The organism is Streptomyces sp. NPDC006193 (genome assembly GCF_040613915.1).
Classification (GTDB): domain Bacteria; phylum Actinomycetota; class Actinomycetes; order Streptomycetales; family Streptomycetaceae; genus Streptomyces.
Map to the genome: position 1 here is coordinate 112,189 of NZ_JBEXTB010000009.1, position 55,154 is coordinate 167,342.

Here is a 55,154-nt window from a genome sequence, read left to right on the forward strand (position 1 = left end):
CCGCCGTGCCCGCCGCCCGGCGCACCGCCGCCAAATGGCTCGCGCTGCTCGTCTCCCTCGCCACGCTCGCCCTGGCGGTCGCGGTCCTGGTCCGCTTCGACCCGGGCGGCGCCCGCTACCAGCTCACCGAGTCCCACCCGTGGATCGCCGACTTCGGGGTCCGGTACGAGCTGGGCGTCGACGGCATCGCGGTGGCGCTGATCGCGCTGACCGCCGTCCTGATCCCGTTCATCGTCCTCGCCGGCTGGCACGACGCCGACCCGCTGGAGACCGGCAGCCGCCGCTGGCGGCCCACCCAGGGCTTCTTCGCGCTGATCCTGGCGGTGGAGGCGATGGTGGTCATCTCCTTCGAGGCCACCGACGTCTTCCTCTTCTACATCTTCTTCGAGGCCATGCTCATCCCGATGTACTTCCTCATCGGCGGCTTCGGGGACCGTGCCCACGAGCACGGCGAGGAGACGGCGGCCACCCAGCGGTCGTACGCCGCGGTGAAGTTCCTGCTCTACAACCTGGCCGGCGGCCTGATCATGCTGGCCGCGGTGATCGGCCTGTACGTGGTGGCGGGCGACTTCAGCCTGCAGCGGATCGCCGAGGCGCGCGCGAGCGGTTCGCTGCACATGGCGACGAGCACCGAGCGCTGGCTGTTCCTCGGCTTCTTCTTCGCCTTCGCGGTGAAGGCGCCGCTGTGGCCGCTGCACACCTGGCTGCCCAACGCCATGCAGGAGTCCACCGCCCCGGTCGCCGTGCTCATCACCGCGGTCGTCGACAAGGTGGGCACGTTCGCGATGCTCCGCTTCTGCCTCCAGCTCTTCCCGGAGGCCAGCAGGTGGGCGACGCCCGTGATCCTCGTCCTGGCGCTGATCAGCATCGTCTACGGCGCGCTGCTCGCCGTGGGCCAGCGGGACATCAAACGCCTGGTGGCGTACGCGTCGATCTCGCACTTCGGCTTCATCGTCATGGGCATCTTCGCGATGACCAGCCAGGGCCAGTCCGGCGCCACGCTGTACATGGTCAACCACGGCATCTCCACGGCCGCGCTGATGCTGGTCGCCGGCTTCCTGATCTCCCGGCGCGGCTCGCGGCTCATCGCCGACTACTCAGGCGTGCAGAAGGTCGCCCCGGTGCTCGCCGGCACCTTCCTGATCGGCGGCCTCGCCACCCTGTCCCTGCCGGGCCTCGCACCGTTCGTGAGCGAGTTCCTGGTGCTGGTCGGCACGTTCGCCCGCTACCCGGTGATCGGCGTCATCGCCACCTTCGGCATCGTGCTCGCCGCGCTCTACACCCTCGTCCTGTACCAGCGGACGATGACGGGCCCGGTGAAGCCCGAGGTCTCGGCGATGCCCGACCTCCGCGTGCGCGAGCTGGCGGTGATCGCCCCGCTGATCGTGCTGCTGATCGTCCTGGGCGTCTACCCCAAGCCCGTCACGGACATCATCGACCCGGCGGTCAGGCAGACCATGTCGGACGTACACAAACAGGACCCCAAGCCCGAGGTGGAGGCGGCCAAGTGAGCGCAGCAGCCGTCCACAGCCTGTGGACAACCGCGGCCGATCCGATCTCGAAGATCGACGCGCCGAAGATCGAATACGGACAGCTCTCCCCGACCCTGATCGTCATCGGGGCCGCGCTGGCCGGGGTGCTCATCGAGGCGTTCGTGCCGCGCCGGGCCCGCTACCACGCCCAGGTGTTCGTGTCCGCCGTGGCCTTGTGCGCCGCGTTCGCCGCGGTCGTCGCACTCGCGGCCGGCGGGTACGGCACCACCAAGGCGCACATCGCGGCCATGGGCGCCGTCGCCGTCGACGGCCCGGCCCTGTTCCTCCAGGGCACGATCCTGCTGGCCGGCCTCGTCGGGCTGTTCACCTTCGCCGAGCGGCGCCTGGACCCGGCCGCCCACGGCAACCGCGTCGACTCCTTCGCCGCACAGCCCGCCTCCGTGCCCGGCAGCGCCGGCGAACAGGCGGCGGTCAAGGCCGGCTTCACCACCACCGAGGTCTTCCCGCTGCTGCTCTTCGCCGTCGGCGGCATGCTGATCTTCCCCGCGGCCAACGACCTGCTGACCCTGTTCGTCGCCCTGGAGGTCCTCTCCCTGCCGCTGTACCTGCTGTGCGCGCTGGCCCGCCGCAAGCGGCTGATGTCGCAGGAAGCCGCGGTCAAGTACTTCCTGCTGGGCGCGTTCGCCTCGGCGTTCACCCTGTTCGGCATCGCGCTGCTGTACGGCTACGCGGGCTCGGTGTCGTACGCGCGCATCGCCCAGGTCGTCGACGGCACGGTCACCGACGTCGACCCGGCCCTCGCCGGCGCCATGGCCAACGACGCGCTGCTGCTGATCGGCGGGGCCATGATCGTGACGGGTCTGCTGTTCAAGGTGGGCGCCGTGCCGTTCCACATGTGGACGCCCGACGTCTACCAGGGCGCGCCCACCCCGGTGACCGGTTTCATGGCGGCGGCGACGAAGGTGGCCGCGTTCGGCGCGCTGCTGCGTCTGCTCTACGTCGTCCTGCCCGGACTGCGCTGGGACTGGCGGCCGGTCATGTGGGCCGTGGCGATCGTCACCATGCTCGGCGGTGCGATCGTCGCCATCACGCAGACGGACATCAAACGGCTGCTGGCGTACTCGTCCATCGCGCACGCGGGATTCATCCTCGCGGGTGTCATCGCCACGTCGAAGGAGGGCGTCTCCTCGGTCCTCTTCTACCTGGCGGGCTACTCCTTCGTGACGATCGGCGCGTTCGCCGTGGTCACGCTGGTGCGGGACGCGGGCGGCGAGGCCACCCACCTGTCGAAGTGGGCCGGCCTCGGCCGCCGCTCGCCGCTGGTCGCGGCCGTGTTCGCGGTGTTCCTGCTGGCGTTCGCCGGCATCCCACTGACCTCCGGTTTCGCCGGGAAGTTCGCCGTGTTCAAGGCCGCGGCGGACGGCGGCGCGGCCCCGCTGGTCGTGGTCGGTGTGATCTCCTCGGCGATCGCCGCGTTCTTCTACATCCGTGTGATCGTGCTGATGTTCTTCAGCGAGCCGAGGCCGGAAGGCCCGACCGTCGCCGTCCCGTCACCCCTGACCACGGTGGCGATCGGCCTGGGCGTGGCGGTGACACTCGTCCTCGGAGTGGCGCCGCAGTACTTCCTGGACCTGGCGGACCAGGCGGGAGTGTTCGTGCGCTGACGCCGACCGCGCATGTGCCGCTGCCCGGCGCCCTCCTCCGGAAGGGGCCGGGCAGCGGCGCGTCCAGGGGGCTCACCGGTTCCGGTCGCGGCGAGCCTCGATCCGCGCGAGGCCGAGGCCCAGCGGGAACGGCCCGTCCCGCTTCATCCGCTCACGGAAGATGCCGGTGCTGGTGCACGACGACCGTGTCTTCGACGGGCGGTGCCGCCGGCGAGCCTGTGGACAACTCCAGGGCTGTCGGTCCGGGCCCCTATGGTGGAGGCAGCGGTCGAGAGACGACACACGGGGGACCGGCGGGGGACAGGACGATGGGCGCGACGGGCGGGATCAGCGAGATGCCACAGGTGACCGAGGGGCCGGGCGCGGCCGGCAGCGAGGCGCTGGCCACGCTGCGCCGCGTCTTCGGATACGAGGCCTTCCGGGGCGAGCAGCAAGCGGTCATCGAGCATGTGGTGGCGGGCGGCGACGCCGTCGTCCTCATGCCGACCGGCGGCGGCAAGTCGCTGTGCTACCAGATCCCGGCCCTGGTCCGGCCCGGCACCGGTGTGGTGGTCTCGCCGCTGATCGCGCTCATGCAGGACCAGGTGGACGCCCTGCGCGCCCTCGGCGTCCGCGCCGGCTTCGTCAACTCCACGCAGGACTTCGACGAGCGGCGCGTCGTCGAAGCCGAGTTCCTGGCCGGCGAACTCGACCTGCTGTACCTGGCGCCGGAGCGGCTGCGCCTGGACGCCACGCTGGACCTGCTCTCCCGCGGCAAGATCTCCGTCTTCGCGATCGACGAGGCGCACTGCGTGTCCCAGTGGGGCCACGACTTCCGCCCCGACTACCTCGCCCTGTCCGTCCTCGGCGAGCGCTGGCCGGACGTCCCGCGGATCGCCCTCACCGCCACGGCCACCCGCGCCACCCACCAGGAGATCACCCAGCGGCTGCACATGCCGGCGGCCCGGCACTTCGTCGCCAGCTTCGACCGGCCCAACATCCAGTACCGGATCGTGCCCAAGGCCGATCCCCGCAAGCAGCTGCTCGCCTTCCTCCGCGAGGAGCACCCGGGCGACGCCGGCATCGTGTACTGCCTGTCGCGCGCCTCGGTCGACCGCACCGCGGAGTTCCTGACCGCCCACGGCATCGAGGCGGTGCCGTACCACGCGGGCCTCGACGCGGCCACCCGCGCCGCGCACCAGTCCCGGTTCCTGCGCGAGGACGGCCTGGTCGTGGTGGCGACCATCGCCTTCGGCATGGGCATCGACAAACCGGACGTCCGCTTCGTCGCCCACCTGGACCTGCCCAAGTCGATCGAGGGCTACTACCAGGAGACCGGCCGCGCCGGCCGCGACGGCCTGCCGTCCACGGCCTGGATGGCCTACGGCCTGAACGACGTCATACAGCAGCGCAAGCTGATCCAGTCCGGCGAGGGCGACGAGGCGTTCCGCCGCCGGGCCGCCGCGCACCTCGACGCCATGCTCGCCCTGTGCGAGACCGCCCGGTGCCGCCGCGGCCAGCTGCTCGCCTACTTCGGCCAGGAACCCGACCCGGCGGGCTGCGGCAACTGCGACACCTGCCTGACCCCGCCGGAGACCTGGGACGGCACGGTCGCCGCGCAGAAGGTGCTGTCCACGGTGGTGCGGCTGCAGCGCGAGCGCGGGCAGAAGTTCGGCGCGGTGCAGATCGTCGACATCCTGCTCGGCAGGCGCACCGGCAAGGTGATCCAGTTCGACCACGACCGGCTGTCCGTCTTCGGCATCGGCCAGGACCTGACCGAGGGCGAGTGGCGGAGCGTCATCCGGCAGATGCTGGCCCAGGGGCTGCTCGCGGTCGAGGGGGAGTACGGCACGCTGGCGCTCACCGAGGCCAGCGGCGCGGTGCTGCGGCGCGAGCGCGAGGTGCCGCTGCGCAAGGAGCCGAAGAAGCCGGCCGCCTCCCGGACGCGGTCGTCCGGCGCGTCCGGGGGCAAGCCCCAGGCCGCCGCCGAGCTGCCCGAGACCCTGCTCCCGGCCTTCGAGGCCCTGCGCGCCTGGCGTGCCGAGCGGGCCCGGGAACAGGGCGTCCCGGCGTACGTCGTCTTCCACGACGCCACCCTGCGGGAGATCGTGACCCGGTGGCCGGGCTCGGTGCGCGAGCTCGGCACGGTGAACGGCGTCGGCGAGAGGAAGCTGGCCACGTACGGGGAAGGCGTGCTGGAGGTCCTGGCCTCCCTGGACCCGCCGGCGGCCGCGGACACCGCCCCGCAGGATGCCGGACCCGCGCGGGACGACCGGCCCTGGCCCGCGGAGGAACCGGAGCCGGACGACTGGGCGTAAGGGGCTCGCCCAGGTCAGGTCGGCGCCGGGCTGACCCGGACGAGGCCCCCTGGCCGGCCCGGGCGGTCAGGACAGGGCCGTCAGGCCCGGTGCGAAGGTGATCAGCAGCGGCAGCAGCGGCACCAGCGCGGCCGCCGTCGTCGTCAGCGCCCGGTGCCGGGGCAGCAGCCGCGGCGGCGGCTCCAGCAGCCGGTCCACGCGTTCGCCGAGGAGACGGCGGCTGGAGGCGCAGGACAGCACACCCCGGTGCTGGTTCAGCTCGATCAGCGCGAGGGCCGTGGTGACGTGCCCGCAGCGCCGGGACGCCGTGTCGTCGGCGGCCAGTTCGACCAGGCGGTGCGTCTGGTCGCAGAAGTGCGCGAAGAGCGGCACGTGCGGGAAGCCCGTCGCGAGCGCGGTGGACAGGTGCAGCAGCCAGTCGTGGTGGGCGCGGGCGTGCCCGCGCTCGTGGGTGAGGACGGCGTCGAGCTGGTGGCCGGTGAGGCGGTGCAGCGCCCCGGTGGTGACGACCAGCTGCGGCGGGTGCCCGGGCATCCACCAGGCGTCCGGGTACTCGTCCTCCAGCACCAGCATCGGGCCGCGGCCCACCGGCAGCCCGGCCGGCAGATCGGGGGCGCGCTCGCGCAGGTGCGCCCGGACCCGGCCCCGGCTGCGGCGGGCCTCGACGAGTTCCCGGGCCAGCATCGCCGTCGTCCAGGCGGCCCCGCAGGCCAGCAGCAGGGTGAGCGCGGCGGCCCACGCCGGCGCGGCGGACAGGTCGTAGGCGGCGGTGACGGCGGGCGGCGCGGGCGCGAACACCCGGTCGCGCACGGTGTGGAAGACGGCCGCCGTCCCCAGGACCAGGGCGGTCAGGCAGCACAGCAGGACGGTGGCGACGAGGCACTGCCACACCCACAGCGCGACCACGGGTTCCCGCTCGGGCCAGGCGGCCCGGGTCAGCGCGCGCGGGGCCGGCACGGCGGCCGTCAGGGCGACGACGCTCAGCAGGAGCAGGCAGACAGTCATGCCGGGGCTCCGGTTCCGGTCGAGGAGGGGTGCGGGCTCGGTGGTGCCGGGCACGCGGCGCGTGACCGTGCGGCGGGTGCGGTGGTGTCCCTGCCAGTATGACGAAGCCGGGGGGTGCGAGTCAGGTGCCGGCGGCGATCCGGGCCGGACCCCGGCACGCGCGCGTGAGCGGCGTCCGCGGCGTCACGCGCGCGCACCGGCGCGGCCGGCCGGCCGGGTCAGCCCGGCACGATCCGCCCGGTGACCTCGCCGAGGCCCACCCGGCGCCCCTGTGCGCCGGGCGCCCAGGCGGACAGGGTCACCACGTCCCCGTCCTGCAGGAACGTGCGCTTGCCGTCCGGGAGCTCCAGCGGGTCGCGGCCGTTCCAGGTCAGCTCCAGCAGCGAGCCGCGCTGGCCCTCGGCCGGACCGCTCACCGTGCCGGAGCCGTACAGGTCGCCGGTGCGCAGCGCGGCGCCGTTCACCGTCATGTGGGCGAGCTGCTGGGCGGCCGTCCAGTACATCGTGGAGAACGGCGGCTCGGACACCACGTGGCCGTTGATCGCGACGGAGATGCGCAGGTCGTAGCCGCCGGGCTCGGTTCCGGGCGCCGTGTCGTCCAGGTAGGGCAGCAGGGGGTGGGTGCGCTCGGGGGGCGCCACGCGCGCGTGCTCCAGCGCCTCCAGCGGGGTCACCCATGCCGACACCGAGGTGGCGAAGGACTTGGCGAGGAAGGGGCCGAGCGGGACGTACTCCCAGGCCTGGATGTCCCGTGCGGACCAGTCGTTGAGCAGGCAGAGCCCGAAGACGTGCTCCCGGAAGCCGCCGAGCCCGACCGGGCGGCCCTGCCGGGACGGGACGCCCACGACGAAGCCGACCTCGGCCTCGATGTCCAGCCGGACCGACGGGCCGAAGACGGGTGCCGGGTCACCCGGTCCCTTGCGCTGCCCGGACGGCCGTACGACGTCGGTGCCCGAGACCACCACCGTGCCGGCCCGGCCGTGGTAACCGACCGGCAGGTGCTTCCAGTTGGGCATGAGGGAGTCCGCGGCGTCCGGGCGGAAGATCCGGCCGGCGTTCCTGGCGTGGTGCTCCGAGGCGTAGAAGTCGACGTAGTCCGCCACGTCGAAGGGCAGGTGCAGGGTGACCTCGGACAGGGGGTGGAACAGCGGCTCGACCGTCGCGCGGTGCGCGGGGTCGGTGACCCAGGAGGTGAGGGCGCGCCGCACGTCCGACCAGACGCCGCGGCCCGCGGCCAGCAGGGGGTTGAGGGTGGGCCGGGCGAGCAGCGGCTGGTGGGGCGAGCCGAGGGCCGCGGCCGCGGCGCCCGCGTCGAGGACGTGGTCGCCGAGCCGGACGCCGACCCTGCGCTCGGTGCTGCCGGCGGGCGAGAACACGCCGTAGGGGAGGTTGTGCGGACCGAAGGGGTCGCCCTCGGGGACGTCGAAGGGGGGCATGGGGTGGCGCCTCACTCTCATCCGGGCCGTGCATGGCGTGCGATCCGTGTGGTCGCGCCACACGTTACGGCCGATCCGCGGGTCTTGGGCAGTGCCTCAGGAGGCGTTCGGCGCCTCAGGGGTGAGCGGCAGGTTGTCCGAACAGCGGCTCAAGAGTTCGCAATGTCCGGATAAGCCTTGTCGGAGCCGGTAGTTCCGGCTTAGCGTCCCTGGGGGACTCGGACGGGGTGGGTCCGTTCCATCTGGGGGGACGCATGGGGAGACCCGTGGCCGGACACACCGCCGGAGTGCCGGTGGACGCCGACCGTGACGTGCCGGGACTGATCGTCAAGTTCGGCGACTACCCGCTGCACCACGGGGGCGTGGGCGCGATCCGCAGTCTGGGCCGCCTGGGCGTGCCCATGTACGCCGTCACCGAGGACCCGTACACGCCGGCGGCCTCCTCGCGGTATCTGCGCCGGGCGTTCGTGTGGCCGACGACCGGTGCGGAGGACCCCGGTCACCTGGTCGAGGGACTGCTGCGCATCGGCCGCCGGATCGGCCGCCCGGCCGTGCTGCTCCCGACGGACGAGGAGGCCGCCGTCCTCATCGCCGAGCACCAGGGCGAGTTGACGGGATCGTTCCTGTTCCCGCGGGTGGACCCCGCGCTGCCGCGCCGGCTGGCCAGCAAGCAGGGGCTGCACGAACTGTGCGCGGAGCACGGCGTGGCGAGCCCCGCGGCCGTGTTCCCGCGGTCGTACGAGGACGTCGTCGCGTTCGCCGGCACGGCCCGCTTCCCGGTGGTGGCCAAGAACCGGGAGGCGTTCGTCCGGCGCAGACGGCCCGCCGTGAACGGCACCACGCGGATCGGCACCCGCGAGGCGCTGCTCGCCCTGGCCCGCGACTGGGGCGAGCGGCCCGGCGTCGTCCTGCAGGAGTACCTGCCGCGCGAGCAGGCCGAGGACTGGATCGTGCACGCCTGCTTCGACCAGGACTCCCGCCCGCTGGCGCTCTTCACCGGCGTCAAGGTCCGCTCCTGGCCGCCGCACGCCGGGATGACGGCGCACGCGTACGTCGTCGACAACCCGGAACTCGCCGGCCTCGCCGCTCGTTTCGTCCGGCGGATCGGCTTCAGCGGCGTCGTCGACCTCGACCTGCGCTTCGACCGGCGCGACGGGCAGTACAAGCTCCTCGACTTCAACCCGCGCATGGGCGCCCAGTTCCGGCTGTTCGAGAACGCCTCCGGCGTGGACGTCGTCCGTGCCCTGCACCTGCACCTGACCGGCCGTCCCGTTCCGGAGGGGGAGCAGCGCGCCGGCCGCCGCTACATCGTGGAGAACATCGACCTCCCCGCCCTCCTCGCCTACCGCCGCAGCGGCTACACGACGCCGCACGCGCCGGCGAGGGCGAGCGGGACGGAGCTGGCCTGGTTCGCGGGCGACGACCCGCTGCCGTTCCTCACGATGCTCGCCCGCTTCGCGCGCCCGGGCGCGAAGCACCTGAGTCAGCTGTGGCGCGCCCGCCGCCGCGGCGGCACCACCACGAAGTAGGCAAGGCCACGACAGCGTGGCGCACCGCGTCCTGGGGAGGGACTTCGTGATCCGACCGGTTGCAGTGATCGGGGCCGGACCGTACGGCCTGTCCACCGCCGCCCATCTACGGGCCCGCGGCATCCCGGTCCGCGTCTTCGGCGACCCCATGGTCAGCTGGCGCGACCACATGCCCGAGGGCATGCTCCTGAAGTCGACGCCCGCCGCCTCCCGTATCGACTGCCCCCAGCCCGGCCACTCCCTCGCCGACTACTGCGACGCGGCCGGGATCCGCCCTCTGGTGACCGATGTGGACCTCATCCCCGTGGAGACGTTCCTCGCCTACGGCGAGTGGTTCCAGCAGAAGCTGGTCCCGGACCTGGAACGGGTGCGTGTCGTCTCGGTCGACCGCGCAGCCGGCGGCTTCGCGGTCGGGCTGGAGCCGGGCGAGCCGTTCACCGCGCGTGCGGTCGTCGTCGCCACCGGCCTGTCGGGGCTCGCGTACCTGCCCCGCGAGCTGGCCGCGGCGGCGCCCGGCGGGCCCGCCCCGGCCGGCCCCCTCTCGCACAGCTCCCAGCACCACGACCTCGGCCGGTTCGCCGGCAAGGAGCTGATCGTCGTCGGCGCCGGCCAGTCCGCGCTGGAGACGGCGGCGCTCGCGGCCGAGGCAGGCGCCCGCGTGCGCGTGGTCGCGCGCGGCCGCGGCCGGGTCGCCTTCGGCGCGCCGCCCTGGAAGCAGCCGAGGCTCCGCCCGGAGTCCCCCTTCGGCCGGGCCTGGACCCTGTGGGCGCTCAGCAACTACCCGCACCCGTACCGCTTCCTGCCCGCGACCGTCCGCCACCACCTGGTCCGCCGGGTCCTCGGCCCGCTCGGCGCCTGGTGGCTGCGCGAGCGCTTCGAGAGCAGCGTGCAGGTCCAGGACGTCGAGCGGATCGTCGGCGCCGAGGCCCGGGACGGCGGCCCCGTGCTCACCGTCCGCACCCACGCCGGCCGTACCGAGCGGCTCACCGCCGACCACGTCATCGCCGCCACCGGCTACCGCGTCGACCTCGCGGCGATGGGCTTCCTCGGCCACGGGCTGCGCACCCGGCTCGCGGTGAGCCGCGGCACGCCCCGACTCGGCCCCGGCTACGTCTCCTCGGTGCCCGGCCTGTACTTCACCGGACTGCCGGCGGCTGCCTCGTACGGCCCCGTGATGCGCTTCGTCTGCGGTACGGAGTTCGCCTCCCCGCGCCTGGCGGCACATCTGGCGGCCGCGCACGGGTGAGCCGGCGCGCGGGCCGCCCTGGGTGCGAAGCCACTGATCAGCGGGCTGCGGCGGCCGGCGGGTGCGGTGAGCGACGGATGAGTGGGCGGGCCCCGGCCTCCGTATTCTCTGATCATGGCACCCACCCCCGCATACGCCCTGATCGCCACCGACCTGGACGGGACGCTGCTGCGCGGCGACGACACCGTCTCCGACCGGTCGCTCGCCGCGCTCGCGCGGGCGGCGCGGGCCGGCGCCCGGCACCTGGTGGTCACCGGCCGCCCGGCCCCGCGGGTGCGGCCGCTGCTCGACCGCCTGGGCTGTACGGGGCTCGCGGTGTGCGGGCAGGGCGCGCAGGTCTACGACGCCGGGACCGGCCGGCTGCTGTGGTCGGTGCGGCTGGACCGGGAGCTCGCCGAGACGGCGCTCGGCAAGATCGAGGCGGAGGTGGGGGAGGTCTACGCGGCGGTCGACCAGGACGGCGTCGACGGCCTCACGCTCATCGAGCCCGGCTACCGGATGCCCCATCCGACGCTGCCCGCAGTGCGGGTCGGCCGGCGGGACGAGCTGTGGTGCCAGCCCATCAGCAAGGTGCTGCTGCGGCACGCCGTCCTGTCGGACGACGAGCTGGCGGCGGTGGCGCGTGCGGTGGTGGGCTCGCTGGCCACGGTCACCATGTCGGGGCCGGGGACGGTGGAGCTGCAGCCGAGCGGGGTGACCAAGGCGACGGGGCTGGCGCTGGCCGCCGAGCGGCTCGGGATCGGCGCCGGTCGGGTCCTCGCCTTCGGCGACATGCCCAATGACGTCCCGATGCTCGTCTGGGCCGGGCACGGCGTCGCCATGGCCGACGCGCACCCCGAACTCAAGGCGGTGGCCGACGAGATCACCCTGTCGAACGAGGACGACGGCGTCGCCGTCGTCCTCGAGAGGCTGTTCCCGGCCGGCTGACCGGCCCGTCGGCGGGGCCGGCCGGCCGGTCCGGGACCGCGGGGTGGCGCCGGCTGTCAGTAGGGGCCGAAGACGTTGTCGATCGAGCCGTAGCGCGCGGCCGCGTAGTTGCAGGCGGCGGTGATGTTCGCGACCGGGTCGAAGGGGTCGAACGAGGTGCCCGGCACGTGGTACGCGGCGAACGTCGGGTCGATGACCTGGAGCAGGCCCTTGGACGGGGTGCCCTTGGCGGCGTTGGAGTCCCAGAGGTTGATGGCCTTCGGGTTGCCGGAGGACTCCCGCATGACGTTGCGGTAGATGCCGTTGTAGGTGCCCGGAATGCCCCGCTCGGCCATGATCGCGAGGGACTCGCGGATCCAGCCGTCGAGGTTGTCCGGGTAGCCGGTGGTGGCGGCGGCCGTCGTGGTGGTGGCGGTGGCCGCGGAGGCGCCGGTCGCGCCGACGAGCGGCAGGACGAGGACGGCGGCTCCGGCGCCGGCGGTGACAACGGTGCGCATGAGGCGGCTGATGCGGTTGCGGCGGCGCTGGGCGGCAGCAGACATGGGGGCTTTCCTCTCCTACGCCTGCGAGGTGAGCTGTCGGGTTCGGGCGGGGAGGTGCCCGGCCGTGCCCCGGCGGAGGCACGGCTTCACCCCTAGCCGTTCCGGTCGGCACGGTGCCGTCCGGCCCGGCGGCTTACCTGGGTCCCCCGCTCCTGCCGTACGAGTGAGTCGGTCGATGGGTCACACGGGCGGCGGCAGGATTCGGCGTCCGCCCGACGGCCGGGAACGTATGCGAGAGCACATGTCGGGAACAAGTGCCGGAATCACACAACGCGCTATTTGACCTTGATCGACGCCGTATGGGGTGCTTGATCCTTTGCGGTCGCGCATCTCAACTCGCCGACAGGGCAAGGGGGCCGGGCGCTCTCCGTGCGCCGGGCGCGCCCCCGGGGCGCGTGACCCAATTCACGAAATGGCAAATGGCGCGAAACCGGACATGGGGGATTCAGGGGATTCCGGCGGGTGGCCGAAAAGAGAGGTGGCTAAAACGGTGAATATGCAGCGGAAGGATGGGATTGCTGTTTAGTGGGCGAATGTCCGTTATTACCATCCGATCACTGTGATGCCGGTCATGATCCGCTACGGCCCGGGCTGGACCGGTGGGCGCTATCGGTGATCGAAACAGGACCGGATACGCTGACTTGAGTGAGGGCAGCGACCTATCGACAAACCGTGTAATCGGCAGCAGACACCAGCAGACAGGAGACTCCTCGTGACCGTCGTCGGGCCGTTCGGGCTGAGCGTGCGGGACCAGGCTCTGGAAGCCGATGTCCAGGCCGGATTGACGGCTGTCGAGGAAGGCTTGCTCGAGGCCACCAAGAGCGAGGTCCCGTTCATCACGGAGGCCGCGCAGCATCTCGTACGGGCCGGCGGGAAGCGGTTCCGGCCGCTGCTCGTGATGCTCGCCGCACAGTTCGGCGACCCCTACGCGCCGGGCGTCGTGCCGTCGGCCGTGGTCGTGGAACTGACCCATCTGGCCACGCTGTACCACGACGACGTCATGGACGAGGCGACCGTGCGCCGCGGCGTGGAGAGCGCCAACACGCGCTGGGGCAACTCCGTCGCGGTCCTCACCGGCGACTTCCTCTTCGCCCGCGCCTCCCAGATCCTCGCCGACCTCGGCCCCGAGGCGGTCCGGGTGCAGGCCCTGGCGTTCGAACGGCTGGTCACCGGCCAGATCCTGGAGACGGCGGGCCCCTCGGACGGCCGCGACCCGGTCGAGCACTACCTGGACGTGCTCGGCGGCAAGACCGGCTCCCTGGTGGCGGTGTCCTGCCGGTTCGGCGCGATGATGTCCGGCGCCGACGAGACGGTCGTGGACGTCCTCACCCAGTACGGGGAGCGGCTCGGGGTCGCCTTCCAGCTCGCCGACGACGTCCTGGACATCGCCTCCGACTCCCACGAGTCCGGCAAGACCCCGGGCACCGACCTGCGCGAGGGCATCCCCACCCTGCCCGTGCTGCGGCTGCGCGAGCGGGCCGCCCGGCTGGGGCTGCCCGAGGACGTCGCGCTGTGCGAGCTGCTGGACTCCGACCTCAGCGACGACGCCCGGCACGCCGAGGCGCTGGCCGCGCTGCGCGCGCACCCCGCGCTGGAGCAGGCCCGCCGGGACACCGTGCGGTACGCGGAGGAGGCGCGGGCCGTGCTCGCGCCGCTGCCGGAGTGCGACGCCAAGGCGGCGCTGCTGCAGCTGTGCGACGCGGTCGTGCACCGCGCCGGCTGACCCGGCGGGCCGGCCGCACGGCCGGTCCCTTCCCCCGCGCCCCCCGCGGGCGTGCCTCCCCGCACGGCTCCGACGAGCCGTGTCGTCCCCCACGGCCCCCGCGGCCGGTGTCTGCCCGCACGACCCCTACGGGACGGGTCGGACGCCGCCCCCGCATGTCATACCGCAGGCGTACACCGAGGTGGCTCCGAGGGCTGACGCTTCCGCACGGCGGATTTGGTCAGATGGAACCACGGACATCACCACTCCTCACCGATCCGGGTGAGAAGGGCGGCTCCGGTGGACACCGTGAGGACAGCCGCCGCCGACGACGGAGGTAAGGCACACATGGCACCGTACGAATCCGACGACGCACCGGGCGCGGCCCGGGACGAGGACGCGCGCACCGGCCGGCGCAGGGCCGCCCGCTACGCGGTCCCGGTCGCGGTGGTGGGGGTGGCGGCGGCCACGATCGGGCTGGTCCCGGCGCTCGCCGACTCCGGCGACCCCGACCTGCCGAGGATCAGCGCCGAGCAGCTCGTCCAGAAGATCGCCGCGTCGGACGTGCAGCGGCTGTCCGGCACCGTGAAGATCACCACCGACCTCGGCCTGCCCGACCTCGGCGGGCTGGAGAAGGGCATGCTCTCCGGGGCGGCCCAGGGCTCCGGCGACGGTTCCTCCGCCGACCCCCGGGCCAAGCTCACCGAGCTGGTCTCCGGCACCCACACCGTGCGCGTCGCGGCCGACGGCCCCGACCGGCAGAAGCTGTCCCTGCTGGAGGGCGGCGAGGAATACAGCCTCATCCACAACGGCAAGGACGTCTGGGGCTACGACAGCAGGAGCAACGAGGTCCACCACTCCACCGGGGCCGGCTCCGGCAAGGACCACGGGGCCGAACCGCCCACCACGCCCGAGGACTTCGCCGACGAGGCGCTGAAGTCGGTGGACGACACCACGTCCGTCACCGTCGACGGCACCGCGCAGGTCGCCGGGCGGGACGCCTACAAGCTGCTGATCAAGCCGCGGCAGTCGGGCACCACGGTCGGCGCGATCAGCATCGCCGTGGACGCGAGGACCGGCCTGCCGCTGAAGTTCACGCTCACCCCGAAGAGCGGCGGCGCCGCCGTCCTCGACGCGGGCTTCACCCAGGTCTCCTTCGCCCGGCCCGCCGCCTCCGCCTTCGACTTCACCCCGCCCAAGGGCGCGAAGGTCACCGAGGAGAAGGAGGGCGCCGAGGCCCACGAGCACGCCCCGGAGCCCGGCGGCTTCGCCCGGGAACTGGACGGGCTGAAGGTCCTCGGCAAGGGCTGGACCTCCGTCGCCGCGTTCGACACCGGCGCCGCGGGCGGCCTGCCGACCGGGCCCCGGAGCGGCGACCTCGGCGGTTTCCTGGGCTCGCTCGGCGACCAGGTCTCCGGCGAGTTCGGCAAGGGCACCGTGTTCTCCACCCGCCTGGTCAACGCCCTGATCACCGACGACGGCAAGGTCTACGCCGGTGCGGTGACCAAGGACGCCCTGGTGAAGGCGGCCGACGCCGGGAAGTGACCGCTTCTAGGCACGACGACGCCGGGCCGCCCCGGCAGTGACCGCCCCGGACACCGCCGGGGCGGCCCGCGTGCTGGGGGAGCCGGTCACCGGTGGACCGCCGGACCGGGAGCTCGCCGAGGTGACCGCGGCCCCGGCCGCCGCGGGCGTCCGCGTCCGGGGCCGCACGCCGAACGGGCCGCGCCGCAGGACGCGTTCGCGGCGCTGACGGGGGAGGGCGCCGGCGTCGCGTGCCGAGGTTCGGCCGGCAAAGGACCGGCAACGCCCCGGCAACGGCCCGGCCCGCCGGGGACGTTCGGGCTGCCGCACAGCGGGACGCGCGGTGACGGCCGGCACCACGGCCCGGCGGAGGACGTCGACGCGCAGGGCTAGGCGGTCTGGTACGGGAAGCGCGCGAGAGGCGCGTCCTGCGCGAAGAACGTCTTCGCGCGCGCGAGGGCCGCGGTGTCGCGCCGGACGTCGCCGGGGGCGCTGCCGTTGCCCAGCAGGACCCCGCCGAAGCGCATCCCCAGGTAGGCGGCCGAGTTGTTGAGCGTGCCGGCGTACGGGTCGGCGACGCACTGCTCCTCGTGCGCCAGCGCGGCGATGCCCCACAGCGTGCGGCCGGCCATCGTCGCCTTGAAGTCGACGCCCGGCGTGCGCAGCCACGCCGACCAGTGGTCCAGGTAGCGCTTGGTGAGGCTGGACACCGAGTACCAGTAGAGCGGCGAGGCGATCACGATGTCCGTCGCCGCGAGCGTGGCGTCCAGCAGCAGGCCGGCGGCGGTGTCCGACGGCGGCCGTACGTGGTCGCTGTCGTGCCGCAGGTCCTCGAAGTCCGGCAGGGGGTGGTCGGCGAGACGGATCCAGCGCTGCTCGACGTCACCGGGGAGCTGCTCGGCGGCCGCGCGGGCCAGCAGTTCGGTGTTGCCGTCGGCGCGGGCGCTGCCCAGGACGAAGAGGAAGCGGCGGCTCATGGGTCCCCCAGGACGCGACAGGTTCGGAGATCGAATCGCAAGCATGTGCATTATATGCACACGCAATAAGCGTGGGCCAGGGACCGGCTGGTGCGAGGCTGTGACGTCGCGGTGACGGGGAAACCGAGGGGATACCGACAGACTGGCCGGAAGCGTGTACGGCCGGATCGCCACGCCGGGGGAGTGAGGACACACCGATGGCCCGAGTCAGCTTCGAGAAGAGGCGGGCGCTGCCGCCCGTGGCGCACCCGTCGGCGGTGACGGTACGGGTGTTCAGCACCGGGACGGCGTCGGTGGACGGGACGCCGGTGGCGGCCGCACCCGGCGAGGAGATCCAGCGGGTCGTCCTCGACCACCTCCAGCGCCTCGCGATCAGCCTCGGCGCCCCGGTGCGCGCCACGGTCCGGGACGACCGCGCCGGCTGCGTGGTCCCGCTGGAGGTCTCGGCGGACGGCTCCAGCCGGGTGACGGGAGAGCCGGCCCGCATCCCCGCGCCGCAGCCGCGCACGGCGGCCGTGTCGCCGGGAACCGTGCGGCCGCCGACCGGGCAGTTCGGACCGGCCCCCGCGATGGCCGCCCCGGTGACGGACGCGCCCGCCGCGGACACCCGGGCCGGGGGCGCCGACGCGCGGGCCGCGCACCCGCGCGAGCCGGCCGGGGCGGCACACACGCGAGACCGGACCGGGACCGCGCGGCCCGGACACGGAACCGCGCGGCCGGAGGCCGGGAACGCCCGGCCCGCCCGCACCTCGGCGCCGGCCGCCGCCGCACCCCCCGCGCCCGTGGCCGTGCCGCCGCGCGAGGCGTCCGCCCCCGCCCCGCCCCGCGGGTTCGACGCCGTAGCCGAGGAGGTGCTCGGGGACGGGCCCCTGACCGAGACCGCCGAGGGGGCGGAGCTGCTGGCCGAGCCGATGACCCGCATCAGCGAGGCCGTCCGGGACGGCCGCGTCGACACGGCGGCGGAACTGGCCGACCGCGCGCTCGCCGAGGCGTCCGCCGTGCTCGGCCCGCACCACACCGAGGTGCTGCACCTGCGCGAGCTGCGCGCCTACATCGCCTACCTGGCGGGTGACCCGGTCCGCGCCTTCCGGCTGTCCCTGGACCTCGCCCGGCTGCGCCGGACCGCGCGGGACGGGGAGGCCGCCTACGGCAACCTGCAGAGCGCCGCGACCGCCTGGCGCGCCGTCCGCGATCCCGAGGAGGGGCTGCGGCTGGGCCGCGACCTGATCGACCTGTGGACGGACCTCACGGCCGAGCCGGGCCCGGCCGCCGACGATCCGCGCCCGCTGGAGTCCGCCCGGGCCCGCATGGTGCGGCTGACCGACCGCGCGGAACGGGCCGCCCGGCCGTAGTCCCGGAGGGCCGCGCACCCCACCCGGCCCGGGTGGGGCCGCAAGGCGCCGCGGCCGGCCCGTTCCGGACGGCGGGGTCTAGTGGACGCAGAACTCGTTGCCCTCCGGGTCGGCCATGACCACCCACCGGCCGGCCGGCTCGTCCACCTCGCGCAGCACCCGCGCGCCCAGCGTCCCGAGCCGTGCCACCTCGTCCGCGCGCCGCTCGGGGCCGGGGTGCAGGTCGAGGTGGATACGGTTCTTGCCGGTCTTCGGCTCCGGCACGCGCTGGAACAGCAGCCGCCGTCCCAGCCCGGTGCCGGTCTGCGGGTCGTACGGGTCGTCGGGGTGCCGTACGGCGATCAGGTCGCGGAAGGCGGCCCGGCCGTGGTGCTGGACGGCGGCCTCCCGGGGCAGTGCGCCGACGGACAGCAGCCGCTCGACGAGGGCGCTGTTGTCCTCGGTCGTGTAGTGCAGCGCGGCGGCCCAGAAGTCGGCCTGGGCATGCGGGTCGGCCGCGTCGACGACGAGCTTCCAGTGCAGCGGGACGGGTTCCTGTGTGGTCATGGACCCCACTTATAGACGGGCCCGGTGACAGTCACAGCCGGACCCTGCGGCGCAGGGGGTTGCCCCGCGCCGGCGGGACGTCCGCCGCCGGTGCCTCGGCGCCGGCCGCCGGGGCCGCGAGCCGGCCCGGCCGCCGCGCGTTGCGCAGCGCGTCGCCCGTGAGCAGGATCAGCGCGAGCCAGACCAGCGCGAACCCGGCCCACCGCTCGGGCGGCATGGCCTCGTGGAAGTACAGGACGCCGAGCAGGAACTGGAACAGCGGGGCGAGGTACTGCAGCAGGCCGAGCGTGGACAGGGGCACGCGGATCGCCGCCGCGCCGAAGCAGACCAGCGGGAGGGCGGTGACGACGCCGGTGGACGCGAGCAGGGCCGCGTGGCCCGGCCCGCCGGTCACGAAGGTGCCCTCGCCCCGCGCGGTCAGCCACAGCAGATAACCGAGCGCCGGGACGAACTGGATCGCGGTCTCGGCGGCCAGCGACTCCACGCCGCCGAGGTCGACCTTCTTCTTGACCAGGCCGTACACGGCGAAGGAGAAGGCGAGGCAGAGGGAGATCCACGGCGGGCGGCCGTAGCCGACGGTCAGCACGACGACGGCGGCGGCGCCGGTCGCGACCGCCACCCACTGCACCGGCCGCAGCCGCTCCTTGAGTATCAGCACGCCCATGGCGATGGTGACCAGCGGGTTGATGAAGTACCCGAGGGAGGCCTCGACGACGTGACCGGCGTTCACGGCCCAGATGTACACGCCCCAGTTCACGGTGATGACACCGGCCGCGAGGGCGACCAGGGCGAGCCGCCGGGGCCGGCGCAGCAGCTCGCCGGCCCACGCCCAGCGGCGGACGAAGAGCAGGGCGACCGCGACGAAGACCAGGGACCACACCATGCGGTGGGCCAGGATCTCCACGGCGCCCGCGGGTTTCAGCAGGGGCCAGAACAGGGGCACCAGCCCCCACATCCCGTAGGCGGCGAAGCCGTTCAGCAGACCAGTGCGGTGTTCGCCGTCGGACGTTCCGGCCACGGCCCCTCCCTTCTCGCCCGCGCACCCGGCGTACGCGCGCGAGAACGACGGTAACGCCGGCCGCCCCATGCTGTCATGTCCGTATCGCCATACGGTCATGACGGTGCTGATCACCGGACGGAGTCGGGCCGGGTCAGCCCTTGAGCGCGGCGGCGACGGCCTCGGCGAGCGGGGTGGTGGGCCGGCCGGTCAGCCGGGACAGGTCGCCGGTGGTGATCTCCAGCTCGCCCTGCGCGATGGACGCGTCCACGCCGGCCAGGACCGCCGCGAACGGGGCGGGCAGCCCGGCGCCGGCGAGGATGCCCTCCAGGGCCTCGGGCGAGACGCTGTCGTAGACGATCTCCTTGCCGGTCTGCCGGCTCAGCTCGGCGGCGTACTCGGCGAAGCTCCACGCCTCGTCGCCGCCCAGTTCGTACGTCGTGTTCTCGTGCCCCTCACCGGTCAGCACCGCCACCGCCGCGGCGGCGTAGTCGGCGCGGGAGGCCGAGGAGACCCGCCCCTCGCCGGCGGCGGCCACCACCGCGCCGCGCTCCAGCACGGGGGCCAGGTTCTCGGTGTAGTTCTCGTGGTACCAGCCGTTGCGCAGCAGGCTGTACGGCAGGCCGGAGGCGAGCAGCACCTCCTCGGTGGCCCGGTGGTCGTCCGCCAGCGCGGCCGTCAGCGAGCCGGGCGCGCTGGTGTAGGCGAGCAGCGCCGCACCGGCCTCGCGGGCGGCGTCGATGACGGTCCGGTGCTGCCGCACCCTGTCCTCGCCGATCTCGCTGCCGGAGATCAGCAGGACCCGGTCGCCGGCGGCGAACAGGCCGTCGAAGGTCTCGGGCGCGCCGTAGTCGGCGACGGCGACGCCGACGCCCCGCGCCGCGAGGTCCGCCGCCCTGGTCCTGTCCCGCACGACGGCCGTGATCCGCTCCGCCGGGACCTTCTCCAGCAACTGCTCCACGACGTGACGGCCGAGCTTTCCGGTGGCCCCGGTGACGACGATGCGCATGAGGTGCGACTCCTTCTCGAGGTGCGTGTGCTCCTCACCCTAGAAGCAGCGCTAACCGAGAGAAAGTACCCACTTTGGAGTAAGGTACTGGCATGACGGTAAGCGTGAAGGGGGCCGGGGACGCCCAGGCGATGTGCCCCCACCGGCTCGTCCTGGAGCACGTCACCAGCCGCTGGGGCGTCCTCGTCCTCATCGAACTGCTGGGGCGCCCGTACCGGTTCAGCGAGCTGCGCCGGGCGATCGGCGGCGCCGTCGGTCGCGGAGTCAGCGAGAAGATGCTCACCCAGACCCTCCAGACGCTGGAGCGCGACGGCCTGGTCCACCGGGACGCCAAACCGGTCATCCCGCCCCGCGTCGACTACTCCCTGACCGCCCTCGGCCGCGAGGCCGCGGAACAGGTCCGGGCCCTCGCCCGGTGGACCGAGACGCGCATGGGCGAGGTGGAGCAGGCCCGCCGCGCCTACGACGAGCGCCGCCGCGCCGACGGCGAGCGCCGCCGCGCGGACGAGGAGGCCCGGGAACCGCGGTCCCGGGCCTCCTGACGCACGAGGGCCGATCTCAGCCGACGACCGTCCAGGTGTCCCCGCCCGCCAGCAGCGCGGCCAGGTCGCCCTCGCCGTGCCGCTCGACGGCGGCGTCGAGCTGGTCGGCCATCTGGGTGTCGTAGACGGGCCGTTCGACGGACCGGAACACGCCGACCGGGGTGTGGTGCAGCGTGTCCGGGTCGGCCAGCCGGGACAGGGCGAAGGCGGTGGTGGGGGACGCGGCGTGGGCGTCGTGCACCAGGACGTCCGCCTCGTTCTCCGGGGTCACGGTGACCACCTCCAGATCGCCGGTCCGCCGGTTCCGGACGACGCCCCGCGCCCCGTCGGCGCCGAACCGGATCGGCTGCCCGTGCTCCAGGCGGATCAGCGCCTCCTCGGCCCGCTGCTTGTCCTTCAGCGCGTCGAAGGCGCCGTCGTTGAAGATGTTGCAGTTCTGGTAGATCTCGATGAGGGCCGTGCCCGGGTGGGCCGCGGCGGCGCGCAGCACCTCGGTGAGGTGACGGCGGTCGGAGTCGATCGTGCGGGCCACGAAGGACGCCTCCGCGCCGATCGCCAGCGACACCGGGTTGAACGGCGCGTCGAGCGAGCCCATCGGCGTCGACTTGGTGATCTTGCCGACCTCGGAGGTCGGCGAGTACTGGCCCTTGGTCAGGCCGTAGATCCGGTTGTTGAACAGCAGGATCTTCAGGTTGACGTTGCGGCGCAGGGCGTGGATGAGGTGGTTGCCGCCGATGGACAGGGCGTCGCCGTCTCCGGTGACGACCCACACGCTCAGGTCCCGGCGGGAGGCGGCCAGCCCGGTCGCGATGGCCGGGGCGCGTCCGTGGATGGAGTGCATCCCGTAGGTGTTCATGTAGTACGGGAAGCGGGAGGAGCAGCCGATGCCGGAGACGAAGACGATGTTCTCGCGGGCGAGACCCAGCTCCGGCATGAAGCCCTGCACGGCCGCGAGGATCGCGTAGTCCCCGCAGCCCGGGCACCAGCGCACCTCCTGGTCCGACTTGAAGTCCTTCATCGACTGCTTGGCCTCGGCCTTGGGGACCAGCTGCAGCAGCCCTCGGGTGGCGTCAGTCATCGATGGCCTCCTTCAGCGCCGAGGCGAGCTGTTCCGCCTTGAACGGCATGCCGTTGACCTGGTTGTAGGAGTGGGCGTCGACCAGGTACTTCGCCCGCACGAGGGTGGCGAGCTGCCCGAGGTTCATCTCGGGGATCACCACCTTGTCGTAGCCCTTCAGGACCGTGCCCAGATTGCGCGGGAAGGGATTGAGGTGCCGCAGATGGGCCTGCGCGATCGGCTCGCCGGCCGCGCGCAGCCGCCGCACCGCCGCCGTGATCGGCCCGTAGGTGGAACCCCAGCCCAGGACCAGCGTCCGGGCGCCGTCCGGGTCGTCGACCGCCACGTCCGGGACCTCGATGCCGTCGATCTTGGCCTGGCGGGTGCGGACCATGAAGTCGTGGTTGGCCGGGTCGTAGGAGATGTTGCCCGTGCCGTCCTGCTTCTCGATGCCGCCGATGCGGTGCTCCAGGCCCGGGGTGCCCGGGATCGCCCAGGGCCGCGCCAGGGTCTGCGGGTCGCGCTTGTACGGCCAGAAGACCTCGGTGCCGTCCTGCAGCGTGTGGTTCGGGCCGGCCGCGAACCGCACCCGCAGGTCGGGGAGCTCGTCCAGCTCGGGGATGCGCCACGGCTCCGAGCCGTTGGCCAGGTAGCCGTCCGACAGCAGCATCACCGGCGTGCGGTACGTCAGCGCGATCCGGGCCGCCTCCAGGGCGGCGTCGAAGCAGTCCGCCGGGGTGCGCGGGGCGACCACCGGCACGGGCGCCTCGCCGTTGCGGCCGTACATCGCCTGCAGCAGGTCCGCCTGCTCCGTCTTGGTCGGCAGACCGGTGGACGGGCCGCCGCGCTGGATGTCCACGACCAGCAGCGGCAGCTCCAGCGACACCGCAAGCCCGATCGTCTCCGACTTCAGCGCCACACCCGGACCCGACGTCGTCGTCACCGCCAGCGAGCCGCCGAAGGCCGCGCCCAGCGCCGCGCCGATGCCCGCGATCTCGTCCTCGGCCTGGAAGGTGCGCACGCCGAAGTTCTTGTGCCGGCTCAGCTCGTGCAGGATGTCCGAGGCCGGCGTGATCGGGTACGACCCCAGGAACAGCGGCAGTTCCGCCTGCCGGGAGGCGGTGATCAGGCCGTAGGCCAGGGCCAGGTTGCCCGAGATGTTGCGGTAGGTGCCGACCGGGAAGGCCCGGGCGGCCGGGGCGACCTCGTAGGAGACCGCGAAGTCCTCCGTCGTCTCGCCGAAGTTCCAGCCCGCGCGGAACGCGGCGATGTTGGCGGCGGCGATGTCCGGCTTCTTCGCGAACTTCGTCCTCAGGAACGTCTCGGTGCCCTCGGTGGGCCGGTGGTACATCCAGCTCAGCAGGCCCAGCGCGAACATGTTCTTGCTGCGTTCGGCCTCCTTGCGGGAGAGGTCGAACTCCTTGAGCGCCTCCACGGTCAGGGTGGTCAGCGGCACCGGGTGGAGGCTGTAGCCGTCGAGCGAGCCGTCCTCCAGCGGGGAGGCGTCGTAGCCGACCTTCTGCAGGGCGCGCTTGGTGAACTCGTCGGTGTTGACGATGATCTCGGCGCCGCGCGGGAGGTCGCCGATGTTGGCCTTCAGGGCCGCCGGGTTCATCGCGACCAGGACGTTCGGCGCGTCCCCGGGGGTGAGGATGTCGTGGTCGGCGAAGTGCAGCTGGAAGGACGAGACACCCGGCAGGGTGCCGGCGGGAGCGCGGATCTCGGCGGGGAAGTTCGGCAGGGTGGAGAGGTCGTTGCCGAAGGAAGCGGTCTCCGAGGTGAACCGGTCGCCGGTGAGCTGCATGCCGTCACCCGAGTCCCCCGCGAACCGGATGATCACCCGGTCCAGGCGCCGCACGTCCTTCGCACCGCCCGGAGCGCGCTGCTCCCCCGCCGTTCCGTCGCTCTGCTCCGCTGGGCTGCTGACCTGGCTGGTCACTGAACTGGACCTCCTTCGAGGCGGCTGTCCGGGGTGTGGTCGTCCCGGACCATCCCAGGATCAACCCTACGTCGGTTAGGGTCGCCTTCCCGAGGGCGTCCAGGGATCGGACGGTATTTCGGGACGGCCTGTCGGCTTGGGTCCACATCATGTCCCGCATCGGCGGAGCGCCGGTCAAGGCGCTCCCCGCGCGTTCCCGGGTTCTCCTCCGGTCCTCCCGTCCTGTCATGGGCGCCGTGTCCCGTACCGGGCGCCGTGGCCCCTCCCCGGCGCCGCGTCCTGTCCCGGTCGCCGGTGCGCCGCCCGGCGCCCCGGCAGGCGTCCGGCCCGCCCGGACCGTCCGCGGGGTCAGGAGTTCAAGTAGGTGAGAACGGCCAGAACGCGACGGTGGTCCCCGTCGCTGGGGGCCAGCCCCAGCTTCAGGAAGATGTTGCTGACGTGCTTCTCCACGGCCCCGTCGCTGACCACCAGCTGCCGGGCGATCGCCGAGTTCGTCCGCCCCTCCGCCATCAGCCCGAGCACCTCGCGCTCCCGCGGGGTCAGCCCCGCCAGCACGTCCTGCTTGCGGCTGCGGCCCAGCAGCTGCGCGACCACCTCCGGGTCCAGCGCCGTGCCGCCCGAGGCCACCCGCACCACCGCGTCCACGAACTCGCGCACGTCCGCGACCCGGTCCTTCAGCAGATAGCCGACGCCCCGGCTGGAACCGGCCAGCAGTTCGGTCGCGTAGCGCTCCTCCACGTACTGCGAGAGCACCAGCACGCCCAGCCCCGGATGCAGCCCGCGGAGCTGGACGGCCGCGCGGACGCCCTCGTCGGTGTGCGTCGGCGGCATCCGCACGTCGGCCACCACCACGTCCGGCAGTCCGCCCTGCCCGGCCAGGTCGGAGACGGTCTTCACCAGCGCGTCCGCGTCCCCCACACCGGCCACCACGTCGTGCCCGCGGTCGGTCAGCAGCCGGGTCAGGCCCTCCCTGAGCAGCACGGAATCCTCGGCGATGACCACCCGCACCCTGTCCTCCACGATCCTCCGGCCCCCCACAGCCCGATCCGGCGACGCCGCCCACCGCGCCGACCGGCGGGCGGGGTGCGTCCGTGACGTCCTACGGGGGTCCAGCATTCCAGCATTCGGGGGGCGACGGCGCCGCACGGAGGAAGACCGGGGCGAGGACCGGGCCCGCCGCACCGGAGGACCCCCGCGGATGCGGGGAGAAGGGGGAGCCGGGTCAGATCCGCCAGGGGATCTCCGCGACGACCCGGGTGGGGCCGCCGGCCGGGGAGTCCACCACCAGGACGCCGTCCACCGCGTCCAGGCGGCCGGCGAGACCGGCCGGGCCGCTGCCCCCGGAGAGGTCGGCGCCGCCCGCACCGTCGTCGGACACCTGCAGCAGGAGCCGGTCCCCCGAACGCCACACGTCGACCGACGCGGACCGGGCCCCGCTGCGCCTGCCGACGTCGCGCAGCAGCTCGCAGACGGTGAAGTAGGCGATGCCCTCGACGGCCGGCGCCGGCCGGGACGGCAGGTCCACGCTCACCGTCACCGGCACCGTGCACCGGGAGGCCACGGCCGACAGCGCCGCGTCCAGGCCGCGGTCGGTGAGCACGGCCGGGTGGATGCCCCGGGCGAGGTCGCGCAGCTCCCGCAGCGCCGTCTTCACCTCGCCGTGCGCCTCCTCCACCAACCGCGCGGCGGTCCGCGGATCCTCGCGCAGCTTCTCCTTCGCCAGCCCGAGATCCACCGCCAGGCCGGCCAGCCGGGCCTGCGCCCCGTCGTGCAGGTCCCGCGCGATGCGCCGCAGATCGGCGGCGGCCGTGTCGGCGACCGTCCCGCGGTCCGACTCCAGCTCCACCACCCGCGCCGACAGCGGTGACGGTCCGAGCAGCCCGCGGACCAGCAGCCCGTCCACGGTCGTCAGGGCCCGCACCAGCCACGGGGTCACCAGCGTGATCACCAGGCCGACCAGCGCGGTCACCGCGATCTCGAACGGGTTGTCGAGATGGACGCTGTGGTGGGCGTCGCCGTAGAGCTGCAGGCCCCCCTGGCCGGCGTACGCCGGGAACACCCAGAACCACAGCGGATAGGTCAGCAGCGCCCAGCCGGTCGTCCAGAACGACACCGCCACCGAGAACGAGAACACCGCCCACGGGAAGTGCGCCAGCGCGTACAGCGCGTTCCGCCAGGACGCGCCGCTCTTGAGGACCGCGCCCATCCACGCGGCGGCCCCCGGCCTGCGCACCCGCAACGGCTCCGGACCGGCCACGTCCAGGCCGAGCAGCGCGCGCGCCCGCGCCCGCTCCAGCACCGCGAAGCCCCGGCAGCCGGCGAGCGCCGCCGCCAGCACCGGGATGCCGAGGAAGGTGACCAGCAGGCCCGCGCCGAGCGTCACCGTCGCCACCGTCCAGGCGAACAGCACCAGCGAGACCGGCAGGCCCAGCAGGAGGTACCCGAACGCGCGCAGGCTGCGGGCCTCGACCGGCGCCCGCAGGGCGGCGGGCAGCCGGTGACCGGTTCCGGCGGAGCGCGCCCGCCCCCGCCCGTACCCCTGTCCGTACTCCGTGACCATCGAATGTCGTCCCGTTCTCCTCGTCCGAGCGGCGGTTCCGCCGTACGTCCACAGTCGTCCGCCGCCCGCCCGCGGGACATGCGGGCCGTCGGCGTCTTGGACGGGGGGTTTTCCCCACCTCCGCGCCCGGCGCAGGGGGCGCTGTCCGCGGTGCCCGGCCGTCCGCGGTGCCGGCTGTCCGCGGTGCCGGCTGTCCGCGGCCCCGGAGCAGGGGGGTGCGTCCGCCGTGCCCGGCTAGTCCTGCCGGTCCCGCCAGGGGAGTTCCGCGGTGACCACGGTCGGGCCGCCGGCCGGGGAGTCGACGACGAACCGGCCGTCCACCGCGCCCAGCCGGTCCGCCAGGCCCCGCATGCCGCTGCCGCCGTCCAGCCGGGCGCCGCCCCGGCCGTCGTCACGGACCTCAATGAGCAGCCGGTCCTGCGCACGCCGCACGTCGACCGAGGCGGTACGTGCCCCGCTGTGCTTGCTGACGTTCTGCAGCAGCTCGGAGACGGTGAAGTAGGCGATGCCCTCGACGGCCGGCGCCGGCCGGGACGGCAGGTCCACGGTCACCGCCACCGGCACCGTGCAGCGCGAGGCGACCGAGGACAGGGCGGCGTCCAGGCCGCGGTCGGTGAGCACGGCCGGGTGGATGCCCCGGGCGAGGTCGCGCAGCTCCTGCAGGGCCAGCTTCACCTCGCCGTGCGCCTCCTCCACCATCGCCGCCGCCGTGTCGGGGTCCTCCAGCAGCTTCTCCTTGGCCAGGCCGAGCCCCATCGCCAGGTTCACCAGCCGCGCCTGGGCCCCGTCGTGCAGATCCCGCTCGATCCGGCGCAGGTCCGCCGCCGCCGTGTCGATCACGAGCCCGCGGTCGGACTCCAGTTCGGCGATACGGCGCTCCAGCCCGTCCGAGGGCGACAGCAGCCCGCGCACCATGGCCCGGTCCGCGTTCGCCAGTCCCCGCGCGAGGTAGGGCAGCACCGGCCACAGCACGAACAGCGAGGTCAGCACGGTGGAGAAGGTCAGGATGCCCCAGGGCAGCCGGATCGCCTCGTACAGCAGCGTCCGCCAGCCCACCGGGTCCTTCAGCGCCAGCCACAGCCGCTGCACCGGCCCACCGGCCCTGGAGAGCGGCAGCGGCGTCGGCTCCTCCACCCGCACCCCGAGCAGCCCGCGGGCCCGGGCCCGCTCCAGCTTCCCCAGCTGCCGGGCGCCCAGCAGGCACAGCGCGAGCAGCGGCAGGCCGATCACCGTGAGGGTGAGGGTCCCGCCGACCAGCAGCACCGTGAAGACGTAGGCGAACCCGAACAGCGCCACCGGCAGGTTCAGCAGGAGATGGGCGATCTCCTTCCAGGTGTGCGCGTCGTAGGCCGGCCGCGGCGGCGGCAGCCGGTCGGGTCCGCCGGGCGCGTCGGAGCCGCCGGGCGCGTCGGAGCCGCCGGGCGTGCCGGGGCCGCCGTGGGCGTCGGTTCCGGCGGGCGTGTCGGCGTCGTGGGAGGCGTCGAGGCGGTCGTGCGTGCCGGTGCCGGTGTCGGGGCCGTGCGGGGCGTCGGCCGCGGGCGGGGCGTCGGGGCCGTCGGCGCCGTCGGTCCGGCCGGCGGCGGGGCTGGGTACGGTCATGCCGGTCAGCCTGCCGTGCCGGCCGCCCGCCACGCCATGCGGTACGCCGCCCTCCGCCGCCTGGGGAAAACCCCACCCCGGCGGGCCCCGCACGGCTCAGCGAGTGACGGCCTGCTTACCAGGTCTTTATCAGGGCCTAGACTCCCGTGTGCGTACAGATCCTCGAATCGGTCGCATCACAGGTCACGAAGGACACGAAGGTCAGAGGTCAGGGAGCGAGGGACGGACGTGCGGGAGACGTTGGGGGACTCGACGACCGCCGCGGCGGACGCCGTCGCGGCCGGCTACTTCCAGTCCTACTCGGTGGTCGGACTGCTCGCCCTCCTCGGCGTGCTGTTCGTCGCGGTCGCCTTCGGCGCCGGCCGCCTGCTGCGCCCGGTCGTGCCCACACCGGAGAAGCTCCTGACCTACGAGTGCGGCGTCGACCCCGTCGGCGAGGGCTGGGCCCACACCCAGGTCCGCTACTACGTGTACGCCTTCCTGTACGTGATCTTCGCAGTCGACTCGATCTTCCTGTTCCCCTGGGCGACGGTCTTCGCCGCCCCCGGCTACGGCGCGACGACCCTCGTGGAGATGTTCGTCTTCCTCGGCTTCCTCGCCGTCGGCCTGCTGTACGCATACAAGAAGGGCGTCCTGGCATGGACGTGAACCCCTCCCTCCCGCAGCCCCAGCCGCTGCCCGAGCCCCAGCGGCTCGGCGCGCTCGCGCGTCTCGCCCCCGAGCCGATGAAGGTGGTCCTGAACTGGGGCCGCCGCTACTCGCTGTGGGTCTTCAACTTCGGCCTCGCCTGCTGCGCGATCGAGTTCATCGCCGCGTCGATGGCCCGCCACGACTTCATCCGGCTCGGCGTGATCCCCTTCGCGCCGGGTCCCCGCCAGGCCGACCTGATGGTCGTCTCCGGCACCGTCACCGACAAGATGGCCCCGGCCGTCAAGCGCCTGTACGAGCAGATGCCCGAGCCGAAGTACGTCATCTCCTTCGGCGCCTGCTCCAACTGCGGCGGCCCGTACTGGGACTCGTACTCCGTGACCAAGGGCGTCGACCAGATCATCCCCGTGGACGTGTACGTCCCCGGCTGCCCGCCGCGCCCCGAGGCGCTGCTCCAGGGCATCCTCAAGCTCCAGGAGAAGATCGCCCGCGAATCGCTGGGCGAGCGGTACGGCGCCGCTCCCGCCCGGCCGTCCGCCGCCGCCCTGCAGAGCGGCCTGGTCAAGCCCCCGGCCCCGGCCGTCGAGGGGGACGCCCGATGAGCACGGCCGGCTGGCTGCCCGCCCCCGCCGAGGAACTGTTCGGCGCGGACGCCACGGCCGGGGAGGCGTACGACCTCCTGACCGTGGACGTGCCGCCGTCCTCCTGGCTCACCGCCCTGGAAACCGCCCGCACCACCCTGGGCTGCACCTTCTTCGACTGGCTCAGCGCGGTCGACGAGCCGGGCACGGGCTTCCGCGTCGCCGCGCACGTCGCCGCCCTCTCCCCGGTCCGCCGGCTGCTGCTGCGCACGACCGTCCCGCACGAGGCGCCGGCCCTGCCCTCCGCCGTCGGCGTCTACGCGGGCGCCGCCTGGCACGAGCGCGAGACCCACGAGATGTTCGGCGTCGTCTTCGAGGGCCACCCGGGGCTCGACCACCTGCTGCTCCCCGAGAACTTCGAGGGCCACCCGCTCCGCAAGGACTTCGTCCTCGCCGCCCGCGTCGCCAAGGCCTGGCCCGGCGCCAAGGAGCCCGGGGAGCCCGCGGCCGGCGCGGCGCACGGCGCGCCCAAGCGCCGCCAGATGCTGCCCCCGGGCGTCCCCGACCCGAACGAGTGGGGCCCCCTCAAGGGCCAGCTCCCCCCTGCTCCGGCCCGCCCCGCCCGGGCAGCCGGACGCCCGGCGGGAGAGCGGCCGGCGCGCGCGGCCGGGGACCGGACGGTACGGCGCACCCGCTCGGCGTCGGAGGGCTCGGCGAGCCAGACGGCACCGGCCGCGCGGACCGGCCAGGCCGCCGCGGCGGCCACGGGCGCCGACGCCGGTACGCCCGCGCGGCCGCGCCGGACGCGGAGCGCGAGCGAGGGTTCGGCGAGCCGGCAGGCGGCGCGGTCCGAGGGCGCGGCGACGCGCGAGCAGGCCGCGGTCGAGGCCGACACCGCCCGGGCGGCGGCGGAGGGCGCCCCGGACGGGCCGGCCGCCGAGGCCCCGGTGGCGCACGAGCCCGGTCCGGCGGCCCCGCCCGCCCGGCCGCGCCGCGCGCGCAGCGCCTCGGAGGGCTCGGCCTCGCAGCGGACCGAACCGGCCGCCCCGCCAGCCGCGGACGGCCCCGCCCGCCGCGGCACGGCCCCCCGCAGCACGGACGCCCCGTGGCACCACGCCCGCCCGGCGTACGAGGAGCCCGCCGGCGCCCCTGAGCCCGCCCCGGCCCCGGAGAAGCCCACCGAGCCGCAGCGGGACACCGCTCCGGAGCCTGACGGCCCGTCCGGCCGGGGGAGCGGTACCTCCCCGGAGGGCCCGGCCGGACGAGAGCGGGACGCTTCCCCCAAGGGCCCTGCCCGGCGTGAGCCGGGCGCCGCCCCGGACCGCTCCGCCGGACCGGAGCCCGGCGCCGCCCCGGAGCGCGCCACGGGACCGGAGCCGCAGCGGACGCCCGAGCCGCAGCAGGCGCCGGAGCCGGAACACGCTCCCGAGCCGGAACGGGCACCCGAGCCGCCGCAGGCGCCCGCGCCCCCGCACGGCACGGGGCAGCCGCCGGCTCCGCCGGGCCCCCGGCAGACGCCGGCCCCGCGTACCGGCGTACCCGACGACCCGCACACCCCCGACGACCCCACAGGAGGCCCGCAGTGAACGGCGTGCTGGACGTCGCCCTGCGACTCCTGGTCGTCTTCGGCGTCTTCCTCACCTTCCCGCTGATCGTCGGCCAGACCGAGCACAAGGTGATGGCCCACATGCAGGGCCGCCTCGGCCCGATGTACGCGGGCGGCTTCCACGGCTGGGCCCAGCTCATCGCCGACGGCGTGAAGTTCGCGCAGAAGGAGGACGTGGTCCCGGCCGGCGCCGACCGCCGTGTCTTCCAGCTCGCCCCCGCCGTGGCGCTGCTGCCGTACCTCCTCGTGCTGCTCGCCGTCCCCATCGGGCCGGGCGAGGGCGCCGTCGGCCAGGTCCTGGACGCGGGCGTGTTCTTCGTGCTCGCGGTGATGGGCGTCGGCGTGCTCGGCTCGCTGATGGCCGGCTGGGCCAGCGCCAACAAGTTCTCCCTGCTCGGCGGCCTGCGCACGGCCGCCCAGCTGCTCGCCTACGAACTCCCGATGCTGCTGGCGGCGGCCTCGGTGGCGATGGCGGCCGGCACGGTGTCCCTGCCCGGCATCCTGGACGCCTTCCACTGGTGGTGGGTGCCGTGGCAGATCGTCGGCGCGGTCGTCTTCTTCGTCGCCGGACTGGCCGAGCTGCAGCGCCCGCCGTTCGACATGCCCGTCGCCGACTCCGAGATCATCTTCGGCGCGTACACCGAGTACACCGGTCTCCGGTTCGCCCTGTTCCTGCTCGCCGAGTACGCCGGCATCGTCGTCCTGTGCGGTCTGACCACCGTGCTCTTCCTGGGCGGCTGGCACGGCCCGTGGGGAGCCGACGGGCTCGGCTGGGTGTGGACCCTGCTGAAGACCGCGGTCCTCGCCTTCCTGGTCATCTGGCTCCGCGTGACCTACCCGCGGCTGCGCGAGGACCAGCTCCAGAAGCTGTCCTGGACCCTCCTCGTGCCCCTCTCCCTCGCCCAGATCGCCCTCACCGGCGTCGTCAAGGTGGTGATCTCGTAACCATGGCCCCCATCCCCGGCTCCGGCCTCGCCAAGGGCCTGGCCGTCACCCTGCGCACGATGACGAGGAAGACGGTCACCGAGCAGTACCCGGACGCCCTGCCCGAGCTGCCGCCCCGCACCCGCGGCGTGATCGGCCTGTTCGAGGAGAACTGCACGGTGTGCATGCTGTGCGCCCGCGAGTGCCCGGACTGGTGCATCTACATCGACTCCCACAAGGAGACCGTCCCCGCGGCCGCGCCCGGCGGGCGCGAGCGCAGCCGCAACGTCCTGGACCGGTTCGCGATCGACTTCTCGCTGTGCATGTACTGCGGTATCTGCATCGAGGTCTGTCCTTTCGACGCCCTGTTCTGGTCCCCGGAGTTCGAGTACGCCGAGACCGACATCCGCGACCTCACGCACGAGCGGGACAAGCTGCGCGAGTGGATGTGGACCGTCCCGGCACCGCCCGCCCTGGACGCCGGCGCGGAGGAGCCCAAGGAGATCGCCGCCGCCCGCAAGACCGCCGAGAAACTGGCCGCCGCGCAGGCCGCACCCCGGGAGGGCGACTCGTGAGCCTCGCCGCAGCCGTGAGCCTCGCCGGGGCCGGGCAGGGCGCGCCCCTCGCCGCCGCCCGGCACGGCTTCCTGTCCCCGACCGGCGTCGAGATCGCCTTCCTGCTCGTCGGCCTGGTCACCCTCGGGGCCGCGCTCGTCACCGTCACCACCCGGCAGCTGGTGCACGCCGCCCTCTGGCTCGTCGTCGCGCTCGGCGGCCTCGCCGTGGAGTACCTGCTGCTCACGGCCGAGTTCATCGCCTGGGTGCAGGTCCTGATCTACGTCGGTTCCGTCGTCGTCCTCCTCCTGTTCGGTCTGATGCTCACCAAGGCCCCCATCGGCCGCTCCCCGGACGCCGACTCCGGCAACCGCCCGGCCGCCCTCGCCGTCGCGGCCGCCGCCGCCGTCGCTCTGGTCTGGGTGGTCGCGGACGCCTTCCGGACGACCTGGATCGACCTGGACGGCCCCGCCGCCGGCAGCACCCGCGTCACCGGGGCGAGCCTGTTCCGGCACTGGGTGCTGCCCTTCGAGGCCCTGTCCGTGCTGCTCCTGGCGGCCCTGGTCGGCGCGATCGTCCTGTCCCGCAAGGCGAGGTCCGGCGCGGACGCGGAGCCCCCGGCCGCAGCGTCCCCGGCCGCCGCGGCGTCCCCGGCCACCGCCGGCGCCGCGTCCCCGGCCGCCGTGGACGCGTCCGGCGACGAGGAAGGCGCCCGCTGATGCACCTGGCCTTTCCTGCCGTCCTCTCCGCCCTCCTCTTCTGCACCGGCCTGTACGGCGTCCTCGCCCGCCGCAACGCGATCCTGGTCCTGATGTCGGTCGAGCTGATGCTCAACGCCGTCAACCTGAACCTGGTCGCCTTCGACGTCTGGCTCAGCCGGACCGCCACGGAGACCCTGCACTCCGGGCAGGCGCTGACCCTGTTCACCATCGCCGTCGCCGCCGCCGAGATCGGCATCGGCCTGGCGATCGTGCTGGCCGTCCACCGCAACCGCGGCACCTCCGACATCGACAAGCTCCGCGACACCGCCGAGGGCCCCGACACCGAGGGCGCCGGCGCCCCCGCGGCCGAGAAGGCTGAGGCCACCTCGTGACCACGACCACCCTGGCCGTCCTCGTCCCCCTCCTGCCGTTCCTGGGCGCCGCGGCCGGCCTGCTGCTGGGCCGCACCGCGCCCGGGTTCGTCCGCCCGCTCGCCGTGCTGCCGCCGCTGGCCTCGCTCGTGCTGGCCGCGCTGGTCGCCGTGCGCCAGGGCGGCGACGCGGCCGTCGACGCCCACACCGAGCTGACGCCCACCGGGTCCGTCCCGATCGAGCTGGCCCTGCACATCGACGGCTTCGCCGCGCTCGTCGCCGTCCTGGTCGCGTTCGTCGCGGCCTGCGTGCAGATCTACTCCACGGGCTACCTCAGGGACGACCCCCGCTACCCCTCCTACGCCGCTCTCGTCTCCCTGTTCACCTCCGCGATGCTCCTCGTCGTCTACTCCGGCGACCTGATCGTGCTGCTGGTGGGCTGGGAGGTCATGGGCATCTGCTCCTACTTCCTGGTCGGCCACTACTGGGAGACCCCCGAGGCCCGCGCCGCCTCCCTGAAGGCCTTCCTGGTCACCAAGCTCGGCGACGTGCCGTTCCTGATCGGCCTGTTCGCGCTGGCCGCCGACGCCGGATCGTTCCGCGTGACGCGCGTCCTCGGCGCCGTCGCGAGCGGCGGCCTCGACCACCCCACGGCGATCGCGCTGCTGCTGCTCGCCGGAGTGGCGGGCAAGTCGGCGCAGTTCCCGCTGCACACGTGGCTGCCGGACGCCATGGCGGGCCCGACGCCCGTCTCGGCGCTGATCCACGCCGCGACCATGGTGGCCGCCGGTGTCTACTTCATCGCCCGTCTCCTCCCGGTGTTCGAGTCCTCGCGCGCCGCGATGACCGTGCTGGCCGTCATGGCCGCCGTGACGATGACCGGCTCCGGTCTCGCCGCCCTCGCCCAGGACGACATCAAACGCGTCCTCGCCTACTCGACGATCGGTCAGCTCGGCTACATGACCGGCGCCCTCGCCGTCGGCGACCGCGGCGCCGCCGTCTTCCACCTCCTCGCGCACGGCGCCTTCAAGGCGCTGCTGTTCCTCGCCGCCGGCGTGATCATCCACGCCGCCGGCACCAACTCGCTGGCCGCCATGTCCCGCATGGGCGGCCTGCGCGACCGCGTCCCGGACGCCTACTGGACGATGACCGTGGCGCTGCTCGCGCTCGCCGCGATCCCTCCCTTCAGCGGCTTCTTCTCCAAGGAGTCCGTCCTCGGCGCCGCAGAGCATGCGACGGCCGGCCACACCGAGCACGCCCCCGCCGCCGCCGGCTGGATCGTCCTCGTCGCCGGCCTGCTCACCGCCCTGCTCACCGCCGCGTACGCCGCCCGGCTGTGGCTGCTCGCCTTCCGCGGCCGCGGCGCCGAGGTCCCCGATCACGGCAGGCAGCCGCTGACGACGACCGTGGTGCTGTGGGTCCTGGCGGTCCCGTCCCTCGCCCTCGGCGGGCTCGCGTACCGCACGCTGCCCGGCTGGTTCGACGGCGGCGACCTGACCCCGACCCTCCTCACCTCCATCCTCGGCACCGGCCTCGCCCTGGTCGGCGGACTGCTCGCGCACGGCGCCTGGCAGCGCACCGCCGCGCTCGCCGCCCGCGCCCCGCTGGGCGCGGTCGCCGCCCACCCCGAGGGCGACGCCGGGCAGGTCGAGGCGGCGGCCATCGCCTCCCACCAGCCGGCCTACGGCGACATCGCCGCCGCCTGTGACCCGGCGGACCCCGGACGGCTGCTGCTCGGCCCGCTGCACCGGCACGCGGCCGCGGGCTTCCACCTGGACGCGGTGTACACGGCGCTGTTCGTCCGCCCGGTCCAGGCCGGAGCGAGTCTCGTCCGGTTCCTCGACCGCGAGGTCGTCGACACCTACGTACGCGGCGCCGCCGCGCTGCCCCGGCTGCTCGGGGCCGCCGTACGGCGCGCCCAGACCGGCAACGTGCAGACCTATGTGAGCGCGCTGCTCGCCGGCACCGTCGTCCTGGCGGTCGCCGTCCTCCTCGTCGCCACGGGAGCGTGAGCAGGCGTGATCGATATCAGCGAGTCCGTGATGCAGTTCCTTCTGGCATTCGTCGTCGTCGGCCCGCTCCTCGGCGCCGTCGCCGCCCTCCTCCCGGCCCCGCCCGGACTGAAGGGGAAGTCGCCCGGGCAGGCCGTGCTCCGGCACGGCGTGACCGTGACCGGCGCGGTCCTCATCGCCGCGATCGTGCTCGCGCTGGGCTTCGACCACGGCCATCCGTCGAGGATGCAGGCCACGACCGACATCAGCTGGATCCCCGCGCTCGACGTGCGGATCCACCTCGGCATCGACGGCATCTCCCTCCCCCTTCTGGTGCTGACCGCGCTGCTGACCTTCCTCTGCGCGCTCTACTCGTACGCCAAGCCGCCGTCGGGCCCGTCCCCGAAGGCGTTCGTCGCGCTGCTGCTCCTGCTCGAGTCCGGCACCCTCGCCACCTTCGCCGTCCTCGACCTGCTGCTGTTCTTCCTCGCGTTCGAGACGGTGCTCATCCCGATGTACTTCCTCATCGCCCGGTGGGGCGGCGAGGACCGGACCCGGGCCGCGTGGCGGTTCATCCTGTTCACACTGCTCGGTTCCGTGGTGATGCTGCTCGGCCTGCTCCTGACGGGCATCAAGGCGGGCACGTTCGACATGGTGGCACTCGCCACTGACAACGGCCGGTCCCTGACCACGTCCGTGCAGGTCGTCGTGGTCCTGGCGATCGGGATCGGACTCGCGGTGAAGACGCCGATGTGGCCGCTGCACAGCTGGCTGCCCGACGCCCACACCGCCGCGCCGACCGTCGGTTCGGTCCTGCTGGCCGGCGTCCTGCTCAAGATGGGCACGTACGGCTTCGTCCGGATCCTCCTGCCGGTGGCGCCGGACGGCTTCCGCACCTTCGCGCCGTACCTCGCCGCGTTCGCCGTCGTCGGGATCGTCTACGGATCCCTGGCCTGCCTCGCCCTCGCCAGGCGCGGCGCGAAGGGCGACCTCAAACGCCTCATCGCCTACTCCTCCGTCGGCCACATGGGCTTCGTGCTGCTCGGCATCGCGACCATGACCCCGACCGGCGTGAACGGCGCCCTGTTCGCCAACATCGCCCACGGCCTGATCACCGGCCTGCTGTTCTTCCTGGTCGGCGCGCTCAAGGACCGCACCGGCACCACCGATCTGGACGCCCTGGCCGAACGGACCGGCGCCGCGCTCTACGGCAGGGCCCCGCGCCTGGGCGGCCTGCTCGCCTTCGGCGCGGTCGCCTCCCTCGGTTTGCCCGGGCTCGCCGGGTTCTGGGGCGAGATGCTGGCCCTGTTCGGCGCCTTCCGGCCCGCCGCCGGCCTCGGCCGGCCGGCCTTCCTCGCCTTCACGGCGATCGGCGCGTTCGGCACCCTGCTGACCGCCGCATACATGCTGATCGTGGTCCGCCGCGTCTGCATGGGCGGCGCCGAGCGCGAGGCCCCCCAGCTCGCCGACGTCCACGGCTACGAGTTCGCCGCCTGGACCCCCCTCGTCACCCTCACCGTCGTCGCCGGACTGTGGCCCAAGGCCCTGCTCGGCCTCACCGACCCGGCCGTGCAGCAGCTCCTCGCAGGAGGCCCCCGATGAGCGCCCTGGCCCAGCCGCTCGCCCAGCCGGCGATCCAGCAGACGGTCCAGTCCGTCGACTGGCTCGCCATCGCCCCGCCCACCGTCGCCGCGGCCGTGGCACTCGCCGTCCTCGTCGCCGACCTGTTCGTGCCCGAGCACCGCAAGCCGGTCCTCGGCTGGGTCTCGGTCGCGGGACTCGCCGCGTCGGCCCTGCTGCTCCTGCCGCTGCGCGGCGGCGACCGCAGCACCTTCTGCACCACCGGCCCCGCGCACGCGTGCAGCTACACCGCCGACCGCTTCACGCTCGTCATCCAGTTCCTGGTCCTCGGCGGCGCGCTGCTCGCGGCCCTTCTGTCCGTCACCCACCTGGACGACGAGAGGCGGCGCGTCCCGGCGGGCGAGTTCTGGTTCCTGCTGCTCTCCTCCGCCGCCGGCGCCGCCCTGCTGCCCGCCTCCCGCGACCTGGCCACCCTGATCGTCGCCCTGGAGGTCGCCTCCCTGCCCGCCTTCGCCCTCGTCGGCATCCGGCACGGCGACAAGCGGTCCGCCGAGGCCGCCCTGAAGTTCTTCCTGTCCTCGGTCACCGCCACCGCGGTCAGCCTGATGGGCGTCAGCTTCGTCTACGCCTCCACCGGCACCCTGCACCTCACCCAGGTCGCCCAGCGCCTCGCGCACACCGACGGGCAGCTGCACACCCTCGCCCAGACCGGCGTCGTCCTCACCCTCGTCGGCTTCGCCTTCAAGACGGCCGCCGCGCCCTTCCACTTCTGGGTGCCCGACACCTACGCCGGCGCGCCGCTGCCGGTCGCCGCCTACCTGTCCGTCGTCGGCAAGGCGGTCGGCTTCTCCGGCCTCATCCTCGTCACCGTCGTCGCGTTCCCGTCGTACGCCGACGTCTGGGGGCCCGCCCTGGCCGCCCTGGCCGCGCTCACCATGACCGTCGGCAACGTCGCCGCCCTGCGCCAGCAGGCCACGCGCGCGTACAGCGCGGTGCGGCTGCTCGCCTGGTCCTCCGTCGGCCAGGCCGGCTACCTGCTGGTGCCGATCGCCGCCGCCGCGTACACCGAGGACGCCGAGAAGGCGATCGGCTCCACGGTCGCGTACGCCCTGATGTACGCCGCCGTGAACCTCGGCGCCTTCGCGGTCGCCGCCCTGGTCGGCCGCGGCCGGGCGCTGAACCGGCTCAGCGACTACCGCGGCCTGTACGCCACGAACCCGGTCACCGCGCTGGGGCTGGCCTTCTTCCTGCTGTGCCTGGCCGGGCTGCCGCCGGGCGTCATCGGCCTGTTCGCCAAGGTGACCGTGTTCTCGGCGGCCGTCGACGCGGGCCTCGGCTGGCTCGCCGTCGTCATGGCCGTCAACGTCGTGATCGCCCTCTTCTACTACCTGCAGTGGACGGCCCTGCTGTTCCGCGCCCCCGAGGGCGAGCCCGTCCGGCACCGCGTCCCGGCCCCCCTCACGGCCGCCGTCGCCCTCACCGGGGTCCTCGGCGTCGCCCTGTCCGGGGCGCCCCAGCTGGTCCTGCGTTTCACGGCCACCGGACTGTTCTAGGAGCCGCCACGCGCGCGCGGGGCGCCCCCGGCTCACCCACGCGCGCGGGGGCGGCGACGCGCGTCACCCGTGCGGCGGCGCCGCGCCACCGGCCGCACCGGGGAACTCGTGGCGGCCGCCCGGCGTTGTGCCCGGCGGGAGGGTCCACCGGATCAGAGAGTGTTCCCCAGCTGCACGACTCGGGAGGGCGCACCGTGCACCGCCGGCACAACGGGCTCAGGACCGCAGTTCTCCTCGGGGGGCTGTCCGCGCTCATCATCGTCATCGGCGCCTTCTTCGGCCGCGCCGGGCTCGTCGTCGCGGTCCTGGTCGCCCTGGGCACGAACGCGTACGCGTACTGGAACAGCGACAAGCTGGCGCTGCGCGCGATGCGCGCCCGCCCGGTCAGCGAGTTCGAGGCCCCCGGGCTGTACCGGATGGTGCGCGAGCTGTCCACGCAGGCCCGCCAGCCCATGCCCCGGCTCTACATCTCGCCGACGGAGGCCCCCAACGCGTTCGCCACCGGCCGCAACCCGCGCAACGCGGCCGTGTGCTGCACCGACGGCATCCTGCGCCTCCTGGACGAGCGCGAACTGCGCGGCGTCATCGGCCACGAGCTGAGCCACGTCTACAACCGGGACATCCTCATCTCCTCGATCGCCGGCGCCCTCGCCTCCGTGATCATGTTCCTGGTGAACTTCGCCTGGCTGATCCCGATCGGCCGTTCCGACGACGACGACGGCCCCGGCCTGCTCGGCATGCTGCTGATCATGATTCTGGGGCCGCTCGCCGCCACCGTGATCCAGCTCGCCGTCAGCCGCTCACGGGAGTACGAGGCGGACGCCTCCGGCGCCCAGCTGACCGGCGACCCGCTCGCCCTCGCCAGCGCCCTGCGCAAACTGGAGGCGGGCGCCAAGCAGCTTCCGCTGCCCCCCGAGCCCCGCATCGAGACGGCGAGCCACATGATGATCGCCAACCCCTTCCGCCCCGGCCAGGGGCTGTCCGGTTTGTTCTCCACCCACCCGCCGATGGCGGAGCGCATCGCCCGCCTCGAGGAAATGGCAGGCAGCCCGTGAGAACCCTCCTCAACGTCGTCTGGCTCATCCTGAGCGGCTTCTGGCTCTTCCTCGGCTACGTGCTGGCCGGCGTGCTGCTGTGCCTCACGGTGATCGGCATCCCCTTCGGCGTCGCCGCCTTCCGCATCGGCCTCTACGCCCTGTGGCCGTTCGGGTACACCACGGTCGAGCGCCGCGACGCGGGCGCCCCCTCCTGCGTCGGCAACGTCCTCTGGCTCGTCCTGGCCGGCTGGTGGCTGGCGCTCGCCCACATCGCCACCGGCATCGCCCTGTGCGTCACGATCATCGGCATCCCGTTCGGCGTGGCCAACTTCAAGCTGATCCCGGTGTCCCTGCTGCCGCTGGGCCGCGAGATCGTCCCCACCGACCAGCCGTTCGCCTCCCGCTGAGCCGAGGCCCCGCGCCCGACGGCCCTCGGCCCCGACGCCCCGCTCACCGCAGGCCCCGAGGCCCCGCCCTCCGGACCCCGCCGCAGGCCCCAGGCCCCGTGACCGAAGGCCGACCCCGGCGCCTCATGTCCGCCGCCGGCCGGCCCGCGCCCGCCGTACGCCGTGGACCGCCGCGCCCGCCGCGAGCACCCCCGCCCCCGCGGCCACCGACGCCACGGGCAGCGCGAACGCCAGCGTGACGCAGCCCAGCAGGCCCACCGCAGGCACCGCACGGGCCGAGGGAGCCGGGCTCAGCGTCCAGGCCGAGGCGTTGGCGACGGCGTAGTAGGCGAGCACGCCGAAGGACGAGAAACCGATCGCGCCGCGCACGTCCACCGTCGCGGCCAGCACCGCGACCACCGCGCCGACGGCCGCCTCCGCCCGGTGCGGCACCCGCAAGCGCGGGTGCACGGCCGCCAGCGCGCCCGGCAGGTGCCCGTCCCTGGCCATGGCGAGCGTCGTCCGGGACACGCCGAGGATCAGCGCGAGCAGCGAGCCCAGCGCGGCCACGGCCGCCCCGGCCCGCACCACGGGCACGAGCCCCGGCGCCCCGGCCGCCCGCACCGCCTCGGCGAGCGGCGCCGTCGCCTGCCCGAGCCGCCCGGCGCCGAGCACGCCGAGCGCCGCGACGGCCACGCACGCGTACACCACCAGCACGATCCCCAGGGCCACCGGGACCGCCCGCGGGATCGTGCGTGCCGGATCGCGCACCTCCTCTGCGAGGGTGGCGATCCGGGCGTACCCGGCGAACGCGAAGAACAGCAGTCCGGCGGCCTGCAGCACCCCGCCCGCGCCCGTCGCGAGGGAGACGTCCAGGCGCCCGGCGACGGCCCGCCCGGAGCCGAGGCACACCACGACCACCGCGGCGAGGACGGCGAGCACGACGGCCACGACGACCCGTGTCAGCCACGCCGATCTGCGGACGCCGAGGCAGTTCACGGCGGTCAGGGCCACCACGGCCGCGACCGCCACCGCGTGCGCGTTCCCGGGCCGGACGTAGGCCCCCACGGTGAGTGCCATCGCCGCGCAGGAGGCCGACTTGCCGACCACGAACGCCCACCCGGCGAGGTACCCCCAGAAGGGCCCCAGCCGCTCCCTGCCGTACACGTACGTCCCGCCGGAGGCCGGGTGGCGGGCGGCGAGCCGTGCCGAGGAGACGGCGTTGCAGTACGCCACCACGGCCGCCACGGCCAGCCCGAGCAGCAGCCCCGGCCCGGCCGCGCGCGCCGCGGGGCCCGGAGCGGAGAAGACGCCGGCGCCGAGCATGGAGCCGACACCGACCACCACGGCGTCCCGCATCCCCAGCGTGCGGCGCAGAGCGGCGTCCGTGCGCTTCATGAGCCGCACCCTACTGACGGCGGCAACCGCCGGGTGGACCCGTGACGTCCTCTTCACCGACACGGGATGAACTCGCGCGTGACGGACGGCGGGTCCCACCGGACACCCGGGGACCGCACGGTGCGGACACGGTGCGGAAGGGCAGGTTCACGGCATGGGCATCATCGGTTGGATCGTTCTGGGACTGCTGGCCGGAGCCATCGCGAAGGTCCTCCTGCCGGGCCGCGACCCCGGCGGCTTCATCGGCACGACCCTCATCGGCGTCGCGGGCGCGTTCATCGGCGGCTGGATCTCGGCGCGCTGGCTGGACCACCCGATCACCAAGGACTTCTACGACGGCGCCACGTGGGCCGCGGCCGTGGGCGGCTCCCTGGTGCTGCTGATCGTGTACCGCATCCTCTTCGGCAACTCGCGCGACTGACCCGGCAGGGCGGCGCGGGAACGGAGGCGGGGGAACGGAGGCGCGGGAACGCAGGCGCGGAGGGGCGGGCACCGCCGGGTGCCCGCCCCTCCGCGCCGCCCGGCTCCGTACCGGCCGCCGGGCCGTACCGACTACCGGTAGTTCACGAACTGCAGCGCGAAGTCGAAGTCCTTGCCCTTCAGGAGGGCGATCACGGCCTGCAGGTCGTCCCGGCTCTTGGAGCTGACCCGCAGCTCGTCGCCCTGCACCTGGGCCTTCACGCCCTTCGGACCCTCGTCGCGGATGATCTTCGCCACCTTCTTCGCGTTCTCCTGGGAGATGCCCTCCTGGATCGACGCGAAGATCTTGTACTCCTTGCCGGACAGCTGCGGCTCGCCCGCGTCCAGGGCCTTCAGCGAGATGCCGCGCTTGACCAGCTTGGACTGGAAGACGTCGAGGACGGCCTTCACCCGGTCCTCGGAGTTCGCCTCCATGAGGATCTTGTCACCGGACCACGAGATCGAGGCACCCACGCCCTTGAAGTCGTAGCGCTGCGAGATCTCCTTGGCGGCCTGGTTGAGGGCGTTGTCGACCTCCTGCCGCTCGACCTTCGAGACGATGTCGAAACTGGAGTCGGCCATGTCCTGTGGCTCCTTGTATCGGGGTGCGTATCGGGTGCGTGCCGGCTGCGTGCCGGTGTGCGCGGCGGCGACCGCCGGACCCGGTGGTGACCGGGCCGCATCCGCACCAGCCTAGCCACCCCGCGCCCCCCGGCGCGGAGATCAACCGGGTGGCGGAGCACCCCTGCGCATCGGGTATTGTTTACGTCGTTGCCAGGGAGCACCGCCGAAAGCGGGTGCGAAAAGGCAGCACAACCCGGCGGTGTGCCCGAGCGGCCAAAGGGAGCAGACTGTAAATCTGTCGGCTATGCCTACCCAGGTTCGAATCCTGGCGCCGCCACACGATCGAAAGGGTCTGTGATCAGCAGCAATGCTGATCACAGACCCTTTCGGCGTTCCTGGGTCCGAGCTAGCCCGGCGGCGTCGGCGCAGGTGCTCCGTCCGCGAACCCGTGGTCCACGGTGAGGCGTTGGTCACGCCACGGTCGGCGCGCGGTGCGTAGGTGGGCGGTCGGGCGGCACACGTCCACTCGCAGTGCTGTGTGCGTGTTGCCCGACCCCGCACGCGGCGGATGGCTTGACGGGGCACTTGTGGGGCGGCGGAGCCCCCACGGTGGCGGGGGTGGTCGGAGCCCTCAGAGGTTGCCGGAGCCGGCCGTTGCTATGGCCTCGGTCGCCACCCGCCGCAGCGCACGCTGCGTGAGCCAGCTGTTTCTCCCGCCGGTCAGGCAGGCCACGGCGCGACCCACCCACTCCGGGTCGCCCAGGAGGTGCAGTTTCCCCTCGTCGGTGAGCTGCCGCAGCAGACTCTCCAGCCGGAGGGCATCCACCGCCCGGTACGGGCGCGCGTGCTGGTCGAAGCGCAGCTGGTGGTCCTCGTACGGGTGGCGAAGTGTCATGTGCATCCAGCCGCCGTCGCGCCCAGCCACCATTCCCTTGGGCGTGTACATGCCCCTGTCGTTGGTGTTCCAGGAGTGCTTGCCCCACGTGAGCCGGATGCCCGTCATGATCCTCGACCACGGGACCGACCATCCCTCGGAGTCCGGCTCGTGCTGGTGCAGCCCGTCCGGGCGGAACTCCACCCAGTGGGTGTCCGGACGTGTGGCGTCTCCGACTGCCCAATGCCCGCTGACCAGTTCCAACGGTCCTAAGTGTGTACCGGTCGCCTCCATGCGGGCATTGAATCACGCGTTCTGCAAGCTGTTGCGCTCTCCCTGCCCGCGCCTTCGGGTCGCGCCGTACCCGAAACGCTTGTCGAAGGCCCTTTTCGGGCAGCCCCACACCGGTGCTGCTGTAACGGTTCCTCCGTGCCCTCCCTCCGCTTCGGGCGTCGACCGCTCCTCCGGTCCGGCCGTGTCCGGCGTGCCCGGCCCCCAACCGCACCGGACACCACCCCCCGCCCGCCACGGCCGCCGTGCCGCCATTAGAATCGAACGTGTGAACGAGGACCGTCCGCTGACGCGTCTCGACATGCTGCGCTTCGCCCGCCGTGTCGTCGAACACCAGGCTGCCCGGCAGCTCGCGTTGATGGACCGGTGGATCGCGGACGAGGAGCGCCGGGAGGCCGAACGGCGGCGTCGCCTCGCCGCCCGGCGGAACGTCCCCGAGTGGGCCGTCGAGCGCGGTTTGAACGGCCGTACCGCCGTGTACGTGCATGTCGGCGGCTGCACGGGCGCCGGCGGACGGACGAAGGGCGTGGGCCGGGAGCAGGCGGTACGCGCCCTCACCGAAGGAGGTGTCCCCCCGTGCCCGCTGTGCCGGCCGGACACCGAGCTGGGAATCGTCGAATGACCGGCCCGGGTGCGGGCCCGGCCGGTCCGGAAGATGCTGGAGCCATGGCCGGGAAACGTCCCATCATCGTGCACCTGCCGTCCCCGACCGGCGGGCGCCGGGTCCGGGTGGACGGCGAGATCCTCGGCCTCGCGCACAGCGTGCGGGACCTGGTGGAGTTCCTGCGCCGGGCGGGGCTGGAGATCGAACCGGAGGAGGTGGCCGACTCCCCGCTGATCGACTGGCGCGGAGTGGGGCCCGACCGGTGGGAGGCGGAGACCCGGACGTGACGGCGCGGGCGTGACGGCGTCGGCGTGACGGCGCGGACGTGACGGCGCGGGCGTGGCGGTGCCGTGCCGCTCCGCCGCAGGCGCGTGGCGTACCCGGCGGCCCCGGCGGGGCACACTGACGGCATGTCCTCCCGACGCAGAACCTGTCCCGTGTGCCGCCGCGAGATCGCCGTCGTGGCGGGCCGCTTCGCGCGGCACGACCCGCCCGGTGCGCGGGGGAGCGGGGAGCTCGTCTCCTGCGCCGGATCGCGGCGGCAGGCGCAGCTCGGAGCGGTCCAGCCGGCGCTGGACGGGTACGCCGTGCCGGACTTCCCCGGGCAGCTGCCCCTGTTCTGACCCCCGACGGGCCGGCGCGGGCGGGCCCCGGGGCCGGCGGCACACGGACGAGGCGGACCGGGCCGGCCGCCGTCCGGCCGCCGGTCCGGTCAGGCCGCCGTCCGGCCGCCGCTCTCAGTTCCCGGCCACCGCCTTCACCGCGACCGACACCGGCGTCGAACCGCTGATCAGCTCCAGCGTGAGCCCCGCCGTCGCCGGTGTGTCCACCAGCTCCGCGAGCACGGTCGCCACGTCGTCCCTCGGCACCGCCCCGCGGCCCGTGTGCGCCTCCAGGCGGACCAGACCGGTGCCCGCCTCGTCCGTCAGCGAGCCCGGACGCAGGATCGTCCAGTCCAGGGCCTCCTGCCGGGCGACGTACGCGTCGGCCTCGCCCTTGGCGCGCAGGTACACGTCGAAGACGTCGTCGCCCGGGTGCGCGGGATCCGCGCCCATCGAGGACACCACCAGGAAACGGCGTACGCCCGCGCGGACGGCCGCGTCCGCGAACAGCACGGCCGCGCCGCGGTCCACGGAGTCCTTGCGGGCCGTGCCGCTGCCCGGACCCGCGCCGGCCGCGAAGACCGCCGCGTCCGCGCCCTCCAGGTGCGCCGCGACCTCCTCCACCGAGGCGGACTCCAGGTCGAGCAGCACCGGTTCGGCGCCGGCCGCCCGCAGGTCGTCGCCCTGCTCTGCCTTGCGGACGATGCCCGCCACCTCGTCCCCGCGCGCGGAGAGCAGGCGCTCCAGCCGCAGCGCTATCTGACCATGACCACCAGCGATGACAATGCGCATGCAACCGACCGTACGCCCGGAGGGCCGCATCCGCCGCACGGGTCGCCCGGCGCCGCTCCCGGCGCCCGCGGTGCGCGCCGGCCGGCGCGCACCGGCCTGACGGTGAGGCCGCGTCAGACGGCGGACGCACCGGGCGCCGCCCCCGCCCGCGCGGGCCACGACCCCACCCGCCCCCGCCCGTGCGGGCCACCACCCCACCCGCCCCCGCCCGTGCGGGCCACCACCCCACCCGCCCCCGCCCGCGCGGACTCACCCGCCCGCGCCCTCACGACAGTTCCTTGCGCCCCTGCCGCGGCAGTCCCGGGTCCGCCGCCGTCGCCGAGCCGCAGTACTCGCGGACCGCGCTGGTACGGGCCACCACCCGGCCCCGGTGCACCACGATCCTGCTGTAGGCCAGGGAGAGCGCGCCGGCCAGCCGGTCGCCGCGCACGGCCAGCAGCTCGGCCGGGAAGCCCGCCTCCACGCGGACCTCCGGCAGACCCAGCGCCGCGCGGGCCGAGGCGCACACGGCGTCGTAGGCCTCCTCCGGGCGCAGGCCGTGGACGGAGGCGAGGAGATAGGCGGCCTCCAGGGGATCGCCGCGCCCGACCGGGTTCGAGACGTCGCGCAGGGCTCCGCTGCCCGCCGCCACCCGCACGCCGGCCGCGCGCAGCAGCCGTACCGGAGCCGTGCCCCGCCGGTCGGTGCTGCCGCAGCCGCCCTGGGGCAGGCACACCACCGTCACACCGGCCGCGGCGAGCTGCTCGGCCACGCGGGAGGCGGCGTCGGCGGGCAGGCGCGCCAGACCGGCGCACGGCCCGATGGTCACGCCCGGGCGCAGCCCGGCCGCCATGGCCGCGAGCCGGGACAGCCGGGCCGGGTCGGCGGCGTCCGTGTGCAGGTCCACCGGGCAGCCGTGTTCGGAGGCGAGCTCCAGGACCGCCTCCGCATAGCCGGCCGGGTCCGGGTCGTGGTCCGGGCAGCCGCCCACCACGGAGGCGCCCATCTTCACGGCGTCCCGCAGCATCGCCAGCCCCTCGCCCCCGGCGACCCCGGTCAGCAGCCGCGGCATCGCCACCGCGGTCAGCTCCGCCAGCCCGCGCAGCGACCGCCGCGCCTGCAGGACCGCGCCGAGCGCGCCGAGGCCCTGCACATCGCCCACGCGCACGTGCGCGCGCAGCGCCGTCGCCCCGTGGCCGAGCTGCAGCAGGGCCGCCTCCGTGGCCCGGCGCTGGACGTCCTCGGGGGCGTACGACACCGGGCCGGGGCGCTCGGCGGTCAGGGCGGTGTCGCCGTGGGCGTGCGCCTCGGCCGGGGCCGGCAGGAGCAGGTAGCCGCTCAGGTCCACGCGCGTGGCGGGCGTCCGGGCGGTGCCGGCGCCCAGGCTGCCGGACGTCCCCACCGCCTCGATGCGCCCGCCGCCCAGCCGCACGTCCACGGTCCTGCCGTCGGTGAGCCGCGCCCCGCAGAGCAGGAGGGCGGCCGGGCCGGACGGTCCCGAGGACCCCGACGGGTCCGACGGCGGGTGCGGCTGCGGCTGGCTGTCGGGCATCGCGCTCCAGGGTCGGGGCCAAGGTCGAGGCCAGGGTCGGGGCCGAGGGTCGGGACCGGGCGTGGGGCCCGGGGGGCCGGGGCTCGGGCGGGGCCGCGCGGGCTTCGGGCCGTACGCGCCCCAAGATCACGCAAAGCGTGTCGAGCCTAGGACGGCGAACCGCGCGGAGCGCGTAGGAGCGCAATAGTCGTACCGGCGTGGTCCGCCCCGTGGCGGCACCCGCCTCGCCCGGCCGCGTGGCACCGGCCGGCGCGGGCGAAGAGCCGTGCCGTCCGGGCTCGGCGGGGCCGCGGTGCGGACCGGCAGGGGGGCGCGGGGGCCGCCGGGATACGGATTTGGGCGAACGGCGGCGGACCGTGTAATGTCTTCATCGCTCGCCCCAATAGCTCAGTCGGCAGAGCGTCTCCATGGTAAGGAGAAGGTCAACGGTTCGATTCCGTTTTGGGGCTCTGGTGTGAGAGGTTCCCGCCGCGAGGCGGGACCCGATCTCATCAAAGCGGTGTAGCTCAGTCGGTAGAGCAAGCGGCTCATAATCGCTGTGTCACCGGTTCAAGTCCGGTCACCGCTACTGACAGTAGCCGATTGCGGGGTCGGTCCTTCGATCGGCTACTCTTTCTTGCGTTGAAGTTAGTCCATCCGTTCGTCTTAGGAGCACTCACGTGGCTGCCACCGACGTCCGCCCGAAGATCACGCTGGCCTGCGTGGAGTGCAAGGAGCGGAACTACATCACCAAGAAGAACCGGCGTAACAACCCGGACCGTCTTGAGATGAAGAAGCACTGCCCGCGTTGCAACGCGCACACCGCGCACCGCGAAACGCGATAAAAAGGCTCGTCCGTGAGGCCGTCCCCTTCCCAGGGGGCGGCCTCACGGCGTTTTCCACCAGCCCGGCGCCCCTGTCGCCCCACCGGCCCCGGTGCACAGCGGGTGGCTGGTCCGGCTAATTTGGGGCCATCGCAGCAGACTTCAGGAGGTGCCGGGCCATGGCGCTCGACCAGTCCTTCGTGGGACGGACGTACCCGCCCACCGAGCCCTACGAGGTGGGCCGGGAGAAGATCCGGGAGTTCGCCGAGGCGGTGGGCGAGACCAACCCGGTGTACACGGACCCCGAGGCCGCCAAGGCGTTCGGTCACCCCGACGTGATCGCCCCGCCGACCTTCGTGTTCTCCATCACGTTCCGCGCCGCCGGGCAGGTCGTCCAGGACCCGCAGCTGGGCCTCGACTACAGCCGCGTGGTGCACGGCGACCAGAAGTTCGCCTTCACCCGCCCGGTGCGCGCCGGCGACCGGCTCACGGTCACCTCCACGATCGAGGCGGTGAAGTCCCTCGCGGGCAACGACATCGTGGACATCCGCGGCGAGGTGCACGACGAAACGGGCGAGCACGTCGTGACCGCCTGGACCAAGCTCGTGGCCCGCGCGGCCGAGGAGGCGTGAGGACCTGATGACGGCGAAGATCGCGTACGACGAGGTCGAGGTCGGCACCGAGCTGCCCCCGCAGACCTTCCCCGTGACCCGCGCCACGCTGGTGCGCTACGCCGGCGCCTCCGGGGACTTCAACCCGATTCACTGGAACGAGAAGTTCGCCAAGGAGGTGGGCCTGCCGGACGTCATCGCGCACGGCATGTTCACCATGGCCGAGGCGATCCGCGTGGTCACCGACTGGACCGGGGACCCCGGGGCGGTCGTCGAGTACGGCGTCCGGTTCACCAAGCCCGTCGTGGTCCCCAACGACGACCGGGGCGCCGTGATCGAGGTCAGCGGCAAGGTGGCGGCCAAGCTGGACGGCAACACCGTGCGGGTGGACCTGACGGCGACGAGCGGCGGCCAGAAGGTGCTGGGCATGTCCCGGGCCGTCGTACGGCTGGCCTGACGGCGCACGGCCTGAGAGCTGAGGGGCGTCTCCTCCCCGGGGGGCGCCCCTCACGCATGCAGCGGCCCGGTGAGTCCTTCCCGCGGACCGGCGCACTGCGCCCTTGCCGCGGACCGGCACGCCCGGCCTTGCCAAGTTAGTGATTGAGCACTAACTTTCTTCGCATGGTCAGGATGAGTGCTGAGGAGCGGCGGGAGAGCGTCATCCGCGCCGCGACCGCCGAATTCGCCCGCGGGGGGTACCACGGCACCTCCACGGAGGCGATCGCCAAGCGGGTCGGCGTCTCGCAGCCGTACCTCTTCCGTCTCTTCCCGGGCAAGAGGGCGATCTTCCTCGCGGCGGCCGAGCGCTGCGTCGAGGACACCATCCGCACCTTCGAGGAGGCCTCGCGGGGGCTGCGGGGAGAGGAAGCCCTGCACGCCATGGCGAACGCGTACACCGAGGTCATCGCGGAACGGCCCGAGCGGCTGATGATGCAGATGCAGATGTACGTCGCCGTGGCCGCCGCGGAACAGGAGGGCGACCGGGAGTTCGGCGCGAGCGTCCGGGCCGGCTGGACGCGGCTGTGGGACACCGTGCGGCTGGCGCTCGGCGCGGACGTCGAGGAGACCACGCTCTTCCTGGCGCACGGCATGCTCATCAACTGCCTGGTGGCCATGGGGTTCCCGCCCGAGCATCGGGTGTGGGAGGGGCTCTACCCGTCGGCGCGGTCCACGGGCCGGCTGGAGGCATAGCGGCGCCCGGCGGGCGTACGCCCTCCCCGGCCGCTCCGCGGTGGTCGTGGGACTGCCACGGCCAGCGAAGTTAGTCATCAATAACTAACCGAATCATGCTCTGGGGGAGCGATGTCACAGCGGACGGCCCCGGCCGGCACCACCCCGCCACGCGCGCGTGCCGTGTGGACCCTCGTCGTCACCAGCGTCGCCGGCTTCATGGCGGCCCTCGACAACCTCGTCGTCACCACGGCCCTGCCCTCCCTCCGGGAGGACCTCGGCGGCGCACTCGACGACCTGGAATGGACCGTGAGCGCCTACACGCTCACCTTCGCCGTCCTGCTGATGTCCGGCGCCGCCCTCGGCGACCGCTTCGGGCGCCGCCGGCTGTTCATCGCCGGACTCGCCGTCTTCACCGGCGCCTCCGCCGCCGCGGCCATGGCGCCCGGCATCGGCTCCCTGATCGCCGCACGCGCGGTCCAGGGCGTCGGCGCGGCCGTCATGATGCCGCTCACCCTCACCCTGCTGACCGCGGCCGTCCCCGCGGCCCGGCGCGGCACGGTGTACGGCATCTGGGGCGCCGTGAACGGACTCGCCGTCGCCTCCGGGCCGCTCATCGGCGGCAGCCTCACCGAGCACGTCTCCTGGCACTGGATCTTCTGGCTGAACGTCCCGCTCGGACTGGCCGCGCTGCCGCTCGCCCGCCTGCGCCTCGCCGAGTCCTACGGCGCCGGGGCCCGCCTCGACGTCCCCGGCACGCTGCTCGCCAGCGGCGGGCTCTTCGGGATCGTGTACGGCCTGGTCCGCGGGCCCGCCGACGGCTGGACCGACTCCGTCGTGCTCACCACGCTGGTCGCGGGCGGGGCCCTGCTGGCGGGCTTCGCGGTCTACAGCTCCCGCGCCGCCCACCCCATGCTGCCCATGCGGCTGTTCCGCTCCCGCGCCTTCAGCGGGATCAACGCGGCCAGCCTGCTGATGTTCGTCGGCATGTTCGGCTCGATCTTCCTGCTCAGCCAGTACATGCAGGGCGTGCTCGGCTACTCGCCCACCGAGGCGGGCCTGCGGATGCTGCCGTGGACCGGGATGCCCATGCTCGTCGCGCCCGTCGCCGGGATCCTCTCCGACCGCGTCGGCGGGCGGCCGGTCGTCGCCGCGGGCCTTCTCCTGCAGGCCGCCGGCCTCGGCTGGCTGGCGCTGGTGGCCACAGCGGACGCCTCCTACACCGTCCAGCTGCCCGCCCTGATCATCAGCGGCGTCGGCATGGCCCTGTACTTCGCACCGGCCGCCAACCTCGTCATGTCCAGCGTCCGCCCGCAGGAGCAGGGCGTCGCCTCCGGCGCCAACAACGCGCTGCGCGAGGTGGGCGGCGCGCTCGGTGTCGCGGTGATGTCGTCGATCTTCTCCGCGCAGGGCGGCTACGAGTCCGCGCAGACCTTCGTGGACGGACTGCGGCCGGCCCTGGTCACCGGCGCGGCGGTGGTCGCGCTGGCCGCGGCCGCCGCGCTGGCGATCCCGGCCCGCCGCGGCGCCGGCCGCCCCGCCGCGGCGACCGGACGGCCGTCCGCACCGGTCCTGGAGAGCACCCCCCGCTGACCCCCACCCCTTCCGCCCGAGGAGCCCGCGATGCCCACCCTTCCCTGGACCGTGCCGAACATCCCGCCGCAGGGCGCCGACGTCCACGTCTTCGCCTCCCGCTTCCGGACCCGCACCCTGTGGGGCGCCCTCCGCTTCCTCCTGCGCACACCGGCCGTGTGGCGGCAGGTCGGCCGGGCGCCCGGCGCCTACGGGGCCACCCTCAGGGCACAGCCGCTGCGCCGGACCTTCTGGACGCTGTCCGCGTGGGAGTCGGCCGACGCGCTGAAGGCGTTCGCCGGTTCCGGCGCCCACCGGCCTACCTCCCGCGGCCTGGCCGGCGAGATGCTCGACGTCGCCTTCGCCACCTGGCGGGCCTCCGCCGACCAACTGCCGGTGAGCTGGGAGGAGGCGGTCCGGCGACTGGCGTGACCGGTGAGGCCGGCCGGCACGCGCGCGTGGACCGCGGCGCCCACCGGGGCGCGCGGGACGCCCGGCGTTCGCAGCGCGCACGCGCGCGTGGACCGCGGAGGACCACGCGCGCGTGCCTGCCGTTCCCGGCAGGCGACGGCGGCCGGGCGCCGTTCGGGGCGCCGCCCGTGCGGATGCGGTGCTGCCGGAGGCGTCTCGTAGTCTTGGGCCCGTGCAGGTACTCCACGACGCCCCCCTTGCCCCGCTGACCACCTTCCGGCTCGGCGGTCCCGCGACGCGGCTGGTCACCGCCACGACCGACGCCGAGGTGATCGCCGCCGTCCGCGAGGCCGACGACCACGGCACGCCGCTGCTGGTCATCGGCGGCGGATCGAACCTGGTCATCGGCGACAAGGGATTCGACGGCACCGCCCTGCGGATCGCCACCCGCGGGGTCGAACTGCGCGGCACCACCCTGGAGCTGGCGGCCGGCGAGGTGTGGACCGACGCGGTCGCCCGCACCGTCGAGGCCGGGCTCGCCGGGATCGAGTGCCTGGCCGGCATCCCCGGATCCGCGGGCGCCACACCGATCCAGAACGTGGGCGCCTACGGCCAGGAGGTGTCCTCGACGATCACCGAGGTGATCGCGTACGACCGGCGTGCCGGCGAGACCGTCACGCTGACGAACGAGGAGTGCGCCTTCTCCTACCGGCACAGCCGCTTCAAGGCCGACCCCGAGCGCTACGTCGTGCTCCGGGTCCGCTTCGCCCTGGAGGACGCGGGCGGGCTGTCCGCGCCGGTCAGGTACGCCGAGGCGGCCCGCGCGCTCGGGGTGGAGCCGGGCGGCAGGGCGCCGCTCGCCGACGCCCGCGAGGCCGTGCTGAAGCTGCGTGCCGGCAAGGGCATGGTGCTGGATCCGGAGGACCACGACACCTGGTCGGCCGGGTCCTTCTTCACCAACCCGATCCTCACCGACGAGCAGTTCGCCGCGTTCCGCGCGCGCGTGCGCGCCCGGCTGGGCGACGCCGCCGAGCCGCCCGCCTACCCGGCGGGGGAGGGCCGTACGAAGACCTCCGCGGCCTGGCTGATCGACAAGGCGGGCTTCACCAAGGGCTACGGCACCGGGCCAGCCCGCATCTCCACCAAGCACACCCTCGCCCTCACCAACCGGGGCGGCGCCACCACGGAGGACCTGCTGGCCCTGGCCCGCGAGGTGGTCGCCGGGGTCCGCGAGGCCTTCGGCGTCACGCTGGTCAACGAACCGGTGACGGTGGGCGTCAGCCTGTAGCCGGGCCCCGGCCCCCGGCCCTCCCGGGGGCCCGGCGGGAGGAGGCCGAGGCCCTGCCGGGCGGTCAGCCCTCAGGCACTCCCCGCCGTACGCCGGTCCCCGCCGGCCGGGGAGTTCAGCCAGTCGTCCACTCCGGCCAGCAGGCGCGCCTTGACCTCCTCCGGCGCGGCCGAAGCCCGTACCGACTGCCGGGCCAGTTCCGCCAGTTCCGCGTCCGTGAAGCCGTGGGCGTGCCGGGCGATCTCGTACTGGGCGGCCAGCCGGGAGCCGAAGAGCAGCGGGTCGTCGGCGCCGAGGGCCATCGGCACGCCCGCCTCGAAGAGGGTGCGCAGCGGCACGTCCGCCGGCTTGTCGTAGACGCCGAGCGCCACGTTGGAGGCCGGGCACACCTCGCAGGTCACGCCCCGGTCGGCCAGCCGCTTCAGCAGCCGCGGGTCGTCGGCCGCGCGCACCCCGTGCCCGATCCGGGAGGCGTGCAGGTCGTCCAGGCAGTCCCGGACCGACGCGGGGCCGGCCAGCTCGCCGCCGTGCGGCGCCGACAGCAGGCCGCCCTCGCGCGCGATGTGGAAGGCCCGGTCGAAGTCCCGGGCCATGCCCCGCCGCTCGTCGTTGGAGAGCCCGAAGCCGACCACCCCCCGGTCCGCGTACCGCACCGCCAGGCGGGCCAGCGTGCGGGCGTCCAGCGGGTGCTTCATGCGGTTGGCGGCGACCACGACGCGCATGCCGAGCCCGGTGTCCCGGGAGGCCGTCTCCACGGCGTCGAGGATGATCTCCAGAGCGGGGATCAGACCGCCCAGCCGGGGCGCGTACGACGTCGGGTCCACCTGGATCTCCAGCCAGCCCGAGCCGTCCTTCAGGTCCTCCTCGGCGGCCTCCCGGACGAGACGCCGGATGTCCTCCGGCTCGCGCAGGCAGGAGCGCGCCGCGTCGTACAGGCGCTGGAAACGGAACCAGCCCCGCTCGTCGGTGGCGCGCAGCTTCGGCGATTCGCCCCGGGACAGCGCGTCCGTCAGGACGTCGGGCAGCCGCACCCCGTGCCTGTCGGCGAGTTCCAGCAGGGTGCCCGGCCGCATCGAGCCGGTGAAGTGCAGGTGCAGATGGGCTTTCGGCAGCGCGGAGAGATCACGTACAGGCTCATCACGTACAGGCTCCATTCCCAGATCCTGCCGTACGCCCCAGCCGTCCCGGTAGCCGGTTGCCCGTTCGTGGTCCTGCCCGCACGCGCGAGCGGGCCGCCTCCCCAGGGGAAACGGCCCGCACGCGCGCGGAGTTCTCGAGGCACGCGGCCTCAGTCGCGCGCCTCCGCCAGCAGCTTCTGCACCCGGCTCACGCCCTCGACGAGGTCCTCGTCACCGAGCGCGTACGACAGGCGCAGGTAGCCCGGCGTGCCGAAGGCCTCGCCCGGGACGACCGCGACCTCGGCCTCCTCCAGGATCAGCGCGGCCAGCTCGACGGTGTCCTGCGGGCGCCTGCCGCGGATCTCCTTGCCGAGCAGGGCCTTCACCGACGGGTAGGCGTAGAAGGCGCCCTCGGGCTCCGGGCAGACCACGCCGTCGATCTCGTTGAGCATCCGCACGATGGTCCTGCGGCGCCGGTCGAAGGCCTCGCGCATCCGCGCGACGGCCTCCAGGTCGCCGGAGACGGCGGCCAGCGCGGCCGCCTGGGCGACGTTGGAGACGTTCGAGGTGGCGTGCGACTGCAGGTTCGTCGCGGCCTTGACGACGTCCTTCGGGCCGATGACCCAGCCCACGCGCCAGCCGGTCATGGCGTACGTCTTCGCCACACCGTTGACCACGATGCACTTGTCGCGCAGTTCCGGCAGCAGCGCGGGCAGGGACACGGAGGCCGCGTCGCCGTACACCAGGTGCTCGTAGATCTCGTCGGTCAGCACCCACAGGCCGTGCTCGGCGGCCCAGCGGCCGATGGCCTCGGTCTCCGCCTCGGAGTACACCGCGCCCGTCGGGTTGGACGGGGAGACGAACAGCACGACCTTCGTCTTCTCGGTGCGCGCCGCCTCCAGCTGCTCGACCGAGACCCGGTAGCCGGTCGTCTCGTCGGCGACGACCTCGACCGGGACGCCGCCGGCGAGGCGGATCGACTCCGGGTACGTCGTCCAGTACGGCGCCGGGACGATGACCTCGTCGCCCGGGTCGAGGATCGCGGCGAACGCCTCGTAGATGGCCTGCTTGCCGCCGTTGGTGACCAGGATCTGCGAGACGTCGGGCTCCCAGCCGGAGTCGCGCAGCGTCTTCGCGGCGATCGCGGCCTTCAGCTCGGGCAGGCCGCCCGCCGGGGTGTAGCGGTGGTA

General features: G+C 73.9%; 52 protein-coding genes, 3 tRNA genes, 1 pseudogene and 1 riboswitch (2 of these 57 only partly in view). Of the genes and pseudogenes, 37 read left to right on the forward strand and 19 right to left on the reverse strand.

Annotated elements, in window-relative coordinates; all coding sequences use genetic code 11:
- From ABZ261_RS12255 to recQ, 3 genes are all read left to right on the forward strand, one after another.
- Positions 1–1,511 carry the 3' portion of an NADH-quinone oxidoreductase subunit M gene (locus ABZ261_RS12255; RefSeq protein ID WP_356858098.1) on the forward strand. Its footprint begins 61 nt before the window's first position, so only the last 1,511 of its 1,572 coding nucleotides appear in the window; its start codon lies beyond the left edge, outside the window; it ends in the stop codon at positions 1,509–1,511.
- Positions 1,508–3,157: an NADH-quinone oxidoreductase subunit NuoN gene (gene nuoN / locus ABZ261_RS12260; RefSeq protein WP_356858100.1), complete on the forward strand. Its 1,650-nt coding sequence runs from the start codon at positions 1,508–1,510 to the stop codon at positions 3,155–3,157. The genes ABZ261_RS12255 and nuoN overlap by 4 nt, the downstream gene beginning before the upstream one ends.
- Positions 3,158–3,465: 308 nt before the next feature.
- Positions 3,466–5,454, forward strand: coding sequence for a DNA helicase RecQ (gene recQ, locus ABZ261_RS12265; protein ID WP_356858102.1), 1,989 nt, complete (start codon positions 3,466–3,468; stop codon positions 5,452–5,454).
- Positions 5,455–5,520: 66 nt separating this feature from the next.
- Here the strand turns inward: recQ and ABZ261_RS12270 are convergent, their stop codons facing one another.
- Both ABZ261_RS12270 and fahA read right to left on the reverse strand, forming a co-directional pair.
- Positions 5,521–6,459 (reverse strand): M56 family metallopeptidase, encoded by a 939-nt coding sequence (locus tag ABZ261_RS12270; protein ID WP_356858104.1) that lies wholly within the window; start codon positions 6,457–6,459, stop codon positions 5,521–5,523.
- Positions 6,460–6,677: 218 nt separating this feature from the next.
- A complete protein-coding gene (gene fahA / locus ABZ261_RS12275) occupies positions 6,678–7,895 on the reverse strand; it encodes a fumarylacetoacetase (RefSeq protein ID WP_356858106.1) in 1,218 nt (405 codons plus the stop codon).
- 254 nt (positions 7,896–8,149) lie between these two features.
- On the opposite strand from fahA, the gene ABZ261_RS12280 reads away from it, so the two are divergent.
- The 3 genes from ABZ261_RS12280 to ABZ261_RS12290 all read left to right on the forward strand — a co-directional run bounded on the left by ABZ261_RS12280 (position 8,150) and on the right by ABZ261_RS12290 (position 11,597).
- Positions 8,150–9,424 carry an ATP-grasp domain-containing protein gene (locus ABZ261_RS12280; RefSeq protein ID WP_356858108.1) on the forward strand — a complete coding sequence of 425 codons (1,275 nt, stop codon included), beginning with the start codon at positions 8,150–8,152 and terminating at the stop codon, positions 9,422–9,424.
- A 46-nt stretch (positions 9,425–9,470) separates the two neighbouring features.
- Entirely contained in the window at positions 9,471–10,670 is a 1,200-nt protein-coding gene (locus ABZ261_RS12285; protein ID WP_356858110.1) for an FAD-dependent oxidoreductase, read from the forward strand.
- Positions 10,671–10,784: 114 nt separating this feature from the next.
- On the forward strand, positions 10,785–11,597 hold the full coding sequence (locus tag ABZ261_RS12290) for an HAD family hydrolase (RefSeq protein WP_356858112.1): 813 nt from the start codon (positions 10,785–10,787) through the stop codon (positions 11,595–11,597).
- A 56-nt stretch (positions 11,598–11,653) separates the two neighbouring features.
- Here the strand turns inward: ABZ261_RS12290 and ABZ261_RS12295 are convergent, their stop codons facing one another.
- Positions 11,654–12,139, reverse strand: a complete 486-nt coding sequence (locus ABZ261_RS12295; protein WP_356858114.1) for a transglycosylase SLT domain-containing protein — start codon at positions 12,137–12,139, stop codon at positions 11,654–11,656.
- A gap of 5 nt (positions 12,140–12,144) precedes the next feature.
- Positions 12,145–12,324, reverse strand: a riboswitch (cyclic di-AMP (ydaO/yuaA leader).
- A 527-nt stretch (positions 12,325–12,851) separates the two neighbouring features.
- On the opposite strand from ABZ261_RS12295, the gene ABZ261_RS12300 reads away from it, so the two are divergent.
- From ABZ261_RS12300 to ABZ261_RS12310, 3 genes and pseudogenes are all read left to right on the forward strand, one after another.
- A complete protein-coding gene (locus tag ABZ261_RS12300; RefSeq protein ID WP_356858116.1) occupies positions 12,852–13,862 on the forward strand; it encodes a polyprenyl synthetase family protein in 1,011 nt (336 codons plus the stop codon).
- Positions 13,863–14,189: 327 nt separating this feature from the next.
- A complete protein-coding gene (locus ABZ261_RS12305) occupies positions 14,190–15,386 on the forward strand; it encodes a DUF2092 domain-containing protein (RefSeq protein ID WP_356858118.1) in 1,197 nt (398 codons plus the stop codon).
- A gap of 76 nt (positions 15,387–15,462) precedes the next feature.
- A pseudogene (locus tag ABZ261_RS12310) lies at positions 15,463–15,617 on the forward strand (ABC transporter ATP-binding protein); the annotation flags it as partial.
- Positions 15,618–15,754: 137 nt separating this feature from the next.
- Here ABZ261_RS12310 and ABZ261_RS12315 read toward each other — a convergent pair.
- Entirely contained in the window at positions 15,755–16,342 is a 588-nt protein-coding gene (locus tag ABZ261_RS12315) for an NAD(P)H-dependent oxidoreductase (RefSeq protein WP_356858120.1), read from the reverse strand.
- 197 nt (positions 16,343–16,539) lie between these two features.
- Between ABZ261_RS12315 and ABZ261_RS12320 the strand changes: the two genes are divergently transcribed.
- Positions 16,540–17,694 carry a hypothetical protein gene (locus ABZ261_RS12320; protein WP_356858122.1) on the forward strand — a complete coding sequence of 385 codons (1,155 nt, stop codon included), beginning with the start codon at positions 16,540–16,542 and terminating at the stop codon, positions 17,692–17,694.
- Positions 17,695–17,772: 78 nt separating this feature from the next.
- On the opposite strand, the gene ABZ261_RS12325 is transcribed toward ABZ261_RS12320, so the two are convergent.
- From ABZ261_RS12325 to ABZ261_RS12335, 3 genes are all read right to left on the reverse strand, one after another.
- The gene (locus tag ABZ261_RS12325; protein ID WP_356858124.1) at positions 17,773–18,240 is read right to left on the reverse strand and encodes a VOC family protein; all 468 of its coding nucleotides are present in this window, start codon (positions 18,238–18,240) and stop codon (positions 17,773–17,775) included.
- 31 nt (positions 18,241–18,271) lie between these two features.
- The gene (gene rarD, locus ABZ261_RS12330) at positions 18,272–19,258 is read right to left on the reverse strand and encodes an EamA family transporter RarD (RefSeq protein WP_356858126.1); all 987 of its coding nucleotides are present in this window, start codon (positions 19,256–19,258) and stop codon (positions 18,272–18,274) included.
- 133 nt (positions 19,259–19,391) lie between these two features.
- On the reverse strand, positions 19,392–20,246 hold the full coding sequence (locus ABZ261_RS12335) for an SDR family oxidoreductase (RefSeq protein ID WP_356858128.1): 855 nt from the start codon (positions 20,244–20,246) through the stop codon (positions 19,392–19,394).
- A 92-nt stretch (positions 20,247–20,338) separates the two neighbouring features.
- Here ABZ261_RS12335 and ABZ261_RS12340 point away from each other — a divergent pair, with 92 nt between their 5' ends.
- A complete protein-coding gene (locus ABZ261_RS12340; RefSeq protein WP_356858130.1) occupies positions 20,339–20,788 on the forward strand; it encodes a helix-turn-helix domain-containing protein in 450 nt (149 codons plus the stop codon).
- Between the two features lie 16 nt (positions 20,789–20,804).
- On the opposite strand, the gene ABZ261_RS12345 is transcribed toward ABZ261_RS12340, so the two are convergent.
- The 5 genes from ABZ261_RS12345 to ABZ261_RS12365 all read right to left on the reverse strand — a co-directional run bounded on the left by ABZ261_RS12345 (position 20,805) and on the right by ABZ261_RS12365 (position 27,943).
- The gene (locus ABZ261_RS12345) at positions 20,805–21,866 is read right to left on the reverse strand and encodes a 2-oxoacid:ferredoxin oxidoreductase subunit beta (protein WP_356858131.1); all 1,062 of its coding nucleotides are present in this window, start codon (positions 21,864–21,866) and stop codon (positions 20,805–20,807) included.
- Complete coding sequence (locus ABZ261_RS12350; protein WP_356858133.1) at positions 21,859–23,784, reverse strand: 2-oxoacid:acceptor oxidoreductase subunit alpha; 1,926 nt, start codon at positions 23,782–23,784, stop codon at positions 21,859–21,861. The genes ABZ261_RS12345 and ABZ261_RS12350 overlap by 8 nt, the downstream gene beginning before the upstream one ends.
- A 348-nt stretch (positions 23,785–24,132) precedes the next feature.
- Complete coding sequence (locus ABZ261_RS12355; RefSeq protein WP_356858212.1) at positions 24,133–24,792, reverse strand: response regulator transcription factor; 660 nt, start codon at positions 24,790–24,792, stop codon at positions 24,133–24,135.
- Between the two features lie 214 nt (positions 24,793–25,006).
- Positions 25,007–26,344, reverse strand: coding sequence for a sensor domain-containing protein (locus ABZ261_RS12360; protein WP_356858135.1), 1,338 nt, complete (start codon positions 26,342–26,344; stop codon positions 25,007–25,009).
- Between the two features lie 234 nt (positions 26,345–26,578).
- Positions 26,579–27,943, reverse strand: a complete 1,365-nt coding sequence (locus tag ABZ261_RS12365; protein ID WP_356858137.1) for a sensor domain-containing protein — start codon at positions 27,941–27,943, stop codon at positions 26,579–26,581.
- 228 nt (positions 27,944–28,171) lie between these two features.
- Between ABZ261_RS12365 and ABZ261_RS12370 the strand changes: the two genes are divergently transcribed.
- From ABZ261_RS12370 to ABZ261_RS12425, 12 genes are all read left to right on the forward strand, one after another.
- Positions 28,172–28,591, forward strand: coding sequence for an NADH-quinone oxidoreductase subunit A (locus ABZ261_RS12370; RefSeq protein ID WP_356858139.1), 420 nt, complete (start codon positions 28,172–28,174; stop codon positions 28,589–28,591).
- A complete protein-coding gene (locus ABZ261_RS12375) occupies positions 28,582–29,193 on the forward strand; it encodes an NADH-quinone oxidoreductase subunit B family protein (RefSeq protein ID WP_356858141.1) in 612 nt (203 codons plus the stop codon). The genes ABZ261_RS12370 and ABZ261_RS12375 overlap by 10 nt, the downstream gene beginning before the upstream one ends.
- Positions 29,190–30,758 carry an NADH-quinone oxidoreductase subunit C gene (locus ABZ261_RS12380; protein ID WP_356858143.1) on the forward strand — a complete coding sequence of 523 codons (1,569 nt, stop codon included), beginning with the start codon at positions 29,190–29,192 and terminating at the stop codon, positions 30,756–30,758. Before ABZ261_RS12375 ends, ABZ261_RS12380 begins: the two co-directional genes overlap by 4 nt.
- Positions 30,755–31,723, forward strand: a complete 969-nt coding sequence (locus ABZ261_RS12385) for a complex I subunit 1 family protein (RefSeq protein ID WP_356858145.1) — start codon at positions 30,755–30,757, stop codon at positions 31,721–31,723. The genes ABZ261_RS12380 and ABZ261_RS12385 overlap by 4 nt, the downstream gene beginning before the upstream one ends.
- 2 nt (positions 31,724–31,725) lie before the next feature.
- On the forward strand, positions 31,726–32,277 hold the full coding sequence (locus tag ABZ261_RS12390; protein WP_356858147.1) for an NADH-quinone oxidoreductase subunit I: 552 nt from the start codon (positions 31,726–31,728) through the stop codon (positions 32,275–32,277).
- Between the two features lie 14 nt (positions 32,278–32,291).
- On the forward strand, positions 32,292–32,975 hold the full coding sequence (locus ABZ261_RS12395) for an NADH-quinone oxidoreductase subunit J (RefSeq protein ID WP_356858214.1): 684 nt from the start codon (positions 32,292–32,294) through the stop codon (positions 32,973–32,975).
- A complete protein-coding gene (gene nuoK, locus ABZ261_RS12400; RefSeq protein ID WP_356858149.1) occupies positions 32,975–33,349 on the forward strand; it encodes an NADH-quinone oxidoreductase subunit NuoK in 375 nt (124 codons plus the stop codon). Before ABZ261_RS12395 ends, nuoK begins: the two co-directional genes overlap by 1 nt.
- Positions 33,346–35,340 (forward strand): NADH-quinone oxidoreductase subunit L, encoded by a 1,995-nt coding sequence (locus ABZ261_RS12405; RefSeq protein ID WP_356858151.1) that lies wholly within the window; start codon positions 33,346–33,348, stop codon positions 35,338–35,340. The genes nuoK and ABZ261_RS12405 overlap by 4 nt, the downstream gene beginning before the upstream one ends.
- Before the next feature lie 6 nt (positions 35,341–35,346).
- Positions 35,347–36,921, forward strand: coding sequence for an NADH-quinone oxidoreductase subunit M (locus ABZ261_RS12410; RefSeq protein WP_356858153.1), 1,575 nt, complete (start codon positions 35,347–35,349; stop codon positions 36,919–36,921).
- Positions 36,918–38,453, forward strand: a complete 1,536-nt coding sequence (locus tag ABZ261_RS12415; RefSeq protein WP_356858155.1) for an NADH-quinone oxidoreductase subunit N — start codon at positions 36,918–36,920, stop codon at positions 38,451–38,453. The genes ABZ261_RS12410 and ABZ261_RS12415 overlap by 4 nt, the downstream gene beginning before the upstream one ends.
- A 194-nt stretch (positions 38,454–38,647) precedes the next feature.
- On the forward strand, positions 38,648–39,508 hold the full coding sequence (gene htpX, locus ABZ261_RS12420) for a zinc metalloprotease HtpX (RefSeq protein WP_356858157.1): 861 nt from the start codon (positions 38,648–38,650) through the stop codon (positions 39,506–39,508).
- Complete coding sequence (locus ABZ261_RS12425) at positions 39,505–39,897, forward strand: YccF domain-containing protein (protein WP_356858159.1); 393 nt, start codon at positions 39,505–39,507, stop codon at positions 39,895–39,897. The genes htpX and ABZ261_RS12425 overlap by 4 nt, the downstream gene beginning before the upstream one ends.
- 123 nt (positions 39,898–40,020) lie before the next feature.
- Here the strand turns inward: ABZ261_RS12425 and ABZ261_RS12430 are convergent, their stop codons facing one another.
- Positions 40,021–41,274 (reverse strand): amino acid permease, encoded by a 1,254-nt coding sequence (locus ABZ261_RS12430; RefSeq protein ID WP_356858161.1) that lies wholly within the window; start codon positions 41,272–41,274, stop codon positions 40,021–40,023.
- Between the two features lie 154 nt (positions 41,275–41,428).
- Between ABZ261_RS12430 and ABZ261_RS12435 the strand changes: the two genes are divergently transcribed.
- Entirely contained in the window at positions 41,429–41,695 is a 267-nt protein-coding gene (locus ABZ261_RS12435) for a GlsB/YeaQ/YmgE family stress response membrane protein (protein WP_356858163.1), read from the forward strand.
- Positions 41,696–41,826: 131 nt separating this feature from the next.
- Here the strand turns inward: ABZ261_RS12435 and ABZ261_RS12440 are convergent, their stop codons facing one another.
- Positions 41,827–42,315 (reverse strand): YajQ family cyclic di-GMP-binding protein, encoded by a 489-nt coding sequence (locus ABZ261_RS12440; protein WP_356858165.1) that lies wholly within the window; start codon positions 42,313–42,315, stop codon positions 41,827–41,829.
- Positions 42,316–42,552: 237 nt separating this feature from the next.
- Here ABZ261_RS12440 and ABZ261_RS12445 point away from each other — a divergent pair.
- Positions 42,553–42,634: transfer RNA gene (locus ABZ261_RS12445), tRNA-Tyr, on the forward strand.
- Between the two features lie 294 nt (positions 42,635–42,928).
- Here the strand turns inward: ABZ261_RS12445 and ABZ261_RS12450 are convergent.
- Complete coding sequence (locus ABZ261_RS12450) at positions 42,929–43,465, reverse strand: hypothetical protein (RefSeq protein ID WP_356858167.1); 537 nt, start codon at positions 43,463–43,465, stop codon at positions 42,929–42,931.
- Between the two features lie 265 nt (positions 43,466–43,730).
- Between ABZ261_RS12450 and ABZ261_RS12455 the strand changes: the two genes are divergently transcribed.
- The 3 genes from ABZ261_RS12455 to ABZ261_RS12465 all read left to right on the forward strand — a co-directional run bounded on the left by ABZ261_RS12455 (position 43,731) and on the right by ABZ261_RS12465 (position 44,689).
- Positions 43,731–44,084, forward strand: coding sequence for a DUF6233 domain-containing protein (locus ABZ261_RS12455; RefSeq protein ID WP_356858169.1), 354 nt, complete (start codon positions 43,731–43,733; stop codon positions 44,082–44,084).
- A 44-nt stretch (positions 44,085–44,128) separates the two neighbouring features.
- Positions 44,129–44,353, forward strand: a complete 225-nt coding sequence (locus ABZ261_RS12460) for a hypothetical protein (protein WP_030747440.1) — start codon at positions 44,129–44,131, stop codon at positions 44,351–44,353.
- Between the two features lie 123 nt (positions 44,354–44,476).
- Positions 44,477–44,689: a hypothetical protein gene (locus tag ABZ261_RS12465; RefSeq protein WP_356858171.1), complete on the forward strand. Its 213-nt coding sequence runs from the start codon at positions 44,477–44,479 to the stop codon at positions 44,687–44,689.
- A gap of 114 nt (positions 44,690–44,803) precedes the next feature.
- Here the strand turns inward: ABZ261_RS12465 and ABZ261_RS12470 are convergent, their stop codons facing one another.
- Both ABZ261_RS12470 and ABZ261_RS12475 read right to left on the reverse strand, forming a co-directional pair.
- Entirely contained in the window at positions 44,804–45,460 is a 657-nt protein-coding gene (locus ABZ261_RS12470; protein ID WP_356858173.1) for an SDR family oxidoreductase, read from the reverse strand.
- A gap of 265 nt (positions 45,461–45,725) precedes the next feature.
- Positions 45,726–46,991, reverse strand: a complete 1,266-nt coding sequence (locus ABZ261_RS12475; RefSeq protein WP_356858175.1) for an amidohydrolase family protein — start codon at positions 46,989–46,991, stop codon at positions 45,726–45,728.
- Positions 46,992–47,367: 376 nt separating this feature from the next.
- Between ABZ261_RS12475 and ABZ261_RS12480 the strand changes: the two genes are divergently transcribed.
- From ABZ261_RS12480 to ABZ261_RS12520, 9 genes are all read left to right on the forward strand, one after another.
- Positions 47,368–47,440, forward strand: a tRNA-Thr gene (locus tag ABZ261_RS12480).
- A 46-nt stretch (positions 47,441–47,486) separates the two neighbouring features.
- Positions 47,487–47,559: transfer RNA gene (locus ABZ261_RS12485), tRNA-Met, on the forward strand.
- 91 nt (positions 47,560–47,650) lie between these two features.
- Positions 47,651–47,815 carry a 50S ribosomal protein L33 gene (gene rpmG / locus ABZ261_RS12490; RefSeq protein WP_003948671.1) on the forward strand — a complete coding sequence of 55 codons (165 nt, stop codon included), beginning with the start codon at positions 47,651–47,653 and terminating at the stop codon, positions 47,813–47,815.
- A gap of 158 nt (positions 47,816–47,973) precedes the next feature.
- The gene (locus ABZ261_RS12495; protein ID WP_356858177.1) at positions 47,974–48,426 is read left to right on the forward strand and encodes a MaoC family dehydratase N-terminal domain-containing protein; all 453 of its coding nucleotides are present in this window, start codon (positions 47,974–47,976) and stop codon (positions 48,424–48,426) included.
- Positions 48,427–48,433: 7 nt separating this feature from the next.
- The gene (locus tag ABZ261_RS12500; protein ID WP_356858179.1) at positions 48,434–48,862 is read left to right on the forward strand and encodes a MaoC family dehydratase; all 429 of its coding nucleotides are present in this window, start codon (positions 48,434–48,436) and stop codon (positions 48,860–48,862) included.
- A 164-nt stretch (positions 48,863–49,026) separates the two neighbouring features.
- Positions 49,027–49,596 carry a helix-turn-helix domain-containing protein gene (locus ABZ261_RS12505; RefSeq protein ID WP_356858181.1) on the forward strand — a complete coding sequence of 190 codons (570 nt, stop codon included), beginning with the start codon at positions 49,027–49,029 and terminating at the stop codon, positions 49,594–49,596.
- A 111-nt stretch (positions 49,597–49,707) separates the two neighbouring features.
- A complete protein-coding gene (locus ABZ261_RS12510; protein ID WP_356858183.1) occupies positions 49,708–51,168 on the forward strand; it encodes a DHA2 family efflux MFS transporter permease subunit in 1,461 nt (486 codons plus the stop codon).
- A 30-nt stretch (positions 51,169–51,198) separates the two neighbouring features.
- Positions 51,199–51,579 (forward strand): DUF3291 domain-containing protein, encoded by a 381-nt coding sequence (locus ABZ261_RS12515; RefSeq protein ID WP_356858185.1) that lies wholly within the window; start codon positions 51,199–51,201, stop codon positions 51,577–51,579.
- Positions 51,580–51,790: 211 nt separating this feature from the next.
- The gene (locus ABZ261_RS12520) at positions 51,791–52,846 is read left to right on the forward strand and encodes a UDP-N-acetylmuramate dehydrogenase (RefSeq protein WP_356858187.1); all 1,056 of its coding nucleotides are present in this window, start codon (positions 51,791–51,793) and stop codon (positions 52,844–52,846) included.
- 71 nt (positions 52,847–52,917) lie between these two features.
- On the opposite strand, the gene ABZ261_RS12525 is transcribed toward ABZ261_RS12520, so the two are convergent.
- Together ABZ261_RS12525 and ABZ261_RS12530 are read right to left on the reverse strand one after the other, a co-directional pair.
- Positions 52,918–54,000, reverse strand: coding sequence for an adenosine deaminase (locus ABZ261_RS12525; protein WP_356858189.1), 1,083 nt, complete (start codon positions 53,998–54,000; stop codon positions 52,918–52,920).
- A 134-nt stretch (positions 54,001–54,134) separates the two neighbouring features.
- Positions 54,135–55,154, reverse strand: the 3' portion of a protein-coding gene (locus ABZ261_RS12530; protein ID WP_356858191.1) for a pyridoxal phosphate-dependent aminotransferase. It continues 207 nt past the right edge of the window; only the last 1,020 of its 1,227 coding nucleotides appear in the window; its start codon lies off the right edge, out of view — the gene reads right to left on this strand; the stop codon is at positions 54,135–54,137.

What these genes read in the sequence shown, in the direction of transcription:
- nuoK (WP_356858149.1), top strand. Translation starts at nt 32,975, where the DNA reads ATGCACCTGGCCTTTCCTGCCGTCCTCTCCGCCCTCCTCTTCTGCACC.
- ABZ261_RS12380 (WP_356858143.1), top strand. Translation starts at nt 29,190, where the DNA reads ATGAGCACGGCCGGCTGGCTGCCCGCCCCCGCCGAGGAACTGTTCGGC.
- ABZ261_RS12505 (WP_356858181.1), top strand. Translation starts at nt 49,027, where the DNA reads ATGGTCAGGATGAGTGCTGAGGAGCGGCGGGAGAGCGTCATCCGCGCC.
- ABZ261_RS12510 (WP_356858183.1), top strand. Translation starts at nt 49,708, where the DNA reads ATGTCACAGCGGACGGCCCCGGCCGGCACCACCCCGCCACGCGCGCGT.
- ABZ261_RS12460 (WP_030747440.1), top strand. Translation starts at nt 44,129, where the DNA reads ATGGCCGGGAAACGTCCCATCATCGTGCACCTGCCGTCCCCGACCGGC.
- ABZ261_RS12335 (WP_356858128.1), bottom strand. Translation starts at nt 20,246, where the DNA reads ATGCGCATCGTCGTCACCGGGGCCACCGGAAAGCTCGGCCGTCACGTC.
- ABZ261_RS12500 (WP_356858179.1), top strand. Translation starts at nt 48,434, where the DNA reads ATGACGGCGAAGATCGCGTACGACGAGGTCGAGGTCGGCACCGAGCTG.
- ABZ261_RS12270 (WP_356858104.1), bottom strand. Translation starts at nt 6,459, where the DNA reads ATGACTGTCTGCCTGCTCCTGCTGAGCGTCGTCGCCCTGACGGCCGCC.
- ABZ261_RS12295 (WP_356858114.1), bottom strand. Translation starts at nt 12,139, where the DNA reads ATGTCTGCTGCCGCCCAGCGCCGCCGCAACCGCATCAGCCGCCTCATG.
- ABZ261_RS12345 (WP_356858131.1), bottom strand. Translation starts at nt 21,866, where the DNA reads ATGACTGACGCCACCCGAGGGCTGCTGCAGCTGGTCCCCAAGGCCGAG.
- recQ (WP_356858102.1), top strand. Translation starts at nt 3,466, where the DNA reads ATGGGCGCGACGGGCGGGATCAGCGAGATGCCACAGGTGACCGAGGGG.
- ABZ261_RS12470 (WP_356858173.1), bottom strand. Translation starts at nt 45,460, where the DNA reads ATGCGCATTGTCATCGCTGGTGGTCATGGTCAGATAGCGCTGCGGCTG.
- ABZ261_RS12435 (WP_356858163.1), top strand. Translation starts at nt 41,429, where the DNA reads ATGGGCATCATCGGTTGGATCGTTCTGGGACTGCTGGCCGGAGCCATC.
- ABZ261_RS12290 (WP_356858112.1), top strand. Translation starts at nt 10,785, where the DNA reads ATGGCACCCACCCCCGCATACGCCCTGATCGCCACCGACCTGGACGGG.
- ABZ261_RS12340 (WP_356858130.1), top strand. Translation starts at nt 20,339, where the DNA reads ATGACGGTAAGCGTGAAGGGGGCCGGGGACGCCCAGGCGATGTGCCCC.
- ABZ261_RS12305 (WP_356858118.1), top strand. Translation starts at nt 14,190, where the DNA reads ATGGCACCGTACGAATCCGACGACGCACCGGGCGCGGCCCGGGACGAG.
- ABZ261_RS12365 (WP_356858137.1), bottom strand. Translation starts at nt 27,943, where the DNA reads ATGACCGTACCCAGCCCCGCCGCCGGCCGGACCGACGGCGCCGACGGC.
- ABZ261_RS12415 (WP_356858155.1), top strand. Translation starts at nt 36,918, where the DNA reads ATGAGCGCCCTGGCCCAGCCGCTCGCCCAGCCGGCGATCCAGCAGACG.
- ABZ261_RS12430 (WP_356858161.1), bottom strand. Translation starts at nt 41,274, where the DNA reads ATGAAGCGCACGGACGCCGCTCTGCGCCGCACGCTGGGGATGCGGGAC.
- ABZ261_RS12375 (WP_356858141.1), top strand. Translation starts at nt 28,582, where the DNA reads ATGGACGTGAACCCCTCCCTCCCGCAGCCCCAGCCGCTGCCCGAGCCC.
- ABZ261_RS12440 (WP_356858165.1), bottom strand. Translation starts at nt 42,315, where the DNA reads ATGGCCGACTCCAGTTTCGACATCGTCTCGAAGGTCGAGCGGCAGGAG.
- ABZ261_RS12360 (WP_356858135.1), bottom strand. Translation starts at nt 26,344, where the DNA reads ATGGTCACGGAGTACGGACAGGGGTACGGGCGGGGGCGGGCGCGCTCC.
- ABZ261_RS12390 (WP_356858147.1), top strand. Translation starts at nt 31,726, where the DNA reads ATGGCCCCCATCCCCGGCTCCGGCCTCGCCAAGGGCCTGGCCGTCACC.
- ABZ261_RS12495 (WP_356858177.1), top strand. Translation starts at nt 47,974, where the DNA reads ATGGCGCTCGACCAGTCCTTCGTGGGACGGACGTACCCGCCCACCGAG.
- ABZ261_RS12525 (WP_356858189.1), bottom strand. Translation starts at nt 54,000, where the DNA reads ATGGAGCCTGTACGTGATGAGCCTGTACGTGATCTCTCCGCGCTGCCG.
- ABZ261_RS12280 (WP_356858108.1), top strand. Translation starts at nt 8,150, where the DNA reads ATGGGGAGACCCGTGGCCGGACACACCGCCGGAGTGCCGGTGGACGCC.
- ABZ261_RS12465 (WP_356858171.1), top strand. Translation starts at nt 44,477, where the DNA reads ATGTCCTCCCGACGCAGAACCTGTCCCGTGTGCCGCCGCGAGATCGCC.
- fahA (WP_356858106.1), bottom strand. Translation starts at nt 7,895, where the DNA reads ATGCCCCCCTTCGACGTCCCCGAGGGCGACCCCTTCGGTCCGCACAAC.
- ABZ261_RS12515 (WP_356858185.1), top strand. Translation starts at nt 51,199, where the DNA reads ATGCCCACCCTTCCCTGGACCGTGCCGAACATCCCGCCGCAGGGCGCC.
- ABZ261_RS12325 (WP_356858124.1), bottom strand. Translation starts at nt 18,240, where the DNA reads ATGACCACACAGGAACCCGTCCCGCTGCACTGGAAGCTCGTCGTCGAC.
- ABZ261_RS12315 (WP_356858120.1), bottom strand. Translation starts at nt 16,342, where the DNA reads ATGAGCCGCCGCTTCCTCTTCGTCCTGGGCAGCGCCCGCGCCGACGGC.
- ABZ261_RS12475 (WP_356858175.1), bottom strand. Translation starts at nt 46,991, where the DNA reads ATGCCCGACAGCCAGCCGCAGCCGCACCCGCCGTCGGACCCGTCGGGG.
- ABZ261_RS12320 (WP_356858122.1), top strand. Translation starts at nt 16,540, where the DNA reads ATGGCCCGAGTCAGCTTCGAGAAGAGGCGGGCGCTGCCGCCCGTGGCG.
- ABZ261_RS12450 (WP_356858167.1), bottom strand. Translation starts at nt 43,465, where the DNA reads ATGGAGGCGACCGGTACACACTTAGGACCGTTGGAACTGGTCAGCGGG.